The 49,041-nt window shown below is 40.2% G+C and carries 38 protein-coding genes; 27 read left to right on the forward strand and 11 right to left on the reverse strand.

Annotation, left to right across the window (positions count from 1 at the left end; translation table 11 throughout):
• Nucleotides 1-45 precede the first annotated feature (45 nt).
• Nucleotides 46-1,479: a trimethylamine methyltransferase family protein gene (locus tag MTBBW1_RS22785; protein WP_186441650.1), complete on the forward strand. Its 1,434-nt coding sequence runs from the start codon at nt 46-48 to the stop codon at nt 1,477-1,479.
• Between the two features lie 274 nt (nt 1,480-1,753).
• On the opposite strand, the gene MTBBW1_RS22790 is transcribed toward MTBBW1_RS22785, so the two are convergent.
• The gene (locus tag MTBBW1_RS22790; protein ID WP_080807731.1) at nt 1,754-2,269 is read right to left on the reverse strand and encodes a cob(I)yrinic acid a,c-diamide adenosyltransferase; all 516 of its coding nucleotides are present in this window, start codon (nt 2,267-2,269) and stop codon (nt 1,754-1,756) included.
• Between the two features lie 128 nt (nt 2,270-2,397).
• On the opposite strand from MTBBW1_RS22790, the gene MTBBW1_RS22795 reads away from it, so the two are divergent.
• The 12 genes from MTBBW1_RS22795 to MTBBW1_RS22860 all read left to right on the forward strand — a co-directional run bounded on the left by MTBBW1_RS22795 (nt 2,398) and on the right by MTBBW1_RS22860 (nt 17,538).
• Nucleotides 2,398-3,996, forward strand: a complete 1,599-nt coding sequence (locus MTBBW1_RS22795) for a M18 family aminopeptidase (protein WP_080807734.1) — start codon at nt 2,398-2,400, stop codon at nt 3,994-3,996.
• Between the two features lie 107 nt (nt 3,997-4,103).
• On the forward strand, nt 4,104-4,673 hold the full coding sequence (locus tag MTBBW1_RS22800) for an RsbRD N-terminal domain-containing protein (protein ID WP_245809528.1): 570 nt from the start codon (nt 4,104-4,106) through the stop codon (nt 4,671-4,673).
• Nucleotides 4,674-4,764: 91 nt separating this feature from the next.
• Nucleotides 4,765-5,772 (forward strand): sulfate reduction electron transfer complex DsrMKJOP subunit DsrM, encoded by a 1,008-nt coding sequence (gene dsrM / locus MTBBW1_RS22805; RefSeq protein ID WP_080807741.1) that lies wholly within the window; start codon nt 4,765-4,767, stop codon nt 5,770-5,772.
• 3 nt (nt 5,773-5,775) lie between these two features.
• On the forward strand, nt 5,776-7,422 hold the full coding sequence (gene dsrK, locus MTBBW1_RS22810) for a sulfate reduction electron transfer complex DsrMKJOP subunit DsrK (RefSeq protein ID WP_080807744.1): 1,647 nt from the start codon (nt 5,776-5,778) through the stop codon (nt 7,420-7,422).
• Entirely contained in the window at nt 7,415-7,810 is a 396-nt protein-coding gene (gene dsrJ, locus MTBBW1_RS22815) for a sulfate reduction electron transfer complex DsrMKJOP subunit DsrJ (protein ID WP_080807747.1), read from the forward strand. The genes dsrK and dsrJ overlap by 8 nt, the downstream gene beginning before the upstream one ends.
• A complete protein-coding gene (gene dsrO, locus MTBBW1_RS22820; protein ID WP_080807750.1) occupies nt 7,807-8,640 on the forward strand; it encodes a sulfate reduction electron transfer complex DsrMKJOP subunit DsrO in 834 nt (277 codons plus the stop codon). The genes dsrJ and dsrO overlap by 4 nt, the downstream gene beginning before the upstream one ends.
• A gap of 12 nt (nt 8,641-8,652) precedes the next feature.
• Nucleotides 8,653-9,810, forward strand: a complete 1,158-nt coding sequence (dsrP, locus tag MTBBW1_RS22825) for a sulfate reduction electron transfer complex DsrMKJOP subunit DsrP (protein ID WP_080807753.1) — start codon at nt 8,653-8,655, stop codon at nt 9,808-9,810.
• A gap of 621 nt (nt 9,811-10,431) precedes the next feature.
• Nucleotides 10,432-10,668, forward strand: a complete 237-nt coding sequence (locus tag MTBBW1_RS22835; RefSeq protein ID WP_080807759.1) for a HypC/HybG/HupF family hydrogenase formation chaperone — start codon at nt 10,432-10,434, stop codon at nt 10,666-10,668.
• A gap of 386 nt (nt 10,669-11,054) precedes the next feature.
• Complete coding sequence (locus MTBBW1_RS22840) at nt 11,055-13,664, forward strand: carbamoyltransferase HypF (protein WP_080807762.1); 2,610 nt, start codon at nt 11,055-11,057, stop codon at nt 13,662-13,664.
• A 15-nt stretch (nt 13,665-13,679) separates the two neighbouring features.
• A complete protein-coding gene (gene hypD, locus MTBBW1_RS22845) occupies nt 13,680-14,852 on the forward strand; it encodes a hydrogenase formation protein HypD (protein ID WP_080807765.1) in 1,173 nt (390 codons plus the stop codon).
• Between the two features lie 308 nt (nt 14,853-15,160).
• Complete coding sequence (hypE, locus tag MTBBW1_RS22850; protein WP_080807767.1) at nt 15,161-16,219, forward strand: hydrogenase expression/formation protein HypE; 1,059 nt, start codon at nt 15,161-15,163, stop codon at nt 16,217-16,219.
• Nucleotides 16,220-16,674: 455 nt separating this feature from the next.
• Nucleotides 16,675-17,538: a YitT family protein gene (locus MTBBW1_RS22860; RefSeq protein WP_080807773.1), complete on the forward strand. Its 864-nt coding sequence runs from the start codon at nt 16,675-16,677 to the stop codon at nt 17,536-17,538.
• 242 nt (nt 17,539-17,780) lie between these two features.
• On the opposite strand, the gene hysD is transcribed toward MTBBW1_RS22860, so the two are convergent.
• The 3 genes from hysD to hysB all read right to left on the reverse strand — a co-directional run bounded on the left by hysD (nt 17,781) and on the right by hysB (nt 21,278).
• Nucleotides 17,781-18,254 (reverse strand): NiFeSe hydrogenase maturation protease, encoded by a 474-nt coding sequence (gene hysD, locus MTBBW1_RS22865; RefSeq protein WP_080807916.1) that lies wholly within the window; start codon nt 18,252-18,254, stop codon nt 17,781-17,783.
• A gap of 274 nt (nt 18,255-18,528) precedes the next feature.
• Entirely contained in the window at nt 18,529-20,052 is a 1,524-nt protein-coding gene (hysA, locus tag MTBBW1_RS22870; protein ID WP_080807777.1) for a NiFeSe hydrogenase large subunit HysA, read from the reverse strand.
• A gap of 269 nt (nt 20,053-20,321) precedes the next feature.
• A complete protein-coding gene (gene hysB, locus MTBBW1_RS22875; RefSeq protein ID WP_483863766.1) occupies nt 20,322-21,278 on the reverse strand; it encodes a hydrogenase small subunit in 957 nt (318 codons plus the stop codon).
• 514 nt (nt 21,279-21,792) lie between these two features.
• Here hysB and MTBBW1_RS22880 point away from each other — a divergent pair.
• Complete coding sequence (locus MTBBW1_RS22880; RefSeq protein ID WP_245809529.1) at nt 21,793-22,113, forward strand: YhbY family RNA-binding protein; 321 nt, start codon at nt 21,793-21,795, stop codon at nt 22,111-22,113.
• Nucleotides 22,114-22,341: 228 nt separating this feature from the next.
• On the opposite strand, the gene MTBBW1_RS22885 is transcribed toward MTBBW1_RS22880, so the two are convergent.
• Nucleotides 22,342-22,845, reverse strand: a complete 504-nt coding sequence (locus MTBBW1_RS22885) for a PilZ domain-containing protein (protein ID WP_080807790.1) — start codon at nt 22,843-22,845, stop codon at nt 22,342-22,344.
• A gap of 845 nt (nt 22,846-23,690) precedes the next feature.
• Between MTBBW1_RS22885 and MTBBW1_RS22890 the strand changes: the two genes are divergently transcribed.
• The 11 genes from MTBBW1_RS22890 (at nt 23,691) to MTBBW1_RS22940 (ending at nt 35,822) form a co-directional block, all read left to right on the forward strand.
• Nucleotides 23,691-24,545 (forward strand): DegV family protein, encoded by an 855-nt coding sequence (locus tag MTBBW1_RS22890; RefSeq protein ID WP_186441652.1) that lies wholly within the window; start codon nt 23,691-23,693, stop codon nt 24,543-24,545.
• Between the two features lie 385 nt (nt 24,546-24,930).
• The gene (locus MTBBW1_RS22895; protein WP_080807796.1) at nt 24,931-25,824 is read left to right on the forward strand and encodes a HAMP domain-containing protein; all 894 of its coding nucleotides are present in this window, start codon (nt 24,931-24,933) and stop codon (nt 25,822-25,824) included.
• Nucleotides 25,825-26,253: 429 nt separating this feature from the next.
• Nucleotides 26,254-26,640 carry a roadblock/LC7 domain-containing protein gene (locus MTBBW1_RS22900; RefSeq protein ID WP_080807797.1) on the forward strand — a complete coding sequence of 129 codons (387 nt, stop codon included), beginning with the start codon at nt 26,254-26,256 and terminating at the stop codon, nt 26,638-26,640.
• A 780-nt stretch (nt 26,641-27,420) separates the two neighbouring features.
• Nucleotides 27,421-28,062 carry a GTP-binding protein gene (locus tag MTBBW1_RS22905; protein ID WP_080807799.1) on the forward strand — a complete coding sequence of 214 codons (642 nt, stop codon included), beginning with the start codon at nt 27,421-27,423 and terminating at the stop codon, nt 28,060-28,062.
• Nucleotides 28,063-28,072: 10 nt separating this feature from the next.
• Nucleotides 28,073-29,152 (forward strand): hypothetical protein, encoded by a 1,080-nt coding sequence (locus tag MTBBW1_RS22910; RefSeq protein WP_080807801.1) that lies wholly within the window; start codon nt 28,073-28,075, stop codon nt 29,150-29,152.
• Nucleotides 29,153-29,166: 14 nt separating this feature from the next.
• A complete protein-coding gene (locus MTBBW1_RS22915) occupies nt 29,167-29,733 on the forward strand; it encodes a DUF4388 domain-containing protein (RefSeq protein ID WP_080807804.1) in 567 nt (188 codons plus the stop codon).
• The gene (locus tag MTBBW1_RS22920; protein ID WP_080807807.1) at nt 29,730-30,803 is read left to right on the forward strand and encodes a hypothetical protein; all 1,074 of its coding nucleotides are present in this window, start codon (nt 29,730-29,732) and stop codon (nt 30,801-30,803) included. The genes MTBBW1_RS22915 and MTBBW1_RS22920 overlap by 4 nt, the downstream gene beginning before the upstream one ends.
• The gene (locus MTBBW1_RS22925; RefSeq protein ID WP_080807812.1) at nt 30,787-31,167 is read left to right on the forward strand and encodes a hypothetical protein; all 381 of its coding nucleotides are present in this window, start codon (nt 30,787-30,789) and stop codon (nt 31,165-31,167) included. Before MTBBW1_RS22920 ends, MTBBW1_RS22925 begins: the two co-directional genes overlap by 17 nt.
• Nucleotides 31,168-31,179: 12 nt before the next feature.
• Nucleotides 31,180-31,683, forward strand: a complete 504-nt coding sequence (locus MTBBW1_RS22930; RefSeq protein ID WP_080807817.1) for a DUF8082 domain-containing protein — start codon at nt 31,180-31,182, stop codon at nt 31,681-31,683.
• A gap of 90 nt (nt 31,684-31,773) precedes the next feature.
• Nucleotides 31,774-34,029 carry a hypothetical protein gene (locus MTBBW1_RS29785; RefSeq protein ID WP_080807820.1) on the forward strand — a complete coding sequence of 752 codons (2,256 nt, stop codon included), beginning with the start codon at nt 31,774-31,776 and terminating at the stop codon, nt 34,027-34,029.
• Nucleotides 34,030-34,187: 158 nt separating this feature from the next.
• Nucleotides 34,188-35,822: a GspE/PulE family protein gene (locus MTBBW1_RS22940; protein WP_080807824.1), complete on the forward strand. Its 1,635-nt coding sequence runs from the start codon at nt 34,188-34,190 to the stop codon at nt 35,820-35,822.
• A gap of 128 nt (nt 35,823-35,950) precedes the next feature.
• Here the strand turns inward: MTBBW1_RS22940 and MTBBW1_RS22945 are convergent, their stop codons facing one another.
• The 6 genes from MTBBW1_RS22945 to MTBBW1_RS22970 all read right to left on the reverse strand — a co-directional run bounded on the left by MTBBW1_RS22945 (nt 35,951) and on the right by MTBBW1_RS22970 (nt 46,426).
• Nucleotides 35,951-37,663: an ABC1 kinase family protein gene (locus MTBBW1_RS22945; RefSeq protein ID WP_080807827.1), complete on the reverse strand. Its 1,713-nt coding sequence runs from the start codon at nt 37,661-37,663 to the stop codon at nt 35,951-35,953.
• Nucleotides 37,664-37,785: 122 nt separating this feature from the next.
• A complete protein-coding gene (locus MTBBW1_RS22950) occupies nt 37,786-39,555 on the reverse strand; it encodes an alpha/beta hydrolase (protein WP_139786873.1) in 1,770 nt (589 codons plus the stop codon).
• Nucleotides 39,539-41,608: a dehydrogenase gene (locus tag MTBBW1_RS22955; RefSeq protein WP_080807919.1), complete on the reverse strand. Its 2,070-nt coding sequence runs from the start codon at nt 41,606-41,608 to the stop codon at nt 39,539-39,541. Before MTBBW1_RS22955 ends, MTBBW1_RS22950 begins: the two co-directional genes overlap by 17 nt.
• Before the next feature lie 233 nt (nt 41,609-41,841).
• Nucleotides 41,842-44,184 carry a dehydrogenase gene (locus tag MTBBW1_RS22960; protein WP_139786874.1) on the reverse strand — a complete coding sequence of 781 codons (2,343 nt, stop codon included), beginning with the start codon at nt 44,182-44,184 and terminating at the stop codon, nt 41,842-41,844.
• Between the two features lie 195 nt (nt 44,185-44,379).
• Nucleotides 44,380-44,595 carry a ferredoxin gene (locus MTBBW1_RS22965; RefSeq protein WP_080807834.1) on the reverse strand — a complete coding sequence of 72 codons (216 nt, stop codon included), beginning with the start codon at nt 44,593-44,595 and terminating at the stop codon, nt 44,380-44,382.
• 115 nt (nt 44,596-44,710) lie between these two features.
• Complete coding sequence (locus MTBBW1_RS22970; protein WP_080807837.1) at nt 44,711-46,426, reverse strand: WS/DGAT/MGAT family O-acyltransferase; 1,716 nt, start codon at nt 46,424-46,426, stop codon at nt 44,711-44,713.
• A 584-nt stretch (nt 46,427-47,010) separates the two neighbouring features.
• On the opposite strand from MTBBW1_RS22970, the gene MTBBW1_RS22975 reads away from it, so the two are divergent.
• Nucleotides 47,011-47,721, forward strand: a complete 711-nt coding sequence (locus MTBBW1_RS22975) for a hypothetical protein (protein WP_080807840.1) — start codon at nt 47,011-47,013, stop codon at nt 47,719-47,721.
• 130 nt (nt 47,722-47,851) lie between these two features.
• Nucleotides 47,852-48,961 (forward strand): polyhydroxyalkanoate synthesis regulator DNA-binding domain-containing protein, encoded by a 1,110-nt coding sequence (locus MTBBW1_RS22980; protein WP_080807844.1) that lies wholly within the window; start codon nt 47,852-47,854, stop codon nt 48,959-48,961.
• The last annotated feature ends 80 nt before the right edge of the window (nt 48,962-49,041 follow it).

Here is a 49,041-nt window from a genome sequence, read left to right on the forward strand (position 1 = left end):
GACTTTTTACGAGACCATCACAATTAAATGCAAAAGGAGAAATTCATGGATGATTTAAGATTCACCCCCACAATGAAAACCTTGAATAATGAACAGCTTGATGCCTTGCATTCAGCCACGCTTTCGGTTTTAGAGCGAACAGGGATTGCCATAAAACATCCTAAAGCTCTTGAAATATTTGATGGAGCTGGTTGTAAGGTAGAGTCAGGCAGGGTACGTTTTCCTCCTGATGTTGTTGAAAAAGCCATAGCATCTGCCCCTGAAAGGGTTAGCCTGGGAAACAGGTTCAATAACAGTGAAATTTCGCTGGAAGGAGCAAAAACCTATTTTGGGGCAACTGTGGATTGTGTTAATTATCTGGATCCAGATACTGGGATGGTCAGTGAGTGTAAAAGCAATCATGTTGAGGTTATGGCAAAACTTTGTGACCGTCTTGATAATTATGAATGGACAATGACCTTGGGAATAGCAAGGGATATACCGGAAAATATAGCTGACAGAGTTGTTGCACGTATTGCCATGGAGCATTGTAGCAAGCCTGTTATTGTGTCGGCAAATGATGCAGAGAGCCTTAAGGAGATGTATGAAATGGCCCTGATGTGTCAGGGGGGCGTTGAAAATTTTATGAAGGCACCTCTTATGGGCACATTGAATTGTACCATCTCTCCCCTTATGTATGATGATCATCTGGCAGAGAAGGATATTTTTGCAGCCGAGAACTCCATTCCCATAGTCCACTATTCAGGTATGCAGCTTGGTGCAAGTTTTCCTGCATCCCTTGCAGGGGGGATTGTGATGGGGAGTGCAGAATCATTAAGCGGACTTGTATTACAGCAGGCCATAAAGCCTGGTGCTCCTTTTGTATTTGGTTCATTTATCACTATAATGGATATGAAAACCACAGTATTTTCCTATGGGGCCATTGAAATGGCAATGATGGTGGGAGGCATGTCACAGCTTGCCCAGAAGTATAAACTTCCATTTTTCAGCACAGCAGGGTGTACAGACTCCAAAAGTGTTGATGCACAGGCTGCGGCAGAAGGAAGTCTTCAGGATCTTATTATGGCTTCCATTGGTGGGGGACTTGTACACGATACGCACTGCTGGCTTGATCACGGCAGCATTCTTTCTCCTGGTCACCTTGTAATGGGACAGCAGATACTTGGTATGGTCAAAAGATTCATGCAGGGGATTGATATTTCAGATGAGACCCTTGCCCTTGACCTCATTGACAAGATAGGCCCTGGTGGGGCTTTTCTCATGGAACCCCACACAATGAAACATTTTAAAGAGGTTTTTTATCCGGAGATTTTTAAGAGAACAAAAGCCCAGGCTCCAGGCACAGTGCTGGATGAAAAATTCAGCGACAGGTTACGGGTTAAAACCCTTGATCTAATTAACGCTGAACCTGTTAATCCCCTTCCAGAAGAGTTATCCCGTGATTTTGATAACAGGCAAAAAAGGTGGATGGCCATTTAGGGAAAAAAAGCAATTATAGTCTTCCAGATAATTAAATTGATAGTGGAAAGGTCTAACTATCTGTTTATATGAAAGTCTCGGTAACAGCCTGTTTCTAAAACGACTTTCATCCCTTCGATTGTGGCGGTGATCAGCCATGTACGTTATCTGGATTATTTTTTTTGACCAAAAAATAAAATAATTTTCTGGAAAGCTATAGATGTCGATTTTAAGTACTTTGGGGACAGATTTTTTGTGCCTGTCCCCATTTTGTTTAATTTTGTTGGGTAGCAGATTATTTTTCAATACCTGTTCTTGCCTTTACTCCCATTTGGTAGTAGTGCTTTATTTCGGTCATTTCAGTTACAAGATCTGCTCTTTCAATCATGGCAGGAGTGGCTCCTCTTCCTGTTATAACAAGCTCCACATGATCAGCTTTGGTGTCAAAGAGTTTTATCATCTCATCTTCAGATATAATATTGAAAAAAACTGCAATGTTTCCTTCGTCCATTACAACAAGATTGTGCTCACCATTTTTGAGTATGCTTGCAATTCGTTCATATCCTTTTCGGCCGGCTTCAATATCTTCATCTGATGGGTTGCCTCTAACAAATTTTCCAAGCCCGAACTGCTCGATAGTTATCTGCTCCGGAAAACGCTTAAGCATGGTTATTTCGGAATAGTCCCCCTGTTTGAGAAACTGTCCCATAAATATTTTTCCTCCGGCACCAAGCTGCCTTAATATTAATCCCAGGGCAGCGGTGGTTTTACCCTTTCCGTTGCCAGTATAAATTTGAACGTATCCTTGCATTGGTTTTTTTGCCTCCTTGGAATGTTTGTGTGCTGAAAATGAAGTTTTTTCAAAAAATATGATAGCATACTTTCAGAGTTTATTATAAAGAAAAAGGAAACTCAAAAAAGCAGCGAAAGGAAAAAATAATGAACCTTGAAAAATATAATGAAGATCTCTTCCGATTTCTTAATAGCTCTCCAACTTCTTTTCACGCGGTTTTCAATATGGCAAAATTTCTTTCCGCAAAAGGCTTTGTCCGTCTCAATGAGGGAAAACCGTGGAAAATTAAAAAGGATTCAAGGTACTATGTGGTTAGAAATGACGGTGGTATAATTGCTTTTTATACAGGTGAAAACCAGCCATGGGAAACTGGCATGAGGCTGTGCGGGGCACATACAGATAGTCCGGCGCTTAAGGTTAAACCCTTTCCGGAGACAGATGCATCCGGTATCACAAGCCTGGGGGTTGAAGTATATGGCGGAGCACTTCTTAACAGTTGGTTTGACAGAGGGCTTAATCTTGCAGGTAGGATTACAGCCCTTTGCCTTGATAGTGATCATAAAGATGTTCTATCCACCTATCTTGTAAATTTTAACAAGCCTCTTGCAGTTATTCCCTCGCTTCCAATACATCTTGACAGGGATGCAAACAATAAAAGACACCTTAACCCCCAGGTGGATATGCGGCCTGTTGTCTATATAAATAGCACAGGAAGTAAAATTGTTAATAGAATGGCAGGAAGCTTGGAATTTGATCTACAAAAGAGGGGTGGGAACATTAATCAATCTGTGGTGGAAAGCTCCTTGCCTGATCTAAAAGATAGTGAATTATCCCATGCCGGAAAACATTCAGAAATTTCTTCAGTTGCTGCTTTGCCTGATAGGAATTGCGGTAATGATTTTTCAATGGAGCAGGGGGAACCATCTGCTTCAGATGGCAGTTTTATCGAGTTTCAGGGATCTGTTTATCGAGAAAGAACCATTGCACCATGTAAACCATTTAAGAGACTTCTTTTGGAACAGGCAATAATGGAGAATCCCAACAGCCACATAAAGGAAGTTTTGGGTTTTGACATGTTTTTTACAGATGTGCAGGAACCTTTTTATACAGGTTTCAGACAAGAGATGATTTCAGCACCAAGGCTTGATAATCTTCTCTCATGTCATGCTGGCCTTAAAAGCATAGTTCGTGCCCAGGGACCTGCATTGAGCATCCTTTTTTGTGCCGATCATGAAGAGGTGGGCAGTGAGACTTTGGGAGGGGCAAGAGGAAGTTTTCTGAATTCTGTTCTTTCACGTCTTATTCCCGACAGTGAAAAACGTTTCATGGCTTCAGCAAAATCCTTCATGATATCCCTTGATAATGCCCATGCCCATCATCCAGCCCATGGAGAGCGCTACGATTCATTGCACCCTGTGCAGCTTAATCAGGGGCCTGTCCTTAAAACAAATGCTTCCATGCGTTATGCATCAGACAGCGAATCATCGGCTTTTTTCAAGCACCTTTGCAACAGAGCAGGCATTGCGTACCAGACCTTTGTGATGCGAAGTGACATGCCCTGCGGCAGTACCATTGGCCCCGCTGTTTCATCATCCACAGGCATCAGGACAGTTGATGTCGGAGCACCCACATTGGGCATGCATGCCATACGCGAGATTACAGGAACAGAAGACCCTTTCATGCTCTTTTTGATGCTCAATGAGTTGTTTTCAATGGCAGACCAACCGCTTTTATCCTTGACATAAAATGGCAGTATGGTTATATCGCTTAAGTTAACAGAAGAGCAAAGTGCTGTTTTTTACGTGATTCTCTTTTTTAAATCTTCAATTTTTTGTGGGGAATGAAATATCTGATGGAAATTGACAAGCAGCTTGACCAGGCAAGAGAAATAATTCTAAACAAATGGTTTGATGCCACTATCCACTCATATCCCCAGGATACAGCAAGGATATTTGCTAAGTCCAGTAACCGCTTTGATAATCCAGTGGGTAGTGCAACAAGACAGAGCCTTGATGCAGCTCTGGGCTTGATTGTTGATTCCCTATCAACATATAGAGAATTGTTGCAGAAAAATGGTTCAGCTTTACCTGAAATTGATGAAAATGCTTTGGAAGAGGCACTTGACTCTGTCATCCGCATCCGTGCTGTACAAAGCTTTTCAGCATCTATGGCTGTTGAATTTGTATTTGAATTGAAAACCATTTTAAAATCCGTACTGGAAAATCCTGTGAATGAGGTTATCTACAATCTTGTTGACAAGGTTGCACTTGCGGCATTTAACAGGTTTATGAAATGTAGGGAAGATATATTCCTTTTAAGGGCAAATGAAGCCAAACGGCGTATTCACAGAGCCTTTGAAAGGGCAGGTTTAGTAACAGAGCTGGCTGAAGAGGAACTCTCTCCGGCTCGAACAAATCTTTAATCAGGTCACGTTGCTGAAAACTCTGACTGCAAGTAATCATTGGTGGATTGAGTACTCAGTGGTGGCCTAAAACGTGTGAGGTGGTTGGAATATGAATCAAAAGTACATGTTACCCCTGGCAGGAGTATTCCTGCTGTTTCTGCTGGCATATGCAGGGGTCGAGGGAGCCGGACTTCAATGGTTCTTCGGGATTGTGATTCCCTATCTCGCGGTAATTGCCTTTATATGGGGCTTTGTGAACCGCGTCATGGGATGGGCAGCCTCGGCCGTTCCCTTCAGGATTCCCACAACCTGCGGACAGCAGAAATCGCTTCCGTGGATCAAACAGAACTGCATTGACAACCCTGACAAAGCATCAGGTGTTTTCATCCGCATGCTTCTGGAAATTTTCCTTTTCAGATCCCTGTTCAGGAATACAAAGGCTGCTTTCAACAGGAATGAAAAGAACAAGCTTACATACTCATGGGAAATTTTCCTCTGGGTTGGAGCTTTGGCATTCCATTATGCCTTTCTTGTGGTGATTGTAAGGCATCTGAGGTTTTTCCTTGAACCTGTGCCAGCATGTCTGACATTTCTGGAGTTCATGGACGGTATTGTTCAGATCGGCTTGCCGGGTATATTTATTTCAGGGATTGTTCTGCTTTTTGCAGCTCTCTTTCTTCTTGCCAGAAGAATATTTGATGCCAAGGTCAGCTACATCTCCCTTGCAGCAGACTATTTTCCCCTTTTTCTTATCATCGGTATTGCCGTAACAGGCATTGCAATGAGATATTTTACAAAGGTGGATATCGTAGGCATCAAGGAGTTTACCATGGGGCTTGTCACATTCCATCCGGTTATTCCTGCAGGGGTTGGCGGACTCTTTTATGCCCATGTTTTCATGGTCAGCCTACTTTTTGCCTATTTTCCAATGAGCAAGCTGATGCACATGGGCGGCATATTTCTGAGCCCCACAAGAAACATGGCCAACAATACCCGGGCAAAGAGACATGTGAACCCCTGGAACTATGCAGTGGATGTTCATACCTATGAACACTATGAGGATCACTTCAGAGAAAAAATGATCGAAGCTGGACTTCCAGTGGACAAGAAGGAGTAATCAATGTCTGACGAACTTAAACCCGATGAACTATTGGACAAGATAGATCATACCCCTTCCGGCGGAGACTGGATGGACTCAACCGTCCAGATAAGACCCGGAATGTACTGCTATGCTGCCAAACCAGAAAGTGTGCAGACACTGGGACTGCCCAATGCCAGGGCATGGAACCCGGTTGAAGATGACTGGAAACTGCCTGAAAACTGGCAGGAGATCATCCATAACGGTATCAAGGAAAGACTTGAAAGATTCAGAACCTTCAAGATTTTTATGGATATCTGCGTAAGGTGTGGTGCATGCGCTGACAAGTGCCACTTTTTCCTTGGTACAGGTGACCCGAAAAATATGCCTGTACTGAGAGCTGAGCTTTTGAGATCTGTTTACAGAAATGATTTTACAGCAGCGGCAAGACTTCTTAAGTTTCTCCCAGGCGGTGACCGCCTTGCAGGTGGCCGACCAATGACTCTTGATGTGCTAAAAGAGTGGTGGTACTACTTTTTTCAGTGTACAGAGTGCCGTCGTTGTTCTGTGTTTTGCCCATATGGTATTGATACTGCTGAAATTACCATAATGGGGCGTGAGCTTCTAAACCTTCTTGGCCTTAACATTGACTGGATTGCAACTCCTGTTTCCAACTGTTATCAGACAGGAAACCATCTTGGAATACAGCCACACGCCTTTAAGGATATGCTTGAATTTTTCACAGAAGATATTGAAGAGATAACAGGTGTCAATGTTGAGCCACAGTTTAATAAAAAGGGTGCAGATATTCTTTTTATTACACCTTCTGGTGACGTATTTGCCGATCCTGGTACATACACCTGCCAGGGATATTTGATTCTGTTTAAGTATCTCAAGGATAAATATGGCCTTGATGTCACATGGAGTACCTATGCCTCAGAGGGTGGAAATTTTGGTTTCTTTACATCCCATGAGACCATGAAGCGCCTTAATGCCAAAATGTATGCTGAGGCAAGACGACTTGGTGTAAAGTGGATTCTTGGTGGTGAGTGCGGGCACATGTGGAGAGTTATCCATCAATATATGGATACCATGAATGGGCCTGCTGATTTCCTTGAAGAGCCGGTGAACCCCATTACAGGAACCAAATTTGAGAATGCCAAATCCACAAAGATGGTTCATATAACAGAGTTTACTGCTGACTTGATCAAACATGGAAAACTTGAGCTTGACAAGAGCAGAAATGCAAACCGCATAATGACCTTCCATGACTCATGTAACCCCTCAAGGGGTATGGGACTTCTGGAAGAGCCAAGATATGTAATCAAAAATGTTTGTGATAACTTCTTTGAGATGCCTGAAAACACCATCCGAGAACAGACATTCTGCTGTGGCAGCGGTGCAGGGCTCAATGCAGGTGAAAACATTGAACTTCGAATGGCGGGAGGTCTTCCACGGGCCAATGCTGTTAAATATGTTCATGAAAAATTCGGTGTAAATACCCTTGGAACCATATGCGCAATTGACCGTGCTGCTCTTTCCACCTTGATGGAGTACTGGGTGCCGGAAGTGGAAGTTTACGGAATCCATGAGCTTGTTGGAAATGCCCTGATTCTGCCGGGTGAACATGAAAGAGAGATGGATCTCAGGATGGAGCCTTTACCCGGCAAGGAGGATGAAGATGAGTAAAAATGCAATCATCGCAGGACTGGTGGTGTTTGTTGCGGCGGCCCTCTTTCCCTTCTGGTTTAACATTGGAGGAACCAATGCCGCACCGGAGATTGAGCTGTCAGAAAAAGCCAAGGCTGCAAAACAGTGCGTTCTGGATAAATATGACATGAGAGCCAACCACATGTCCCTTCTTGATGAGTGGAGGGATTCGGTTGTAAGGGATGCTGATAGAATGTACAAGAGTACCAATGGAAAGGATTTTGGTATGAGTCTTTCCACAGGCGAGAATTCATGTCTTGGATGTCACACAGACAAGGCAAAATTTTGCGATCGCTGCCACACATACGCCTCGGTTACTCCCTATTGCTGGGAGTGCCATACAGATCCCAAGGAGGTAACCCAATGAAAAAGAGCAGAAGAAGCTTTCTTAAGGCAGCAGGAGTATCTGCGGTCGCCATTGGTGCAGCTCCTGCAATAAAGGCGGTTGCTGTTGCGTCAGGTGGTGCTGCAACCAATGCATCTGCTGCTGTAAAATCCCGAAAAACCGAAGCACTTTCCGCACATCGGTGGGGTATGGTCATAGATACAAGTAAAATTACAGAAGAGGTTGCAGAGGCAGTTGTTGAGGCATGCCGAAAAGCTCATAATATTCCGGATTTTAACCATGAACCTGATCAGGAAAAGTATCCAGACACCCGCCCTGTTGATCATAAACAGGAGATCAAGTGGATCTGGGAGGAGCATTACCAGCATGCATTTCCCGAGATGGAAGACGAGTTTCTTGCTGAAAAATTCAGACAACTCCCTTTTCTTGTGACCTGTAATCACTGCAAAAATGCACCCTGCGTTCAGGCTTGTCCCACAAAAGCTACTTTTAAGCGGGAAGACGGCATTGTGCTTATGGATTTTCATCGTTGCATCGGATGTCGATTCTGCATGGCTGCCTGTCCATTTGGCTCCAGAAGTTTTAATTTCAGGGATCCAAGACCCTTTATTTCGGAGTTTAATCCCGATTTCCCCACCCGTTCAAAAGGAGTTGTGGAAAAGTGTAATCTCTGTGCCGAGCGCCTTGCAAAAGGTTTGCAGCCCGCATGTGTGGAAGCCTCTGAAGGGGCAATTGTCGTTGGGGATCTGGAGGATCCGGAATCCGAGGTCAGAGCACTTCTGAACGAAAACTATGCAATCCGACGTAAACAGGAGCTTGGAACCGAGCCTTCTGTTTATTATGTCATGTAAGAGGGGCCAAGTATGCTTGAAATAGCGATTAAAGGAAGCAAAAAATACTGGATATGGCTGGGGGCGCTGCTCACGGTCATGGCAGTTGCTTTTGCCGTCTATATAGACCAGTTTGTTAACGGTCTGATGATCACCGGCATGAGCCGTGATGTATCCTGGGGATTCTACATTGCCAACTTCACCTTTCTTGTCGGTGTTGCCGCCGGAGGAGTTATGGTGGTGATTCCCTATTATCTCCATGATTATGAGCGCTTTCACAGGATCACCATCCTTGGTGAGTTTCTGGCGGTAGCTTCATTGATAATGTGTCTTATGTTCATTGTAGCTGACCTGGGTCAACCCACAAGAATGCTCAATGTTCTTCTTTATCCTACACCCAATTCCATGCTTTTCTGGGATATGTGTGTGCTCAATGGTTACCTTTTCCTTAATATTGTCATCGGGTGGAAGGTACTTGAGGCCGAAAGAAACCAGATCCAGCCACCTACATGGACAAAGCCTTTGATATACCTTTCCATTCCATTTGCCATTGGTATCCATACAGTAACAGCATATCTTTACTGCGGACTTCCAGGCAGAGGATTCTGGCTGACTGCCATTCTGGCTCCAAGATTTTTGGCATCTGCGTTTGCCGCAGGCCCTTCATTCCTCATTCTTCTTTGCTACATTGTGAGGAAAACAACCAAATTTGATCCAGGTTGGGAAGCAATACAGACATTGTCAAAGATTGTATGCTATGCACTTATTGCCAATGTTTTCTTCTTTTTCTGTGAAGTCTTTGTTGTCTTCTACAGCAAGATTCCGGGTCACATGGCACACATAAAGTACCTTTTCTTTGGCTTACATGGACACGGTGCTCTTGTTCCATGGATGTGGACTTCAATGATTCTGATGTTCATGGGTATTGGATTGCTTGTTGTTCCAAAGTTCAGAAGCAATGAAACACTTTTGCCATTTACCTGCATTCTGATATTTATCGGTACCTGGATTGATAAAAGCCTTGGAATGATCTCAGGCGGTTTTGTTCCTAATCCGCTTCACCATGTTACAGAGTATGCACCAACTTTTAAAGAAGTTGTTATAAGCCTTGGTGTTCTTGCAACTGGTCTGCTCATTCTTACTGTTCTTTTCAAACTTGCCACCACGGTTAAGGAAGAGGTCAGGGGGTAAGGCTTTCTAAAGAGGGGGCAGAGGGAAAGTTATTGCTGTCTTATTATTAATAATCTTGAAACCTTTTCTTTATTAGATTAATAATTAAGGGTATCTGTTAATTCAGGTACCCTTTTTTTATGTGTACCTTTTTTTTATGTGTACCTTTTTTGCACTTTAAGGCATCATTCATATCTTCCCGAAAATACTTAGTGTGACAATAGATGTGTTGTTGCCATGCTCGGAAGTGGCGAAACCTCCGCCATAACCCTTTACCGCTGAATTGGATACAAATTTGAATATTCGGGGGTGGCTAAAAATACGTCATCTCCGTTTACACTTTTTTGTGAGAGATTCCCGCCACTCAGAGTTTTCTATCCGGAAAGTATAAACTGGGAAATGAAGCATAAAAATTGAATGACATTAGATAAACACACAAAAAGGATATATAAGAGATGCAACGAAAAATTGAGGATATAACTACAGAATTAATTAGATTACCAAAAAGAGATCGCCTGGAAATAGTAAATTTTCTTCTTTTTCTTGATAATCGGTCTTTAGATTCTGATGAGACTGATGCATATTGGGAAAGGGACGATAAGTTCTTAATTTTTATTGGGGTAAGGAGATTATAAATAAATCATGTGTCTTGCAGTGCCTTCCAGAATAATTGAGATAAATAATAACGTTGCGACAGTTGATGTTGATGGTGTAAAGCGTGAGGCAAGCCTAATGCTTCTTGATGATGCAGTTATAGGAGACTATGTCATTGTGCATGCCGGATTTGCCATCAGTAAAGTTGATGAAACAGCAGCAGAACAAACTCTTCAGGATATGCGGAACATGCTTGCATTTGCAGATCAGCAGCAGCCGGAATGAAGAAATCAATAATATTTCTTTTAAAGTAACACAATTGGGCTGGATTTCCCATAAACCTTGCTTTTGCAACAGCTAAAATGGAAAATCCTGTTTTATTGCTTTGTCATCACTAAATTTTAGGGTTGCTTACTTTCGATAGGGCATTTTTTCATGACTTTTGGAGAGCGTTTCATTTGACTTTTGAAATTGATTCCCCTGAGTTTTTGCTTTGACAAAGCATTCTGTAATATAGCTTTCCAGAAAATCATTTTATTTTTTGGTCAAAAAAATGAATCCAGATAACAGATAGTTAGACCTTTCCATTATCAATTTAATTATCTGGAATACTATAGTAGAGGTTCGTCATAGATAATCCAGATATAAATTATAATCCAGATATAAATCAGGTGGTTACAAAGCAAATTGACATCAGCGGAGTTGTTCAGGGGGTGGGATTTCGTCCTTTTCTTTTTCGGATGGCTCATGGTCATAAATTGAACGGAGAGGTTTTTAATACTGCCCATGGAGTTACACTGATTCTTGAAGGCATTGAAAAAAAGATTGAGAAGTTTCTTAAGGAGATGATTCTCCGAAAACCACCGCTCTCAACTATTTTTGACATTAAAGAGACCTCCATTGGCTTTTCAGGTTATAAGGGCTTTGTTATTACACTGACACCAGAAGACTCAGAAAAGAGTTCCTCAAAATCTGCCCTGATTTCACCAGATGTATCCATCTGCTCTGATTGCCTCAAAGAGATGAATAACCCTGATGACAGGCGTTTTGCTTATCCTTTTATCAACTGCACCAACTGCGGTCCTCGTTATACCATTATCAAGGATATCCCCTATGACAGAGCAAAAACATCAATGAATCTCTTTCCCATGTGTCAGCGTTGCCAGGAAGAGTATGATGATCCCATGGACAGGCGCTTTCATGCACAGCCCAATGCCTGTCATGAATGTGGGCCACATGTCTTTTTTATGGAAAGCTCTTCTGTCAGTAAAACTTCTTCGGGTAGTCATGGCGAAAGGGCCATTGATGATGCTGCAAAGCTTTTAACAGAAGGAAAGATTCTTGCTCTTAAAGGTCTTGGTGGATTTCATCTTGCTGTGGATGCCCTTAATCCTGAAGCGGTTGCCACATTGCGACTTCGCAAGAAACGGCCACACAAACCATTTGCCCTTATGGTGAAATCTGTTGAAACTGCTTCCAGGCTTGTTCAAATATCTTCTGAAGATAAAACCATACTGGAATCCCATGCCCGTCCCATACTGTTGCTGAGGAAAAATGTGGTTCAGGCTCAGAATCATTGCTACCAACAGCCATGTCAATTGCAACATTTTCCATGTCAGACGCAATCTCTGCACTCATCACTTGATATGTGTCAAAATACTCCATTTGAATATATTGATTTCGGACAAACTTTTTATGAGAAAATCATCTCAGCACAGCAGGAAATAGCACCGGACAATGCATATATTGGTATAATGTTGCCATATACGCCACTTCATGCTCTTTTACTCGACAAGTCACCCTCAATTTTGGTGATGACAAGCGGTAACAGAAGTGGAGAACCTCTCTCCATTGACAACCAGGATGCTCTTGATGCATTTTCCCATATTGCAGACGGTTTTTTGCTCCATAATCGTGATATCTATTTTCGGGCAGATGATTCCATCATGCAGAGGCAGTGTGGACAATCACGTTTTATAAGACGTTCAAGGGGATATGCACCACTTCCAATTTATTTGAAAACGCCTGTTTTAAAACCTGTACTTGCATGTGGGGGCGGTCTGAAAAGTACGATCTGTCTTGCAGAAGGAGAGAGGGCATTTCTCAGTCCCCACATTGGAGATCTTGATAACGAAAAAGTTTTTGCATTTTACAGAAAAAGCATTGTCCATTTGAAGCAGATACTTGATATTGAGCCTGAGATTATTATTCATGATCTTCATCCCGGGTATATGAGCACCAAGTTTGCAAAGAACTACTATGAATATATTCAACAGGAAAACAAGGTTCGGATTGCCGCTGTACAGCACCACCATGCACATGCATTGTCCTGCATGGCGGAAAATGGTTTGGAAGGAGAGGTGATTGCTGTTACCCTTGATGGTACAGGACTTGGAACAGACAGGCACATATGGGGTGGAGAAGTGCTTTTGTGCAGCAGAGGTGGCTTTCAGAGAAAAGCCCATCTTGCATATTTGCCAATGCCTGGAGGAGATGCTGCCGTACATGAGCCATGGCGCATGGCTATATCATATCTTTACGCTGCATTTGGTGATGATCTTTTTTTTCTTGAAATTCCCTTTCTTCAAAAAGTTGATAATAACAAGATTAAATTTATTATTCAGATGATTAAAAAAAAGCTCAATACCCCTTTGACTTCAAGTTGTGGCCGTTTGTTTGACGCTGTGGCATCACTTCTTTTACTTTGTCAGAAGGTCTCATTTGAGGGGCAGGCAGCAATGGCTCTGGAATCACACAGTGCGACGATCAATGAAAAATTATATCCTTCATATCCATTTGAAATTATTGATAGTAATAGCCATTTGTCCCCTTGTTCAAGGAACTCTTTCAACCATGGAAAAAGTGAAGGGGCTTTCCAGGAAAAAGTTCTTCACGATAATAAAAATCATGATGCCGTTGCTAATCACAATATGCTTTCGGAGAGTTTTGGTATGATGTTTCAGATTAATACTCTACCTCTTGTTAAAGCCATTATTATGGATATTCTTGAAGGAAAACCCCGTTACCAGATAGCTACAAGATTTCACATGACAATAATAGATTTATTTGTTGCATCTGTTCTCAGAATTCGTCATGAAACAGGGGTAAATAAGGTTGTTCTCAGCGGAGGTGTGTTTCACAATACTTTTATACTCTCTGGCATGGTAGGGTTCCTTGAAAAGGAGAAGATGAGAGTTTATACACACAAAAAAGTGCCTTGCGGGGATGGTGGAATTGCATTGGGGCAGATCATTGCCGCAGATGCTCTGGTTAACCAATGAGAGAAGGAAAGGAAAATGTCACTTAAATTTGTTCATGAATATAGGGATGGTTCGCTTGCAAAGCAATTGATTGCAGCAATTCACGGGGTCAAAGGGGCGTGGATGGAAGGGGAACCTTTAAAAGTTGAATCTCTGCCAGATAATCCCAAAGATCATGTGCAGAAGCCTGTAAGGAAGAAACGCCGTTTAAGATTGATGGAGGTTTGCGGCACCCACACAATGTCCATTTTCCGGCATGGGATACCAAGCGTGCTGCCTCGGGGGATCGAGCTTCTCTCCGGTCCTGGATGTCCTGTGTGTGTTACCGCTCAACAGGATATTGACGCCTTTGTTGAGTTGGCTCTTCAAAAAAATGTTATTGTTACAACATTTGGAGATCTTATGAGGGTTCCGGGAAGATCATCCTCTCTTCAGCAGGAAAAGGCCGGTGGCCGAGAAGTCAGGATTGTCTATTCCGTTTTTGATGCTCTGAAAACAGCACAGCAGAACCCTGACAGGGAGATTGTTTTTTGTGCCGTTGGCTTTGAAACAACAATCCCCACAGTGGCTGCGGCCATTTTAATGGCAGACGAGCAGCAGATAGAAAATTTTTCCATACATTGTGCCCATAAAATAACACCACCGGCGCTTGCTGCACTTATGGAAACTCCGGAAGTATCCATTGACGGGTTTCTTCTGCCTGGTCACGTTTCTGTCATAACAGGTACTGATGGTTACAAGGAGGTTTTCCAGCGCTATCAGGTACCTTCTGTAATAGCCGGCTTTGAGCCTGTGGATATTTTAAGGGGGATTTATATGCTGGTGTTGCAAAATCACTCTGGATATCCCCTGCTTGAGAATGCCTATGAAAGGGCAGTTTCAAAGGAAGGCAACCCAAAGGCCCGTCAGATGATGGCACAGGTTTTTGATACAGTGGATGCAGTATGGAGGGGGATTGGAACAATTCCCTTGAGTGGAATGGTATTAAAAGAAAAATACATACACTTCGATGCATTGAAAAAATTTGATATTTCACCTGTGGAAACTCCGGAGCCAGCGGGGTGTGCCTGTGGAGAAATTCTCATGGGATTAAAAACACCATTGCAGTGTGCGTTGTACGGAAAAAAATGCACTCCTGTTCATCCGGTTGGTCCCTGTATGGTTTCAAGTGAGGGGGCATGTGCAGCTCATTATAAATATATGGTATAAGAATGGCATCTTTCCTTTGTCGGTTTACACTTTTTTTGAACCATGATTTTAATGATTAAGGGATTACCTTGATTTTTAATTGTGTTAATCCTTAAATCCTTTAATCATGGTTCAGAATTTTTCGAAAAGTGTAAACTAATTTTGAGTTGATATGAAAGATCTCATAAGAATTTTCATTTTCTATCCTGTAAAAACATGTCCATTTTGTCTCTTGTAAAAGCAGGTGCTTATGGAAAAAACACCCCCAAAGGGCGCGAAGTTCACTGCTCATATGATTTGATTATAGATATTTAGAAGGTTTTTTTGATATGGATGATAAAAATGTATTACTGGATCACGGCAGTGGTGGAAAAATTGCCCATTCAATGCTGACAAAGATGATTCTTCCTTTGTTTGATAATCCGCTGCTTGCAAAAATGGATGACAGTGCTGTTCTGGATTTAAGCGGTATCAGGGTCTCTTTTTCAACAGATTCCTATGTTGTTGACCCAATTTTTTTTCCAGGGGGCAACATTGGAGATCTGGCAGTTAATGGCACGGTAAATGATATTTCCATGTGCGGCGGAGACCCTTTATATATAAGCGTTGCTTTGATTCTTGAGGAGGGCTTTGCAAAAGCTGAATTGAGTCGGATTCTTGAAAGTATGGGAGAGGCAGCAAAAAGGGCAGGGGTTATGGTTGTCACAGGAGACACAAAGGTGTTGCCAAGGGGTAAGGTGGACAAGATATTTATCAATACTTCAGGTGTGGGTATAATTCCGGAAGGGATAAATTTGTCCGGAAGCAATGCAAGCCCTGGAGACAAAGTGATTGTAAGCGGAACCATTGCCGATCATGGGATTACAATATTGAGCTCCAGAGAGGGGCTTGGCATATCACCGGGTGTACAAAGTGACAGTGCTCCATTAAACGGAATGGTAAAATCCATTCTTAATGCAGTACCTTATGGAACAGTTCATGTGCTTCGTGATCCCACCCGTGGAGGTGTTGCCACAACTTTAAATGAAATTGCATCCCAATCTAATGTAACGATAAGAATCAAGGAGGAGGCCATTCCTGTCAAGGATGCTGTGAGGGGAACATGCGAGCTTCTTGGCTTTGATCCTCTATATGTTGCCAATGAGGGCAAGCTTCTGGCAATTGTTTCTCCCGAGGTGGCAGAGGATGTTCTCAGAGTTGTCCGTTCCCATGAATCAGGAAGGGATGCATCTGTAATTGGTGAAGTTTACAGCATTGAGGATGCATCTTGCTTAGTATCTCTTTCCGGGGCCAATTATTCTAAAGGTTCAGTTATCCTTGAGACTGTTATTGGCGGGGCAAGAGTTGTTGATATGTTGACAGGAGAGCAGCTTCCGAGAATCTGTTGAACAGATATGGTAAAACTGTGGTATCCTGCGCATCCTTCATATCATGCATAAAGTACTTTACACTTTCCGGAACAGGCTACCAGAAAAACCGGCATTGTGTTCAGGAAAATGTAAACTGGCAAATGAAAGATGCCGTATCTGACACAAAAAAAGAGTTATCCCGGAATTTGGCATGCTTCATAATAACTTTACACTTTCTGAAATAAAACTACGTTTTCAGGGTGTTCCCTCAAAAATATTGTAAAGTACTTTTGTGGGGATATGCAGTATGCTATAGCAGTATGCACTGAATTTTTGAGAGATTATCAAAAAAATATGATAGAAGGGGCGAAAAAACTTGACTTTGAAACTCATATAACGATATAGGCAGCTTTTTTTTACGCGGGAAAGAGTGATGCCTGTTCCTCTGGAAAAGGTATCATCAACTTAACCAGCCTTTCAAAAGGGTTAAAAAAATGAGTGCTGAAAAAAAACATTTGATATCTTCGGTTTTCTGGAATCTTCTGCTTTTGTCCGCAGGATCAGTTGTCTGTGCCATAGGACTTAATTCCATTGTTATTCCAAAGGGGTTCGTAACCGGAGGTTTATCAGGTGTATGTCTGCTGATTTATTACCTTACAGGTACGCTCTCTCCTGCTATGTGGTATTTTATCATAAATATTCCGGTATTTATTCTGGGATGGGTTTTTATAAGCAGAAGGTTTTTCTTTTACAGCCTGTATGGGATGATTGCATTTTCACTATCCCTTCAGCTGCTTAATATCGGGTTTGAAATAAATGACTCCTTTCTTGCGATTCTTGCAGGAGGGGCAATAATGGGGGCAGGAGCTGGTATTGCACTTCATTCCCTGGGATCCCTGGGAGGAATGGATATTGTTTCAATTTTTTTGAATCAAAAATTTGGCATAAGAATAGGTACATTTCTTTTTGCCTTTAATATGCTCTTGTTTGTTTTTAGTTTTGGTACCCTTGATACTGATTTGGTGCTCTATTCCATAGCCTTAAGTTTTGTGACATCCCAGGTGCTTGACCACACATTGACAATGTTTAATCAGAGAAAGATGATTCTTATTATCTCAAGGAAGAATGACGAAATCGCAAAACTGATAAATGATCGTCTTGGTCGTGGGGCAACATTTCTGCATGGTACCGGAGCCTACAGTGGTGAGGATAAAAAAATAATACTTACCATCGTTCACAATTATCAACTGAAGCGGGTTGAAGAGATGGTTTTCTCCATTGACCCTGATTCATTTCTTATTACCGAAAATACTTTTAATGTGCTTGGAAAAGGCTTTTCAAAGGCTAATAAATACTGATGTTCTATTGGCTCAAAATCGACATCTTATTGCTTTTTAACCAATTGTTGAATTTGTCTGAATCAGGATAACCAGGATGAAAAGGATGCTCAGGAAAAATAATCCTGCCTCATCCTGTTAATGTTGGTTAGGAATGGGTTTTAAATAACGTGCCCATTTATTTCTGGGAGCACGGACGTCTCGCCAGCTTAGTGTAAATCAGAATGGGAAAGTTATTCCGTACTCATTCCTTATCCTGACTGTTAATTTGATAGAAGGGTATTGATTTCCTGACGTGCAAGTTTAACATATTCAGGAAAAATCGTCTCAAGGGTTGGGGTGAGCTTCATATCCCAGTTGATTTTTTCAGGTTCAATTCCGAGTACATGAAGTTCTGGAGCTTTGCCTGATATCATTTTTGCCATGCCAAGGGAATCAAGAAGATCAATGTCATGAAGGGAAAGAGTCTGTTTCTCATTCTGTCGGAGATCACTTTCTGTCAGACGGTAGATCGTACCCGGAGTGTTGCCGCCCTTGACGATATCCAGAACCAAAATTTTTTCGTACTCAACAAAAAGATAGAATATATCCTGTGTGAATGTTCCGCCGTCAACAAGATCAATGGACTCATCCGGCCATTGGTCTTTTTCCTTCAGAAGTTCGTGGAGAGCATGGACACCTATACCCTCGTCCATCATCAGGATATTTCCTACCCCAAGCACGAGTAATTTTTTCATATAGAGAAACACCATTATTTTGGGGCATCCTTCTAATAGCCGCCAAAGTAGTTTACACTTTTTTGAGGATGCTCCCGAAAATCGGGAATCCTGTTTCCAAGAAGTGTAAAGTGGGAAATGAAGGATGCCTATTTTGGGTGGTATTCTAAACCTGTGTTTGGTTTTTTATCCAATGGAACAACAGGTTTTTTACAACACCTTAATTTTTGTGCTCTGTGGGACACAGCTAAATTATCCCCCAGAGCACTATTTTTTATTTTACTCTCTTTGACTCTTACAGTGGCAGTTCAACGATGTTTCTTCTGCCGGTTTCTGCGTGCAGCACGTGCACGGCACAGCCCAGTCAGGGGTCAAAGGATCGTATGAGCCTTCCCACATTAACAGGATTCTCAACATCAGGTACAGGAACGCCTATAAGGGCCTGCTCTATCGGGCCTCTTTGCCCCATGTCATCCATTGGGTTGGCATTCCATATTGTTGCTGATGTGATCTGGTAGTTACTGATCACACTGTTTTTTATGTCAATGTAGTGAAGAAGTGCACCACGGGGGGCTTCTGTGAGTCCAAGTCCTTCTGCGCTTTCTGGAATTGGCGCAGGAACAAAGGTTTCTGCTCCTGGCTTAGCCTCGGAGAGCCACTGTTCAACAGCCTGTGCAACCATAAGTGTCTCTTCTGCCCTTGCCACATGTCTGCCCAAAATTGAAAAAGCTGCATCTCCTATGTCACGCATCTTTTTAACTCCAAGGGCATTCTGGCCAGTTTTGGACAACTCTGGATTTGTGACCCACATTCTGGCAAGAGGGCCACCTTCATGTGGTTTGCCATCATATCGTGGGGCTTTGATAAAACTGTATGCACCAGCTTTTTCAGGATCCGGAACTGTTTTGCCCTGATTTGGGGGAAGTCCTGTGGTTGCATCATCAAAGAATGAGTATTTTACATACTCTTTGATTTTTGCAGGATCAAATGTGGAGTCTTTGCCATCTGTATATGCTCCGGCTTTGAGCAGGGTATTTGTGCCGCTGTTATCCATGGGAAATACGCCAAATGCGATGCAGTTTTTGTGGCCTGAGCCGGTTTTCAGCAGGTCTCCATATGGGCCAGCAAGCAGATAGACCAGGGGAAGGTATTTTTCTTCCACAAATTTTCTTACAATTTTGAATCTTTCAGCATAGGCATTTAGTTTTTCGCGGGTTGGAATTTCAGTGGTACCGCCAACCACAATACCCTGTACATGGGGCATTTTGCCGCCAAGAAGAGCTACCATTTCGTGGCATACTTTGCGGATTTCCAGAGCCTCAAGGTATTGTCCTACACCTATGTCATTGGTGGCTTTATCCAGACGTATATCATTTTTTTTGTATCTTGGAATAAAAGGTGCCACATCCGGGCCGTTTACGTAGTCCAGTGCAGCAAGGTGATAAAAATGGAGAATGTGGGATTGCAGATAGTTTGCGCCAAGAATAAGATTGCGGGCTATTCTGCCGTTGTCAGTCAGTTTTACATTGAATGCATCATCCAGTGCAAGGCTTGAGGCCGTTGCATGGGCGGTGGGGCATACGCCACATATTCTCTGGACAATCTGGGAGGCATCTCTGGGGTCTCTGCCTTTCAGGATGGTTTCAAAACCCCTGAACATGCCGCCGGAGCATTTTGCATCCACGACTTTGCCGCCATCTACTTCCACTTCAACTTTAAGGTGGCCTTCAATCCTGGTAACCGGATCAATGGCAACCTTTATTTTTTTCCCTGTAGCTGCTGTGGCCACAGGTACAGCTTGTGGGGTACAACCTGACATATAGTTCTCCTTATAGAAAAGGGTTCTCTTACAATGATCAAAGCAGTTTTGTCTGTAAATGTTTTTACGATTGTTTTTATTGCGTTTGTTGTATCATGCTATATGTATGTGTTATGCTATATATGGAGCATAATACGTAAGTATAAGTGTAAAAACAATTCAGTAAAAAGCTTTTGGATGAATTTCTGCACAGCTTTTGTCAGAGTCAGACTAAATTTTATCAACTCTTTCAAAATGCTTCTATTTTAGATTAACAGATGGAATCAACGTTATGCACTTTCATAGAAAGGAGAAGATGAATCAGGGAATCCAGGCTCAACGCAGCCTATACATACTGCATTTTCAACACACCAGTTCATTCCGCTGTTCCATTTTCTTCTAAAGCAGTCAGCATATGTGTCAGGGCCTTTACAGCCTATTTCCATTCTACATCCTTTTTTCATTGTAAATGTCTTGCTGTAGATATCCTCGTCAAAATATTCCAGATAGGGACAATTTTCATGGATGTTTTCTCCAAAGAAGAGTAGAGGACGTCCATTTTCGTCAAGCTCTGGAATTCCTTTGGTGAGAAGATGAGCTATTGAGCCTACAATCCAGTCAGGATGAGGAGGGCAGCCCGGAATATTTACCACAGGAGTTTTGATTTCAAATTTTTCAAAGACCCCTGTGACTCCAGTGGCCTGGGTCAGGTTGCCTTCAGCAGCCGGAATACCACCATAAGCAGCGCAGGTACCCACAGCAAGAACGCTTCCTGCCATCTCCCCAAGCTCCTTTGTCAAATCCAGCATTGTGATCTCTTTGTGATTCATTTCACCGCATATGCAGTATTTACCGTTGGCTGCCAAAGGTATGGAACCTTCCACTACAAGTGAAAATTTGCCTTTATACTCTTTTGCGACGCGATACATATTTTCAAGAGCTGTCTCACCTTCGCAAGCCATTACAGTGGGATGGTATTGTAAGCTTATGATATCCAGCAGAATAGTCTTTATTGTTGGTTCAACGCTGTTAAGAAGCGATACTGAACAGCCTGTACATCCTTGTCCCTGTATCCATAGCACAGGGTGATTTTCAAGACCTTTTTCCAAGGCGGAAATAAGAGCAGGGTTGAAAATCTGTGAAAGACCAATGCCTGCTGCAGTTCCAGTCAGGCCTTTTAGAAAGGAACGTCTGGATATGCCTGTGCTTGGCAGTTGCTTATCCTGCAACAAATCGTTGTTTTTCAATGGCACCTCCTTGATGCGGTTAAAAGTCAATAATAAAAGTGACATCTGTTTTTTTGGGGTTTACAAATTTGATAGTTAATACAAGAAAAATGAGTTCATCTTTTGAGATCATTAAAAATTGAGGATGTGGTTTTGAATATCTACACTTTTTCCCAAAAGAAGACTGCAAAATTCAAAATATTAACAGTATCGGTAGATTGATGCCACAAAAATCAATCAATGGATTAATTATGTTGATTAAATCCTGTTGTTTTATTATAAAACACCAACGGTAAATAGATATTGGTTAATTGCCTGTTTTATAAAGGAATGTAAAATTTCACTGTTTGTTGTATAAATTGGAGCTGTTATTGATATGCCTGATCTTTAATATGACGAGTATAGAATAACAGAATAATGGGTGTCAATAGATTCTTTGCAATGCAGACACGCCTAACCGTTTTAATGACGATGCAGGGATATTTTGATTTCCTTCACTTCAGGAGATTCGTCAATTTGGTAAAAAAATATGATTTTGGAAAGGGAAAATATTGTGTTTCTGAAAGGTGCCCAGAGGAAGTACCTGAGAGGACTTGCTCATAACTATAATCCTGCCGCATTTGTAGGGCATAAGGGAATAACGGATTCTCTGATTAATGAGATCAATGATGCTCTTGAGGCTTGTGAGTTGATTAAAGTTAAATTTGTTGATTTCAAGGAACGCAAGATCAAAAGCATGATGGCCCTGGATATCGCTGAGAAGACAGATTCTCATCTCGCCGGATTAATAGGGCATGTTGCGTTTTATTATCGACAGCATAAAGATCAGGGTAAGCGGAAAATAGTACTTCCATGAATATGTCCTCATAATTATACTTTTTGGATTAAAATTCCTGAAAAACAGCCATGCATTCCGGAAATTGTAAAGCGGGGAGTAAAAGATTACGAAAGATGGGAAGCATATTTATAACAAGTGTGTCTGTGAAATGTAACTTGTTGAAATTATTGAACCTGGTATTTTAAAAATAAAACAGCAGGTTCAATTAAAAACACTGTTTGGGTAAAGCAGACTCTGCTGAGTCCCTTATGATAAGCTATTACCTTTCATGCTACTCAGCTCTTCTTCAATGGCAACACATTCAAATGCTGATAGGTCGCGAAACTGTACAGCTACGCCATCTGATTCAATTCTTATTATTGTGCCGGATAGTTTAAAGGGTTTTTTGTCGTCATTTATCAAAAAAACCATGGAAACTTTTTGTCCAACGTTAAATTTCCCCTGTTTGTTTGTCTTTATAAACAATCCCCCAGCACTGATATCCTTTGTTATCTCCTTGTAAAGGTTTCCACCTCCTACAAATTCGATGGGAACCATGACATCTTTTCTTTCGTATGCTCTCTCTTCAAATACTGTAACTTCTGGGACAGTGTCTGTGTCAGGTTTTTTAGCTTCAGCAACACTCTGATCTTCTTGAACCGGCGTCTGTGTAAGCCACCCCTCTGATATTTTATACAGTTCTTCCTGCTTCTCATAGGAAAGTCGATTAATATTAACAATTAATTTGGTCAGTAAGTTGGGTATTGGCATTTTTAACTCGTCTGCTCCGGTATTGGCATGTTAAAAATTTGATTTTTTAGTACTGATCTATATTGCTTTAATTGATTAATTGGAAAGTGTCAATTAATAAAGGAAAAAAATAACATGATTCTGATTTCGTCTTTTCTTTACCTAAAATTGGAAAAAATTTTTATAACATATTGTAATTGTTAAGCTATTCTCTTGTTCTTCTGATTTGTGCAGATTTTTTGAAGTCAATAAAATCAACGGTTTATCAAAAAAAGATTAATATGGTTTGTAATAAAAATAATATTCTTCTTGATATATTAGAGATAATGCATTATCAGAAATATAGCTGTAAGTGAGCTTTGATTTGGGATAGTTCTGATATCTGTCACTTTTAGCTCTCCCATTCAGAAAGCCCTACCTTTTTTTGATTATTTCACATGTGACACAGTGTAGCCCGCTTTTATTTATAGTGCAGTGCTTTGTCAAAGCTAAATATAAGGTGGTGTCCCAAATTCATTGAAATCTGATAAACGACTTCTCCGTCAAACATTTCTGGAGGGTCGGTCACAGATTTTCAGCTCTCGTCAGTTATAAGTTCATAGTATAGGAATTTCCATTTTTATCCTACAAAAGCAGTTTGATTATGGAAAAGCCCGCCCGAAGAGCGCTAAGTTCTGAAACATCTGGATAACAACCTGAAAAGTGTAAGTAATAACGTGCTTTTTGAATAATTATGAAGGGTGCCGAATTTCGATACAATAATATTTGAGTTGCATATAGCATATATAAACAGGCATGATTGATTGCGTATCAATCACCCCCTAAATATAAAAATGATAGTCATTTTTACGGTAAAAGGAGTGCTTGTGAAACGTCTGATTGTCACTGATAGTACCTCAGATCTGTCCCAGGAAATAATTGACGAGCTGAGGGTTCTGGTTTTACCTGTAAAGCTTATTCTTGATGGAGAAGTTTTTAAAGATAGAATAGATATAAAAATTGAGGATTTTTATGAGCGATATGACACATTTTCAACGATGTCAACGGCTGCTGTGCCTTATGAAGAGTTTGCATTGACATATCTGCAACTGACCCAGAAATATGATGAGATACTCTTTGTTCTCTGTTCAAGTTTACTGAGCAAAACATATGAAAATATTCTCAATGTTCACAATGATTTTAAAGACAAGCATAAATGCAGAATCGAAATTATTGACACAAAACAGTGTGGAATGGGACTTGGATTGATTGTTATTGAAGCTGCAAAAAAAATGGTTGAGGGTGAGACTTTTGAGGGGCTTGTTGCACACATTAATAAATCTGCTGGAGCTGTTTCCACCTATATGGCAATACCTACCTTGAAGTACCTCAAAAAAAGTAAAAGAATTGGTGGAATGAAAGCTTTTCTGGCTTCTGCAATAGGTGTCAGGCCAGTGCTTGGAATTGATGGTGGCAAACTTGTTGTCAAGACAAAGTTGTTTGGCAAGCAGAAAAATCTTCTGCTTGCTCTTATTGAGACATTGAAAAACGATATTGGCACAGAGCCAGTTACCCTTGCCCTTTCCCACGCACAAGATAAAACTTATGTTCAGAATTTGATTTCGACTTTTAATGCAACATTCAGGTGTCGAAAGATTTATGTTACCTATTTCGGGCCTTCCATAGGAATCAATACAGGGCCAGAAACCATGGGGGTAACTTTTTTAAAACATTCTGGTTGATTTGTATTTAAAAAACAGAGGTTTTTTAATCCGAATTTTATTGTTGACAAGCAATATAGGTTTTGATAGCAGATAATTTTTGATATTTAAGCTTATGAATCTGTATTATGGACAATATTTTAAAGTCTCCGTAAGTGGTTGTTTTAAAAGAGACTTTCAACTCTTCGAATGTGGCAGAAACCCGCCATGTACGTTATTGAGAATTAAGAGCTAAGTAATTGGGTTTAATTAACTTACCTAAACTGCCCCTCCCAAGTATGTAAAATGTGGCTGTGGGGGCGAGGTGAATGGGTAAGTTATTAAAAATCAATTCTAAGTATTTATGGTGTGGGTTAGGTACAGGAATATATTTGGATGAATCATGATATTTTAAGGAGATTTAGGAATGATAGATGTTTCATGTGGGTCGTGTGGTAAAAAATACAGACTTGATCCTGCAATAATAAAATCAGAGAATGCAAGATTTACCTGTAAAGATTGTGGAAGTGTCAATAACCTTGATCAGTATATTCCAAAACCCTCGTCTTTATCTCCTCCTGAAAAACAAAAAGAACCAACACGTGAAATGTTACAGGTGACTTGGCTAAACAGCCTGCAGGTCAAGGTTAACTCTGTTGTTGTTTCCCTGATTATTGTGATTATGAGTACATTTACTGTGATTACATATATGACTGAGGAGCAGAAGGTGGAGTTAGACCTTAAGACTACATCTGTCAATGTTGCTAAACGACTCTCTGTCTATCTTGTTGAGGCATTTTGGTCGCTGGATGATGAAATCTTATCTGAATCTTTGAAATCAGAGATGATAGACAGAGATATTTATGCAATTAATCTTGTGGACAGAAGCGGAAAGAAGATTTATCTGGGCTATCGCCGTAATGCTCAGTGGCAATTGGTTCCAAACGATTCGCAGGTTGCTGGAGAACTATTAATTTCAGCCAATGAGACCATCATGAAAGATGGGAAACAGATCGGTAGCGTAGAAGTCTTTTTTACCCAGGAATTTGTACGAGAACAGTTTGTACAATCTATGTATCAGATTTTAATAACATCTCTATTACTTTTGATAGCTGTTGCCCTGGCCGTATCTGTTGTATTGAACAGAATGATTCTAAGGCCCATTGCTCGGTTGACCGACGCTGCAAATCGTATAAGTGTGGGAAATCTTGATCTTGAGATTCCAATAGAGTCCAAAGATGAGATAGGTGTTCTTGCCGAGGCTTTTGCAAGGATGAAGGTAAGTATGGCATTTGCCATCAAGCAGTTGAGGAAAAGATAATTGGTATCTTGCAGAAGACGAGTATGAGTATATCTCCTGCTAATTGATTGTGACCGGTATCCGCCATTTGCGTTTATTAGAAAGTCTCCATAACATGCTGATATACAACGACTTTCATCTTTAGTTGTGATGCGTCACCAAACATGGGGGGGTATATGAAAGTCCCCGCAGTTTGAGGATTTTCATCCATTCGATTGTGGCGGTAATGCCGCCATGGCCGTTATATGAAAGTCTCGGTATCAGCCTGTTTTTAACACAACTTTCATCTCTTCGATTGTGGCGGTCATCAGCCATGTACGTTATATAGTATTAATACACTGTTAATCTGCTTTCGCACAGTTCAAAACAGGTTTGGCAATTACCTAACCTGCAACTAACTAATGACAAAGGCAGTAGGCTTTATTTTTTTGAGGATTGAGAAGGAATACTATGGATACTGTAATAAGAGAAGATATTGTCGCCAAAGTCGAGATTGTTTTGCAAAATTTCATTGATGAGTCCGGAGCTACCTATGCTCTGATTACTGATATGGGCGGCAACCCTCTTTTTTCTGCTGGTGAAGAAGACTTTGATGTAGATACACTGGCTGCCCTTTCGGCTGCAAACTATGCGACAACTAAAGAGATAGCAAATCTAATTAAAGAGGATAACTTTTCATTGCTGTTTCACAGGGGGAACAATGAAAATGTTCATTTTGCAAAGATTACTCCTGATGTATTGATGATTGTACTTTTTAAACCGTTTCTCTCATTGGGGCTATTGAGGCTTAAAATCAATGGTCTCCAAGATCAGATAACTGCTCTGATTGAGAGTTGATTGCCTTTTATATGAATGTCTAAGTAACATACAACGACTTTCATCTCTTCGATTGTGGCGCTCATCCTTCATGTACGTTACATCATGTGCGTTTATATGAAAGTCTCGGTAACAGCCTGTTTTTAAAACAACTTTCATCTCTTCGATTGTGGCTGTCATCAGCCATGTACGTTATATAAGACATTTAAACTGAACTCTTAAAAGAGGCACATTTTTCATGACCTCAAAATAATTAACATTTTTTGAGAATATCTCGGTTGTCATGTAGATTTATTACTACTTCCATGGTTCTTACTAACAGTAACCAATCTTTTGTTGATTTTTTGTTAGTATCTTAAGTTTGATGGTCTCGTAAAAAGTCCAGAATACCAAGCTCACTATTAATCATTTCAGAAGGTTATGGCTTGAAAAATCATGAAGTCGAATTTTTAATGCTTCATCAAGTTTGAACCTGGAAGTAAAATATGACCCTGTCTCTATACCTTTCCAGATATAAGTTGCTTTTTGATGAACAAAAGCTATGTAAAATCGCCGTTTATTTCGGGAAATCGCATGTGTTCAGATACTGCTTGAAATCATAAACTGTTCAATATTTGTAAGCTCCTCTGTTTACCACTGAAATGATTAAAAATCACTTGTGAAATACGATTTTGTAGTGGTGATTAAGAGAATTTACGACTGTTGAGCAAAGTACTTGATGCTATAAACCTGCTATTAATAATTTCAGGATGTTATGCTCAAAAAATCTTGAACCGGACTTTTTTCATTTGGATTTTGATAATGGCTATCGTAAATTTGAAAGATAAGACAATACAGATTAAGATTGTTTATTATGGTCCTGGACGAAGTGGCAAAACCACAAATCTTGAATATATCCACAATAAACTTCAGCAGAACAAGAAACAGAAAACCAGCAAACTTGTTTCTATTGATACCAAGGGTGACAGAACGCTTTTTTTTGATTTTTTCCCTGTAAGCCTTGGCAAGATAAACGGGTTTGATTTAAAACTCAAACTATATACTACTCCAGGCCAGGTAAAATATGAAGCTACCCGAAGGCTGGTTTTAAAAGGGGTTGATGGGGTTGTTTTTGTTGCTGATTCCCTTGCTTCAAGGCAGGATGCCAATCTTGAATCCTTTGAAAATTTAAAAAGTAATCTTCAGTATCACCAGCAGGCTCTTAGCGATATTCAGCTTGCTTTTCAATGGAATAAACAAGATATTAATGAGCAGATGATCCCTTTGGCTTCCATCAGTGACATGGAGAGAGCCCTGAATTCAGAGTTAAAGGTAAAAGCTTTTCCATCCAGTGCTGTCAGTGGTATGAATGTTATTAAAACTGTTAATTATATTTCAAAACAGACAGTTAAATCTGTTATTCAGAAAACTATACTGAGCAGACAGAAGCTGGCTGGCAAATAGCAGGTGATAAATGGATTATAATCTAATTCTACAAACTCTAAAATCATACCTTACAGATCACTCTTCTGTTGTGAGTGAAGCAAGTAAGCAGATTGCTGCCATGGAACCTGACGATGCCTTTGAGCAGAAACTGATAACGGTACTTAGTAATGCAATTTCATGTTTTGAAATTAATGAGTCTTTAAAAAAAGTTACATTGATGATTCTTAAAGAAGGAGATTTTTTTAATAATCCGGCAATGCATAAAGTCACTAAAGTGAAATTTCTGGAAAAGATTTTAAAGGATGCAAACTATTCTGAACATAGCAGGCAGTTTAATATCAATGCAATTCAGGCCTATGTTGATAATATTATACATAAGCAATTGTATGAGATTAATATTAAGATTGAAGAGAACCAGAGAAGTTTGAATAAAATTGAGGCCGCAGCTTTCAAGAGGCGCCAGGAGTTTAGGCCGGAAAACAGCTCTGATGATGACAATGATCTTTTTGATATTGAAGACTCTTCATCTGCCTCCTCAAACTCTTTAAACAAAATCGAACATCCTCAAACCTCTAACAGACCCAACGAAGCTCCTGAGAGAAGAGTCACAAAGAGGGTAAGACCTTCAACCGTGCCCTCACAATCCCAGGGAACTTCTCTACCATCAAGATCTCAAAGTACCTCTGTGCCAAAAACCAACACTTCAACATCTGCTGCCTTGACGCAATATTTGCTAATTGAGATTGAAAATAATCAATGTGCCATAAAATATGACTCCATTGTTGAAATATTCAAATTTGACAAACCGGTTTCTGCAAAGTTTCTGGGCTCTCAGTTAATTCCCAGGCATAAACTTTTTTCATTTAACAAAAAGAATATTCTTAAACAGATGGAAGGGCATCACATAGAAAAAAAGCAAATGCTTATAAATTCCAGTTCCTCCCTGGAAAATAGAGAAGACAAACATTTTGCTGTTGTGAGACGAAAAGATAGTGATTTTTATATTTTATTTGTTGATTATATTGAATATACAGAGCCTGTTAATGCCTCTACTGTAGGAGATAGTGCCGTAACTTCAGATGGAAACTATAAAATTTTATCAATGTGAAGAGATGTAATATTATGTTGACTGGAACATTAAAAACATTTTCGCTGGCAGGACTTATCCAAATTTGTTCAGGTGAAAATAGTGCTGGTGCTCTTGATTTTTCCATTAAAGGCAAGTTTTGTGGACGCATCGGCTTTGAAAGTGGGAATATTGTTTATGCCGATTTCATAGGCATGAAAGGAATAGAGGCTCTAAGGCAGATCAGCCTGCTTAAAGAGATTGAATTCCTCTACAACAAAGATGCAGAAATCGGAGAAAAAAATATTGATGTCGATACGGATTTTCTAATTATTGACTGCACCAGGCATCAGGATGAATGTACGGCATATATGAACAAATTACAAAATACATTTCCAGGAAAGTACTCTGTGGAATCAATTGATATATTTGAGTATGATGATCCTGTGTTTGTAGCTTTGAATCTATATCACGTACACTATTTTGAGTCTTTTGACAGTGATAAGTTCCGGGTTGTCTATCTTGACAAGAATATTAATGCCAGGATTATTATTGTTTTTAAAGGGAATATTGTTACTGATTATATATTAATTCATTTAAAAGATAAAGGAATGCTGCAATGATTCCCAAGTTTGACTGTTATCACGCAGCTCTGCATTCAAGTTATATCTCTTTTGACAAATATATAAAGCATCTGAATAGGATTTCATTCAGCGGCTATGCGCATCTTTACAGTCAGGATCTGCAATTTTTTTATTTTATAAAACCTGATAAAAAGATGCCCTGCCTTTCTTTTCAGGATGGCCGAGCAGTAGCTGTTAATCCTGACAACATTGTGAATCGTTTCAGCAGCTCTTTTTCCATTTCAACTTACAGATGTCCTGCAAGTTATGCTGACTATTTTTCAAGGATTCATACTTCTGATATTATAAATAAAAATATTGCCATTGATGCTTCGACTCTTGCCGGATTGCTTGGACAGTTCGAGACAAAAAAGATAACTGGATTTCTTGAAGCATTAAAAACCGGTGCAAAAAAAACTTACATCTATTTTTTTAATGGCAAGATTCTTGGTTATCTTAATGTCAGACACCAGGATGGCTTTTTTGAAAAAAATCTTGATAGATCAGATGTCCATAAAGCGCTTAACGGAACTACAGTTAATATCTACAGTTTCTCTTCTTCCAGTGCTGCAACTGAAAAGAGTGAAAGCGCCGATCTTCCAGGGTTGAACAATGTAAATGAAGCAAGCTTAAAGCATGTTGATGCCTCATCTCCAGGGGTTGCAGAAAAACCGTCATCGAAATTTTCAGAAGCGTCTTCCCCAAAAAATGAGGCATCTTCTTCAGTTAAGAAAAAAGATGTTGGGAGACGCGATGTTATTTCCTGTTATGAAAAAATTTTACAGATGCTTGAGAAGGAGATAGGCTCTATTGAGTTTGACTCCATCTGGCGAAATTGTGCCATGGAGTTGAGTGCAGAGTTTGATTTTCTGAATCCCTTTGCAGGGGAGTTTAACTATCTGGATGCAAGGGTAGATTTGTGGGAAAAAGTTGATACTTCTGTTGCGGCAAATGCCCTGGATGCTTTGGTTAATCTCATAGCCAAGAGGGCTAATCTGCCTAAGGATGGTATTAAATCAATTAAGAATAACTTTACTGATATACTGGTTGCCTATGAAGTCAGAAATTAAAAAAGATCCTGAAAAATTTGTCAACAGTCACTCTTATATTGAAACACTTGTAATTCATTATAAAGATAAAACCTCCTTTTTTTTTAAGGATAAAAAAGATAATAGCAGATATTATCAAGAGCTTTTTTATAATGATCTTATTGAGGGTATTAAAACGGCAGGGAAGTCTGATGGTTATTATTTTGCGTTAAACGCTAATGGTACTATACTTTATATTCTTCTGAAAGACGGTATTGTTTTTATTTTTCAGTGCTTGAGGGGTACAAGTGTTGCCCAGATAAAAATGGAGATTTCTGATTTTGTTGAGGGGTTTCAGGTTCAAGGTAAGTATCGAAGGTTTTTTTCATCAATTTTTGACTGGTAAGGAGCAGTATTTATGATTAAATACAGAATCGAATTAATACCATCTGCAGAAAAGAACATAACATTGACCTCTTCTGAATGGGCAATTGTTGTTATGTTTTCGAAATTTTCTGATTTTAACAAGATGGTTATAGAGCTGAAGCTTAGAATGAACATTGATTTCGATGAGATAAAGCAAGCCCTCTCCAGCCTTCAGAAGAAAAAGATACTTAAGTTATTACAAACCCAGACAGATGATGATGTTCAGGCAAAATCTTCTGAAGCAACTGAAGAAAAATCAATGGAAAATATGGCTGTTTTCTGGGATAAAATTACAAAGGAACTATCAAGGGCCATTGGTCCCATTGCAGATATTGTTATAGATGATGCTGTTGGTGAATTTAAAGCGTCAAGGGATAATTTCCCGTCAAAATATCTCTACAGCCTTGTGGAAAAGGTTGCAACTGAAATACACACAGCCGCAGAGAAGAGCCAGTTTCAGAAAGCCATGCTGGAATTCATAAAAGACAATATGTGATGGAATCTGCAAAAGTCTCCTGAATAGACCATCGCTAAAAAAGGCTTGAAGGCTATTTATTTAACCTTAAAATTTAGTTGAGTGATTGATATGACAGATGATGGAATAGATGTTGAAAAATTAACGAGTGACGCTTTTATGGCAATTGATGCTCTTTTCACTGACGATGATGAAGATGACGATGATCTGTTTGGCGGAGAGGCAGAGGTAGAGAAGGAGTTGCCAAGTGACCTTGATCGTATAGAAGAATACATGCTGGCCATGGAGTGGGAATATTCCGACAAAGAGGTTAATAGATTCAATGACTTTTTAACTGAAATCTCATCACAATACAGCGACAGGCACAGCCAGGATATCCTGAAAATGATATCAAGCATTGTCCGGTATATCATGAAAGCCAGGGAAAAGACTCTTCCTGAAACCCATCATGTGCTGGAAGCAGTGGTTAAAACATTTAAAGATATTCAACTGAATGATCTGGATGATGAGACCATTAGGCTTGAGAAAAAGGCAACTTATAATAAAGTTCTGGCGCTGAAAAAAAGGATAGCCCGTTTTAATGCTGAAAATCAGATTACTGTTGATGAGAGACAGGAAAAAGCATCTAAGCCTTCACACCTTGATAAAAGCCAGCCATCTTCACATTTGCCAGTTGAGACTGTTTCAGAGCCCGCTGTTGCTGTCTCCAATAAACTCACTGATGAATCATCAATTATAAGAGGAATTGATGAAAAGTTTCTGGAATATGAAAACAGAGTTCAAGCTATTGAATCTTCTAATGAAAAATTAAAACAACTTTTTGCTACTGAGCAGAAGCAGAGGCAGGCTCTGGAAGATAAAATAGAGGCTCTGGAGTCCAGGATTGAAGAGCTCCTTGAGTCTGTTGCATCAATATCTAAGAGTGCTTCACTCCATGCTGGCCCTTCAGAACCGTCTAAGTCTGATGCATCCCATGAGCTTGATCTGGACGAAATGGATTTTGCAACTGTTGTTGATGATATTGAGATTGCTGATACCACTCTATCGAAAACAAGTGCTGCACCTGCTCTTGGTACCACTGGTCAAGAGGATAATAATTTCCATGAAGTTTCTCCTGACCAGGTTGATTTTGAAGAAATCTCTTCTGATGAGACTCTGTTTGATTCACAGGATCTGGAAAGAATGGCGCCGGAGGATACGCAGTTTAATGAGTTGGCTTCAGATTCAGTCCAGTTTGATGAGGTTGACCCTGACTCAGTCCAGTTGGGCGAAGTTTACCCTGATTCAGTTCAGTTTGACGAAGTTGACCCTGACTCAGTTCAGTTTGACGAAGTTGACCCTGATTCAGTTCAGTTTGATGAAGTTGACCCTGATTCAGTTCAGTTTGATGAAGTTGACCCTGACTCAGTTCAGTTTGATGAGGTTGATCCTGATTCAGTTCAGTTTGATGAAGTTGACCCTGATTCAGTTCAGTTTGATGAGGTTGACCCTGACTCTGTTAAGTTTGACGAGGCTGCACCTGACAAAACATTGGCACAAAAATCTTCGGCTGTGAATGAGATTGGGCTTGCTTCTGAGACTTATGATCAGGAAACTTTTGAAGGCAGTGCAGATAGTGTTTCATCTGTTGATGTATTGTCCATAGATGATATTGAGTATGATGAAATTACTGTTGATGATATTGAATATGCTTCTGAAAATGATGTGGAACCGCTTGCAGGTGACAAGAATCGAAACAATGTTGACGATAAAGAAGTAGTATATGAAGATACTGCTGCTGTTAATGGGGTTTTGAACAAAAAGTCATCTGAATCACAAGTGGCTTATAATAACGATGGAACTTTGACGGACTCTTCTGAAGAACTTTCTTCTGATGGTGATGGATGGAACCTGGAAGCTGATGAATCAAAAGATAGTGAAGAAGATAAGATAAAAGATAATTTTGTCAGATGCTTTACTCTTGATGAAAGACTTTTTGCAATGCCGGCTGACATGATTAACAATGTTTATAAAATCCCTTCAAAGGTGTTAAACAAAATAGAAAAAGAAGATGCAATTATCCTGGGAGACTTTGCATCTTTTTTTAAAAAACTTTCCACAAATATGTCAGGTGCCATGGCTGATAAGGAAGAAAGTGAACTGAAAAGTATGATGGTGGGAGTACGTCGCTTGAAGGATACTCCTGTAAAATATAAGCAGGCGGTATTATGTTCTGCTGATAATCAGGTTTGGGTGATTCCTGTGACCGGAGTTTATGATGACGCACTGCATCAGGTTATGGGAATGGATAATGCCCGCAATGAATTTTCAGCATTAAATGTTGATATTGATGGAATTGGCACAATACCTTTGGTCTCGCAGGAATGACTCTCTTGAGTAGAAGCCTTTACAAATAAACACCCATGTTTGCTGACGCATCACAACGAAACATGAAAGTCATTATATATCAGTATTTTATGGAGATTTTATAAGAAAGTGCTTCTACGTTACTTCATAACACCTTTTTGGGAAAGCGGGGTGGTACTATGAAAAAAGATACTCCTGTTATTGATCAGACATTGTTTGATTTAAAATTGAATGAAGCTTCATTCTATTCAACCCAGGGACTTTATGAGGAGGCTGATAAAATATATTTAGCATTAATTCAGGAGTTACAGACGCTTCCTGAATCAAAAAATACTAACGTTCAGATTGAACAGCTTGAGGCCATACGAAAGGAGTATCAATCAGAGATAAAACGCCCTCATCGTGTAGTTAAATCTTCACCCTCTTCAGATAAAACCCAAAAAAAATATCAGAATTTTTCTGAACCTGTGGCATTCAGAAATGAATCTGCCATGGTAAAAGATCTTTCTGTTATTATGGATGAAATTCCAGTTGCTGGCATATTGGATGGCCAGAGTCTCAATGGCTTCGGGTTAGATGGAGAATGCCTGCAACATATTGACAATCATGTGCTTCTTTTTATTCAAAAGATGATACTTGAGGCACATTCACAAAAAGCAACTGATATTCATATAGAGCCTTCCATTGCTTCTGGCAAAACCACAATAAGATTCAGAGTTCAAGGTAGTTGTTATCAATATGTAAAAATTCCTGATATTTTCTGTAGAACAGTAGTTTCAAGTCTTAAAGCCATGGCCAGGTTGGACATGACATCTGTATGTTGCATACTTGAAGGAAAAATCAGATTAAAAGTTGTTAATGCACAGCCGGTTATTTTGCGTGTCATTATTATTCCCACATCGGATTTTAAGGAAGATGTTGTTTTAAGGTTTGTTCAGGATGGAGAAGCTATAAAAGTCTCTGACATGGGGTTGCTGGATCATAATCGCGAGTTGTTGCTTGATATGATTCAAAAAACCTATGGACTTATACTTGTTGCCGGTCGGGCAGGTTCAGGTAAGAGTAAAACCCTTCATGCACTGCTCAACGAGCTGAATTCGCCTAAAAAGAAGATATGGAGTGTAGAAAATCCTGTAGAAATTTTTCATAAAGGTATAAGGCAGTGTGAAGTAAGTTCAGACAACGGCCTTGAAACTGAACGTTTTTTAAGAAGTTTTCTGAGAGCTGACCCTGACATTATCATGGTGGGTGGGGTACGTAATTCCGAGACATCCAATCTGATAGTTGAAGCATCTCTTTCTGGCTACCTTGTTCTTGCAGCACTTCAGGCAAACAGTGTGGCAACTGCAATAAGAAGGCTCCTTGAGATGTCAGGCAACCCAGCCAATGTTGCACACTCATTAAGAGGGGTACTTGTACAGCGCCTTGTAAAAAAACTTTGTGAACATTGTAAACGACCTGTAAAGTCTTCATCTGCCATAGAAATTGTAAAAAAACTGAGGGCAGAGTTTGGAGAAGATCCTCTTGACTTAATGCCATCCATAAGTGAGTCAAAGGATTTTCCTGATGTGATTTATGAGCCAGCAGGATGTTCTGAATGTGGTCAAACTGGTTACCAAGGGTGGATCGGCATCCATGAAATTATGGTTGTGGATGACCTTGTAAAACAGAAAGTTAGAGAAAATCCTTCGGTTGATATTCTGGAACAGCTTACAACTAATAGTAATATGTATTCAATAAAACAGGATGGTATATTGAAACTGTTTTCCGGTTTGGTTGATTTATCGGAAATGCAGCGGGTGTGTATTCAGTAATTTGAAAATCAGGGTAATCCTTTATCGTGGCAATGGATACAAATTTCCTTCTTTGGGGGTGGCTAAATCACAGCCATGTCTGTTTAATCATGAAAATTATGTTCAGAAAAAGTGCAAACCGATAGATATTACCCATTTTTTAAAATTGAGATAACCAGCATAAAGCCCACCACACCTGCAAATATAAAACCCGAAAGACCTATTACAGATATACCAAATATCAATGGTGGCACCTTGAAACTCAAAAGCATGGCAGCACCAATGATAAGTGAGGCTATTATAATGGATAGAGCCATTTTGTTGCTGGCTTGCTGATGGGATGAAATTAGTTTGTCAAAACGGGGGGAGTCAAGGCTTAATACAAGTTGGCCTTTTCTTAGCTGCCGGATAATTGCCAGTGCTTCCTTTGGAATGTTCTGAAAAAGTTTTATTGATTCCACAGAAACACGGCTGACATCATCTGAAAGTCTTGATGGAGAGAATCTTGCTGTTTTTGCCTTTCTTATGTATGGAGCGGCGTGGCGTACCATGTCAAATTCAGGATCAACAATATGTGCCACCCCCTCCACTGCGGCAAAAGCTTTTAGCATGAGAAATGTTTCAGGGTATAACCTTAAGCGATGGTTCATGGCAATCTGGACAATATCGTGTAGCATTTTGCCAAGTCTGATATCCTTAATCGCTGTATCAGTAAGATATAAACCCGTGAAACCCGCGATATCCTTTTCAAGCTCCCTCATATCAGGCTCTTCATCATAATCAGTAAGCTCCAGCAGAAGCCGGCTTACATTTGCTGTGTTCTGCATGACAGTAGCTGCAATAAGATCTACAAAGACCTCCCTTGAGTAGTGATCAACATATCCCATGATACCAAAATCCACAGGACAAAGCACATTTTCAGGCAGAACAAAAATATTACCCGGATGAAGATCTCCATGGAAAAAACCATGTTCCAGAACCTGGATCAAGATGAAATCAGCACCCCGGCGAGTCAATAATTTTCTGTCATAACCCCTTGCATCCAGAAGATTTATATCAGATATCTTTATACCCTGAATGTACTCCATTGTTAAAACAGTTGATGTGGTGTATTCAGGATATACTTTGGGAATATAGATTGTGGGATTGAATAGAAATTGCTTTGTCACCCTTTGCATGTTAGATGCTTCAAGTGTATAGTCAAGTTCCTTTTCAAGTGTGGCAGCAAACTCTTTGACAATCTTGACAGGTTTTAAAAAGGAGAGATCTTCCATGTGGCGCTCCATCAGGGTGGCCAGATGGTGCAGAATTTCCAGATCAACTTTGACAAGGTTACTTATGCCCGGGCGCTGTATCTTTATTGCAACCTGGTCTCCGTTTTTGAGTATAGCCCTGTGAACCTGTCCAATTGAAGCCGAAGCAAATGGCGTTTTTTCAACACTTTCAAAGGGGTGACTTAAGGGGTCGTTATTATCTTTTTTTGACTTAAACTCTGAGTCAAGTATTGATTTAACATCCTCAAATCCGAATGGCGGGACATTGTCTTGTAGTTTTTCAAGCTCATGTATGAAATGGAGGGGAACAAGATCAGGACGGGTGGATAAGATCTGACCAAATTTGATGAAAGTGGGGCCAAGCTCTTCAAAGATGAGCCTGACCCGCTCCTGTGGTGTCAGTTTTTCAAATTTGATCAGACGTTTCCCTGATATCATCTCAAGGCCCTTTTCAAGATAACGGTCAATCTTGAGAAGATCAATAATATTGTCAAAACCGTATTTGAAAAGAATACTCACTATCTGTCGATAGCGGTTCATGTGTCTGTAGGTTTTGCCCAGACTTCCCACGCCTATGATATTCAGCATAGTCTCAGCATCATGTTTAAGAGTCTGTTTTTGAATAACTTGCCCATTTTCATTATCCTTCTGCCCCCGGTCTCCATCTATAGAGAGGGTATGTGTAAGTTATTTCAGACTCATTCCTGAATTTATCTTTGTGCAACTTCAAATTGGGCACTGTCCATTTTCATGTCTATTTTACAGTTTTTAAGAAGACTTTGATCATATGTCCAGTCTCCCCATATTGTTTCAATTATCTGTTCATACAGAGGATATATAATATCTATAGCTGACCTGCCATAAAGAAGGTCAATATGTCCTGCTCCCTCTATTACAAAGTCTATGAGTTGGCTTTTTTCCTGTACAATTTCAACTTTTTTAAGATCATCAACGCTTTCCAGATGATAGACCTTTTTGATTTTATGTGGATAAAACTCGCTGTATTTCATGTTATCCACAGGTGCAAGATGGTCATTTGTGCCCCAGAAGTGGAACAAAGGGATATCTTCCGGAAACAATGAAAAACAGTCAGAGTAGTTAAGATTGCTGTCATCCATGCGCTTAAAACCTGTTCCGTCATAAACCGCTCTTAAAAGCTGAAAACCAAGTCCAAGTGGAATTGATTCCGTGGCATTTTTAAGATATCGTTCAATGAAAAACTTATCACCTTTATGGTTTTCGGGTGATATCAGAAAATTTAGATCTCCTATGTTATTGTTGTATATTGAGCGGGTGATACCTTTAAGAAGGGGCAAATCTGTCACCACCCTTGACATCTCCTGTATGGGTAGATGGGACATATTAAATATTCTTGAGATATGGTTCATCCACAATGCAGTTGGAAAAAAGATATGGGATTTTTTGTTAAAGAATTTTGGTGAACCCAGCGAGATAATACCCTTGACCATATTAATTGATTTTTTTGCATCATCTTGGCTTGGTAGCACCCTTTCCAGGATCTTTTTTTCTTCAGAAGAGAGAAACCTGAGCTGATCACTCTTAATGCTCAACGCCCAGTTCAATACCATATTCTCAGAAACAATACCACCCATGCTGTGACCCATAAGGACTGAAGGTTTGCCGCAGCTTCTAACATATGTAAAATTGAGAACAGCAGGCAGATCATAGTCAATAAGGGTATCCACTGTGTAGTAGGGATCAAATCTTCCTGTATTTACACCCATACCCCTTGGATCAAACAGATATACCCACATTCCTGCGTCTGCAAGATCCATTGCTATTGAATAGTTGTTGCTCAAGTTGAAACAGTTGCTGTTGTTTGCAAAGCCGGGCACCAGAATAACAGCCGGTCTGTTATCTCCGGCAGTGACATCCTCCATGCTCACAAGGCGTCTGAAGCGTATCTCCTTACCTTCTTCAGTAAATTCCCTGTAAAAAACAGTTTCATAATCTCCTCTGCCATTACTTTCACGTTCATTGATTTCACTTTCAAAGTAGGCAGGCTGTTGGTCAGTTTTAAGGGATTCTTTAAGTATAAAGCGCCTTTTTGCGTCATCAATTATAGCCTCCATAAATTGGCTGCTTATATCAAATCTTGTCTCGGCAAGGGATTTAAGAGTGTCAGATGTCAGCAGGATAATATTTTCAGTCAATTTGATCCTGCCTTTTTCAAGTTCATCCATGAGTACAGACTTAATGGTTTCCCTTGGTATTACAGTGCCTGTGGTTCTCTGAAAAATATGATATAGACTTAACGCAAGTTTTCCAACAGCATTTGTTTTTATTTCCCGCTGGTTAACTATAAGTTCCCTTGAAACAGGCAGCCCAAGACTGAGCTGCCCCTTGTATATTTTGCTGTAGGTGTTGTATCCGGCATTGATCATTCTTGCCGGAATTTCATTTATAAACATCCGTGCAGCATATCGTTTCAGTTTAATGGCATTATCTATCAGTTTCATGTTTTTTAATTTTTTTAAGAGCAAACTCTTTTACCCTTGTGATATCGTCTTTGCCTAAAACTCCGTTAACACCAGAAATGGCAGATAGCTTCATGCCATGTTTCAAACCAAGTTTATATATCTCCTTGACCTTTTGCCACTCTGTGTTGCTGCCTGTGGTAAACTCTTCAAATCGCCCTTCAAGGGCAAGTATTATGGTTTCGGCAAGTCCGGCATATACAGCCCTTGGGGGCAGTCCGATATCCTTCATATCAATCTTGTTACCAGGCAGTAGAATTTCGCCTCCGGTGATAATCAGAACATCCTGGCGTTTGGCAGCATCTTCGCTTGTAAAAATCATGGGACGGGTTATATCTGTGATTACGCATCCCGGCTTAACCCTCATGATGTCAAGGGTTTTGTCAGCTCCTTTTGTTGCAGCCACAACAACATCCATATCAGCTATATGTGTGTCTGCCCTGGTTGACACATGTATTGTAACATCTGGATTTTCAGCCTGGACAGTCTCCTGAATTGTGAGAAGTTTGGCCATGTTGCGGCTTACAAGGTACACCTCTTCAAAGGCTTTTGCCAGAAGACGTGCACATATGGAGCCAACAGCTCCTGTGGCACCGATAACCATTGTTTTGCCACGAAGGGTCTTGTTATTTTTAAGCTTTACAATACCCATTTGACGTACAGCCTCGGCAGATGCCCAAAGGGCGGTGGATGCAGTGTAACTGTTTCCTGTTGTAACAGGCAGCACTGCATATTTGCCTATATCAATGCTTGTTCCTTCAAGGCTGTGGGGCAGCATGCTTATTCCCATTACCTGTGCACCAAGTGATCTTGCCTTTTCAGCGGCCTGAAGTATTCTTTTTGTGGTGAACTCTGGAGAGTGTTTCTCCATCTGTTCAGGGGTCTCTCCAAGTCCTATCAGCCATCCTTCTGCTTCCACACCTTCAGGGGATTCTATACCTGTTATTTTTGTATAGACAATGGGAGGAGCATAGGCCATCAATTTTTCAACCGGTCCTATTGTTTTTGGCATGATTTCAGTAATAAGCTCAAGGGGCTTGAGTTTTTTGAGATCTTCCCTTGAAAGCGGATGAATTACATAGGCAAATCTGTTAATCCTCTTTGGTTTGCTCTGGGGATATACTATTCTTGGATCAAGGCGCTGTTCGCTTATCACCTCAAGAAGATCATCTTTTATGGCAGATGTTTTTGGAATATCAAGGGCTGAGATCATAAGTGCTTCCTGAACAGATACCCCAACTACCCTGTCAAGTATTTTGGGGGTTGTATCAATTATCATTGAGACACCTTTTTCCCTCAGAGCATCTATTCTGTCTTCATAGGCAGTTGTTGTTACTATGACCTTGTCCTTTAACTCCTCTTCTGAAAAAGGCTCAATGTAATCGTAAAAATCATTATAGGGAATGACAATAACAGTTGCATCTCTGGCGGCTCTTTGCAGAATATAGTTATTGACCGCTTTTATTCTGGATGGCTCTGAAATAAGATCTTTTCCAGGAAGCCAGCTTATGGGTCTGTGGATTCTCTGGGCATATCTATTGAGATCAAGCTGTGAATGAAGAATTTTGGGAATACTGTTTTCAAAGATCGGATCTGCAAAGGATATGTTGCCGGTGTATTCAGACATTACATTGGCTATCTTTTCACTTGCCATTCCCGAGAGGAAAAGCACCTTTGCATTGGTGAAAAAATTGTTGCCCAACTGAAACTGTGCGTGGCGAATGCACCATTCATGGGTTACACGTCTCAATGTCTCTCCTGTGGTCACAGGAGTTGTAAGGGTGTTTGCCACTTTCAGCAGTTTTTTGAGTTTGCTGGTCATGATTGTCTGTGCACTGTGGCCATAAAGATATTTAATGGCGCTGAGGCATATAACATCTGCTTTTTTATTCCACATAAGCAGCATATCTTCTGCTTTTTTAAGGTCTCCGTCAGTGCCGAAACGTTTTATGTTGAATTTCTGACCCAGAAATTCAGCTTCCATCTGGTAATTGTCGCTGGCAGGGCCAAGGCTTATATTTGTGATCTGTTTCAAAATAAAACTCCTGAATTTTTTGTATATGAAATCGCAGGGGATGTCCCATTTGGAGGTGATATGGAATCCTTCCCTACGTTTCTGTGTTCGTTGTGGCGGGCATCCAGCATGGCCGTTTATATGAAAGTCTCTGTAACAGGCTGTTTTCAAAACGACTTTCATCCCTTCGATTGTGGCGGTAATCCGCCATGTACGTTATAATGAGTTGCTGTTTTTCACTTTACTGGAGAGAGTCACTCTTTTTTCATATTTTCAGCTTCAATTTTTTTCTCTTTAGCGTCAGTGACTTTCTCTGCTTGCTCATTTTTTTCGGTCTGTGCAGTTTGCCCTGTTTTTTCTGCCTGCTCAGTTCTCTCGACTTTCTCAGCTTTCTCATCTAATTTGGCCGGTTCTGATGAGCCTGCCTTGTTCGTTCCTGCCGGTTGTTCAGGCTTTTTGTTTTTTCCCGGTTCTTTATCTTTGTTTTGGTCGGGTTTTGCTCCGGATGATGTGGTGACATTGAAATTTGTTGTGGGGATACCCTGTTTCTTACGGGCATCCAAGGCAAGCTCCCTGACCTTGAGGATGTCCTCATCTGTAAAGACACCATTGACGCCGGAAATAGCAGCAAGTTTCATGCCGTGTTTCAGACCCATTTTGTAGATATCCTTGACTTTTTCCCATTCAATATCTCTTCCGATTGTGAAAATCTCAAATCGGCCTTCAAGGGCAAGTACAATGGTCTCTGCAAGGCAGGCATATACAACTTTCGGAGGTAGGCCGATACTTTTCATCTCAGGATTTCCAGGAAGCTCAATTTCTCCTGACTCAATGACAAGAACATCAGGACGCTTGGCAACTTCGCTTGCAGGCAGATCCAGAGGTCTTGCAACATCAGTTATGACGCATCCTGGTTTTACTTTGGTTATATCAAGAATTTTTTTGCCGGCACCTGATGTGGCTGTGACAATTACGTCCATTTCATGGAGGTATTTGTCAGGGTTGGTGGTAATCCGGATATTGACTCCTGGGGTCTCCTCCATGATGGACTCCTGCAAGGCCATGAGTTTTGCTGTGTTTCTGCCTCCCATATAGACCTCGTCAAAAGCTTTTGCCAGCAGACGGCAGCATACAGAGCCTATTGCACCTGTTGCACCAAGAACCATGGTTTTTGCCTTGATCTTTTTGCCTTTTTCAACATGGATAAGTCCCATGCGCCTAACAGCATCTGCCGCAGCCCACAATGCACCTGAAGCACTGTAGCTGTTACCGGTGGTTATGGGAAGTTCTGCTTTTTTTGCAACAGTAACACCTGCATCTCCTACAACCTTGGTGAATGCGCCCAATCCCATGATCTGGGCTCCAAGACGTTTTGCCATGCGTGATGCCTGAAGAAGACGCTTGTAGGTAAATTCAGGATCATGGGCAAGCATCTGTTTGGGGGTTCCTCCAACTGTTATGAGCCATCCTTCTGTTTCAGCACCTGTGGGAGATTTTACTCCTGTTACCCTTGAGTATATCCATGGTGGGGCATAGGCAACAACCTTTTCCACTGCATCCAGGAAAACAGGTGGAGTAAAACCAGAAACTGTATCAACGATTTTGTCTTTCTTAAGAAACTCTTTGGAAAGTGGATGAATGACAAATGCAAATCTACTGACCCTTTTTTCTTTGCCCGATGGATAGACTATTCTTGGATCCATCCTCTGGGTGCTGATTATCTCAAGAAGATCATCGTCTCTTATCTGGTTTCTTTTTCTCTCTAAGGCAGCAATAATTAATGCCTCAATTACATTTGGTGCAACAACTCTCTCCAGGATTTTTGGAGTGGTATCGATAATTACATTTACGCCCCTCTCCTTAAAGAATTCAACTCTGTCATCTGTTGCAGTAGAAGTAATGATGGTTTTTCCACCAAGCTCTTCAAGGGTGGCTTTGCCAATATAGTCATAAAAACCAAATGAGGGTATGACAAGAATATCAGCCTTCTGCATGGCTTTGCGTATTATGTAATCATTCCATGCACGGGTGGGAATAACAGAAGATGCAAGGCGTTTGCTTGGTACCCATTGAAGGATCTCATGGCTTCCCTGGGCATATTTCTCAAGCCCTTTGACCGAGTTTATGAATTTGGAAATTCCATTTTCAAGAACCGGATCGGCAAATGTCAGGTTATCTGTATATTCTGCCATAACTTTTGCAATACGGTAGCTGTTCATTCCTGAAAAAAACAGAACCCTTGCATTTTTAAAATAATCTTCAAATTTGTGGTTTACAAATCTTAAGCACCACTCAAATGATACGTTGCGAAGGGCATGACCTGTGGTTACAGGTGTTGATATTTTTTCTCCAAGTTCATTGAGTTTTTCATGGTGCTTTTTTTTCAGATATCTTGGGCCCATACCATATGGGAACTTGATGCCGCCAATACCAATGGCATCTGCCTTTTTGTCCCAATGAAGCAGCAGATTTGCTGCCTTGTCCATCTCTCCGTTTACACCAAAGCGTTTGATGTTGAACTCCTGTCCCAGAAATTCTGTTTCAAACTCATAATCATCTTTACTTGATCCAAGGTTAATACTTACTATCTGTTTCAATCCATCCTCCCTGTGGGTATGATATATTTTATATGTATGAATAAGCTTGTTTATTTCGGCATTCTTTCATATCAATTATAAAAGTAGTGCATTGCCAAAGCTAAAAATTAGGGTTCGGTTAATTGTAGATAACTTTAAAATTAAGTATTGACAGTGCAGTAGTTTGCATTTTTTTAGATATTAATAAGAATGCCTTTATTCCCTTACTTCAATGGCATTTACAGGACACAGATGCATGGCTTCCATGCAAAGGTTTTCTTCTGCTTCACAGTCTGGCTGGAGACCAACATATGCATATCCCTCGTCGTGGTTGCAGGCAAAAATATCCGGTGCAATTTCGAGGCATATATCACATCCTACACATCTGGAATTGACGTAATACTTTCCTGGTATGTTTTCAATAGGAATCATTTTAATAAACCCTCATCATTGCGATGGCATCACAACGATAGATAAAAGTCTTTATATATAAGCAAGTTATTAAGACTTTCTATAAACTTCCTTGACTATTCTGCAAGCTCTTTCATTATTTGTTCAACATCATTGAGCAGGGTATCCTGGGCTTCATATTCCTGGTGAATGTGGCAGTATTTTGAGCCTTCAGCAGCAGTTTTTGAGCACTGTTTGCCGCTTTTGGTATATGCCTCACACTGTTGGGATGATTCACTGTTTTCAGCAGCATAACTGTTATCTTCAGGAGAGCTGCTTTCTCCTTCACTTTTTTTGTGTTTTTTCCATTTTTGCTCAATGAGTCAGCACTCTTTTTAAGCAGTGCCTTGGCTTCCTGATAACGATCATTGATAACAAGAGGTTCATCGTAAATTTTCCCTGAATGGACAAGCTCTATCAATTCATTGAACTCATCAGCAACACCTTCAAGCAGGGTATCAGGATCAGGCATCAACTTTTCATCAGATGCGATTCCAATGGTCACATTGCCGTTGTAGCTCATGATACTTACCCCCAGGCCGATGGCTCCTGATCTTGGTACCCAGAACATGAAGTTGCTGATTTGTTTGCCAGCAAAATAGAGAGGTTCCCTGGGGCCTGGAACATTTGTCAGAACACCAGAAGCCTTGTTTCCAAACACCTGGGCAGCCTTTTGTGCAAGTTTGGAGGGTAGGGCACCTATGGTACTCAAAAGTCCGAAATTGATATAGGGGTCAGGAGATGCTTTGAGTTCATCCATGCGCCGTTTAACTTCTTTAAGGCGCAGCACCGGGTCTTCAAGATAGACCGGCAGCCTTAAAAAAACAAGGCTGAATTTGTTACCAAGCTCAAACTCTGTACCGGGTCTTCTCACGTTTACAGGAACAGCTACATGAAGATCCAGTTCATTTACAGGGGTATTTCTTGTCTTTAGATATCTTCTCATGGCGCCTGTAACAGTTGCTACCAGAACATCGTTCAGTGTTGTGGTGCTTATGGCCTTTCCTACCTTTTTGATATTATCAAGGGGAATGGGATCTGTCCATGTAACACGTTTCTGCACCCCGAGTTTACCTTTAAAGGCAGTTTTGGGATCAGCGGTCATGATGGTGTGTTTGGAAAGTACCTTGGCAGCATCTGAAGAGATGGCAGCCGAAAGTTTTCCCCAGTCAAGAAGGTGGGAGGGGCTGGTCACACACTTTTCAACCTCTTTTATGATGCTTTTTCCCATTTTCTGACCTGTGGCAATCATCTCCTTTGCATTATTGACCATGGAGTTAAACACAAAAAGAGGAGCAAAGTCCGAAGGTCTTCTTGATGGAGCAGGTTTTGCCTCTGGCCATGGGGCATTGGGATCTGTATCTGCTGTGGATAGAAGTACATGTACCAAGGCAATACCATCTGCAATGCAGTGATGGATTCTGAAGAAAAGGGCACATCCTTTCCCATAGTTTTCAATAAGGTGGATATCCCAAAGCGGTTTATTGTAATCAAGGGATTTGGTTTTAAGTGTACTTATTACTTCCTGAAGCTCTGCTTTATCGCCAGGGGCTGGAAGTGCAATTCTGTGAAGATGTGAGCGCAGGTCAAAGTGTTTGTCAGTTACCCATTTGGCAGTTCCTATGCCTGTAAGTGGTTTTTCAACTTTTTTCTTGAATCTTGGAAAACATGCAAGTCGTGTATCAATAGTGGCATATAGACGATTGTAATCAATTACTTCTTCAAATTCCATTACAGATGTGATGACCATCAGGTTAACAGGTTCATCCATGCATAACCAGAAATTGTCAGCATTAGTCATAGTTTCGGGCATTTGATCCTCCTGAAAGGGGCTTGGTGTATTGTGTATTTAGGGAGTTTGGTTAAAGGTGATTGTTTTTTTATACCTGTTTTTCCAAATATGAACATGTTCTTATGCTGGAACCAGGTGTTTTTTTGTTGATGGGGTTCTGGATGTTAAAGATGATTTCATATTTTTATATAATATCTGGTATCTATTCAAGTAAAAAAACATAGGGGATACCTATTTAATATATTCTAAAAATAGATTGACACTTCCATTTTATTATTTGGGTTAAACAAATTTAAAAAAATTATAAATAAATGCTTGACATCCATAACGCAATGCATCATATTGCATTTGCATGACACGATGCGTTATAAAAGATTGTGGAAAAATTTGCAATAGAATATTTCATTTGATGTGATTCTGACTATGTGATTTTTTAACAAAGCTTATCTGGCAAGGCATTATGCAAAGATGTTTTTATTTTTATCTTGTCAGAAACAACAGAAATTAAAACCTTATATTGAAATAATGGTTTTTATGTCTTTGCTTCAGTATTAAAAAATACTGGATGCTGATGAAATATTAAAATAATTTAAGGAGAGATTGAAATGACAGAGAAAACTGAAATTAAAGGGAACGTGGAAATTGTTGCAACATCTGTGGATTCTGTGGAAAAGAGTGAAGCTTCGGAAAAAATCGAAAACAAAGCAGATGATTCTTACATGAGATTTGAGACAATAAAAGCAATTCGTGAAACCCGTGAAAGTTTCAAAAAGAAGGTTGATTGCTACAATGACAAATATATCAAAAAAACAGTTGATAGTGGTCGAGAGTTTATGAAAGAACTTCAGAATGATCCTCTTAAGAAAATTGACAGCATTATTGAGGATAGTTCAAAGGCAGTTAAGACCTTTAAATCAGATTCACGCAAAAAATATGATGAAGTAAAGACAAAATCAAAGGAAATTTCAGGCAAATTTAAAGAGAGTCCATTTAAATATGTTGGTGATGTTGTAAAAGATGCCAAGGCTGACACAGAGAAAAAAATTGAGAAATATAAAGAGAACAGGAAAAAATTTCTTGAAGGTGTTGAAAAGGATGTCAATATTATCCGTCAGGATATTATGGATGCCGGAAAAAAGGTTATTGACAATCTGCCAATGAAAAAACGTGTTGAGAAGAAAATCAGCAGCACCATTGAGAAGTTTCCTTCAATTCTTAATCTTCCCAGTAAAAAAGAGGTTGAGGAGTTGATAAGTGGTCTTGACAGTGTCAGCAAAAAAGTTGACTCTTTAAGCAAACAGGCTTCTGCAGCGTAAATGTGGCGCCTTTCTTGGGGCAATGAAGATTTTTAAAAATAGTGATTGAACTGTGGCAGGTGTGGAAAAGCGGTTGAAAAGCCGTTTTTCCGTATCTGCCATAACATGTTTAAAGAGAAGGTGATTGTTTATGCTTGACATAAAAAAATACTCCAATGGCAAATTTTTTGATTCAGTAAACAGAAAATATCTGAAGCCTGACACCATAAGGGAGTTCATCAATAAAGGTGAAAAAATCAAAGTGACTTTTACCGCCACAGGTGAGGATATCACAGAAGAGATATGTAAAAGCTATCTGGATAAAAACAAGGGAGTGAAATACAGTTGGCTACCTGACTCCGATGAATTAACAAGATGGATCAGTCAAACCATAGACAGGAGGATCAGGAAAGTCCTTGGGGTTATGAATCTGCCTACGCGGGAGCAGATTGCAGATTTGAATGCAAGCCTTAAGGCAGTTGATGATAAAATTCAATCCCTTGAACTGATGTGGAAAAGGAGTCAGGAACAATCTTTAAAAAAATCCGAGGAGAGTGCAGAAAAGCAATCCGAAAAGGATGCAGAACAAAAATCTGAGAAAGATTCAGAAGATAGATCAGGGACAATGTTTGAATTTGTTGCAGATGAAGTGGGTGATTCTTTAGATGTGTCAGGTATCACTGAATCGCTATCAGATATATCAAGTACCAATGAATCTCTATCAGACTCATCAGGTGATATTGAAATGCCTGTGCAGTTGGCATCATCAATTCCGGAGGAATCAGCTTCAAAGGAAAAAACATTGTCAAATGGTATAAATTCTGAGATAGAGAGTATAGCTGACACTGATGGTCGTGATAATGACGTAGTTGCAAAGGAAGTTGTTGAAAGCAACGCTGATGTAAAGGATGTTGCTGTAAAAGGTGTTGAAAAGAATGTTAGTTTAAAGGGTGTTGAAGCAAAAACTACAAGCACAAAGAGTGTTGAAGCAAAAACTGCAAGCACAAAGAGTGTTGAAGCAAAAACTGCAAGCACAAAGAGTGTTGAAGCAAAAACTGCAAGCACAAAGGGTGTTGAAGCAAAAACTGCAAATACAAAGAGTGTTAAAGCAAAAAGTGCCAAATCAAAGGCTGTTAATACCAAGAGTGTCAAAGCAAAGAGTGGAAGAAAAACAAAAGACGTGAAGAAGGGCGAGATAGTGAGTTATGACGCCCTTTTGTCTGAGGGCAGCAGTAAAGCCAGAAAATCAAAAAAAGTTTAGATTCTGGAATTTTTATTAATCGCTCATTGTTTTTCTATTTGTCACCTTCAAATATACTCAAAGTCGACACCTATGATCTT

Origin of the sequence: Desulfamplus magnetovallimortis (genome assembly GCF_900170035.1) — a bacterium.
GTDB lineage: Bacteria > Desulfobacterota > Desulfobacteria > Desulfobacterales > Desulfobacteraceae > Desulfamplus > Desulfamplus magnetovallimortis.

Coding starts and splice junctions, on each gene's coding strand:
- MTBBW1_RS22785 (WP_186441650.1), top strand. CDS start 46: ATGGATGATTTAAGATTCACCCCCACAATGAAAACCTTGAATAATGAA.
- MTBBW1_RS22905 (WP_080807799.1), top strand. CDS start 27,421: ATGGCTATCGTAAATTTGAAAGATAAGACAATACAGATTAAGATTGTT.
- MTBBW1_RS22800 (WP_245809528.1), top strand. CDS start 4,104: ATGGAAATTGACAAGCAGCTTGACCAGGCAAGAGAAATAATTCTAAAC.
- MTBBW1_RS29785 (WP_080807820.1), top strand. CDS start 31,774: ATGACAGATGATGGAATAGATGTTGAAAAATTAACGAGTGACGCTTTT.
- MTBBW1_RS22980 (WP_080807844.1), top strand. CDS start 47,852: ATGCTTGACATAAAAAAATACTCCAATGGCAAATTTTTTGATTCAGTA.
- MTBBW1_RS22925 (WP_080807812.1), top strand. CDS start 30,787: ATGAAGTCAGAAATTAAAAAAGATCCTGAAAAATTTGTCAACAGTCAC.
- MTBBW1_RS22790 (WP_080807731.1), bottom strand. CDS start 2,269: ATGCAAGGATACGTTCAAATTTATACTGGCAACGGAAAGGGTAAAACC.
- dsrK (WP_080807744.1), top strand. CDS start 5,776: ATGTCTGACGAACTTAAACCCGATGAACTATTGGACAAGATAGATCAT.
- MTBBW1_RS22910 (WP_080807801.1), top strand. CDS start 28,073: ATGGATTATAATCTAATTCTACAAACTCTAAAATCATACCTTACAGAT.
- dsrO (WP_080807750.1), top strand. CDS start 7,807: ATGAAAAAGAGCAGAAGAAGCTTTCTTAAGGCAGCAGGAGTATCTGCG.
- MTBBW1_RS22965 (WP_080807834.1), bottom strand. CDS start 44,595: ATGATTCCTATTGAAAACATACCAGGAAAGTATTACGTCAATTCCAGA.
- hypE (WP_080807767.1), top strand. CDS start 15,161: ATGGATGATAAAAATGTATTACTGGATCACGGCAGTGGTGGAAAAATT.
- MTBBW1_RS22975 (WP_080807840.1), top strand. CDS start 47,011: ATGACAGAGAAAACTGAAATTAAAGGGAACGTGGAAATTGTTGCAACA.
- MTBBW1_RS22940 (WP_080807824.1), top strand. CDS start 34,188: ATGAAAAAAGATACTCCTGTTATTGATCAGACATTGTTTGATTTAAAA.
- MTBBW1_RS22930 (WP_080807817.1), top strand. CDS start 31,180: ATGATTAAATACAGAATCGAATTAATACCATCTGCAGAAAAGAACATA.
- hypD (WP_080807765.1), top strand. CDS start 13,680: ATGTCACTTAAATTTGTTCATGAATATAGGGATGGTTCGCTTGCAAAG.
- MTBBW1_RS22920 (WP_080807807.1), top strand. CDS start 29,730: ATGATTCCCAAGTTTGACTGTTATCACGCAGCTCTGCATTCAAGTTAT.
- MTBBW1_RS22835 (WP_080807759.1), top strand. CDS start 10,432: ATGTGTCTTGCAGTGCCTTCCAGAATAATTGAGATAAATAATAACGTT.
- MTBBW1_RS22950 (WP_139786873.1), bottom strand. CDS start 39,555: ATGAAACTGATAGATAATGCCATTAAACTGAAACGATATGCTGCACGG.
- MTBBW1_RS22885 (WP_080807790.1), bottom strand. CDS start 22,845: ATGCCAATACCCAACTTACTGACCAAATTAATTGTTAATATTAATCGA.
- MTBBW1_RS22915 (WP_080807804.1), top strand. CDS start 29,167: ATGTTGACTGGAACATTAAAAACATTTTCGCTGGCAGGACTTATCCAA.
- MTBBW1_RS22860 (WP_080807773.1), top strand. CDS start 16,675: ATGAGTGCTGAAAAAAAACATTTGATATCTTCGGTTTTCTGGAATCTT.
- dsrJ (WP_080807747.1), top strand. CDS start 7,415: ATGAGTAAAAATGCAATCATCGCAGGACTGGTGGTGTTTGTTGCGGCG.
- MTBBW1_RS22895 (WP_080807796.1), top strand. CDS start 24,931: ATGATAGATGTTTCATGTGGGTCGTGTGGTAAAAAATACAGACTTGAT.
- hysD (WP_080807916.1), bottom strand. CDS start 18,254: ATGAAAAAATTACTCGTGCTTGGGGTAGGAAATATCCTGATGATGGAC.
- MTBBW1_RS22970 (WP_080807837.1), bottom strand. CDS start 46,426: ATGCCCGAAACTATGACTAATGCTGACAATTTCTGGTTATGCATGGAT.
- dsrP (WP_080807753.1), top strand. CDS start 8,653: ATGCTTGAAATAGCGATTAAAGGAAGCAAAAAATACTGGATATGGCTG.
- MTBBW1_RS22900 (WP_080807797.1), top strand. CDS start 26,254: ATGGATACTGTAATAAGAGAAGATATTGTCGCCAAAGTCGAGATTGTT.
- MTBBW1_RS22945 (WP_080807827.1), bottom strand. CDS start 37,663: ATGCTGAATATCATAGGCGTGGGAAGTCTGGGCAAAACCTACAGACAC.
- dsrM (WP_080807741.1), top strand. CDS start 4,765: ATGAATCAAAAGTACATGTTACCCCTGGCAGGAGTATTCCTGCTGTTT.
- MTBBW1_RS22795 (WP_080807734.1), top strand. CDS start 2,398: ATGAACCTTGAAAAATATAATGAAGATCTCTTCCGATTTCTTAATAGC.